This window comes from Butyricimonas hominis, from assembly GCF_014287455.1.
Classification (GTDB): domain Bacteria; phylum Bacteroidota; class Bacteroidia; order Bacteroidales; family Marinifilaceae; genus Butyricimonas; species Butyricimonas muris.
In genome coordinates this window covers 230,687-288,357 of record NZ_JACOOH010000008.1, presented here as the reverse complement: position 1 = coordinate 288,357, position 57,671 = coordinate 230,687, and the positions used below count along the sequence as shown (strand labels likewise).

General features: G+C 43.8%; 43 protein-coding genes (1 of these 43 cut by a window edge). 32 read left to right on the top strand and 11 right to left on the bottom strand.

Features of this window, described 5'->3' with window-relative positions:
- The 5 genes from H8S64_RS17910 to H8S64_RS17890 all read right to left on the bottom strand — a co-directional run.
- Positions 1–777, bottom strand: the 5' portion of a protein-coding gene (locus H8S64_RS17910; RefSeq protein WP_186977906.1) for a Fe-S cluster domain-containing protein. 99 nt of this gene lie to the left of the window's left edge; 777 of the gene's 876 nt are visible here — the first part of the coding sequence; it begins with the start codon at positions 775–777; its stop codon lies beyond the left edge, outside the window.
- A gap of 66 nt (positions 778–843) precedes the next feature.
- Positions 844–1,263: a SoxR reducing system RseC family protein gene (locus H8S64_RS17905; protein WP_186977904.1), complete on the bottom strand. Its 420-nt coding sequence runs from the start codon at positions 1,261–1,263 to the stop codon at positions 844–846.
- A 137-nt stretch (positions 1,264–1,400) separates the two neighbouring features.
- Entirely contained in the window at positions 1,401–2,708 is a 1,308-nt protein-coding gene (gene der, locus H8S64_RS17900) for a ribosome biogenesis GTPase Der (protein ID WP_099290105.1), read from the bottom strand.
- 70 nt (positions 2,709–2,778) lie between these two features.
- The gene (gene era / locus H8S64_RS17895) at positions 2,779–3,663 is read right to left on the bottom strand and encodes a GTPase Era (protein WP_186977902.1); all 885 of its coding nucleotides are present in this window, start codon (positions 3,661–3,663) and stop codon (positions 2,779–2,781) included.
- 271 nt (positions 3,664–3,934) lie between these two features.
- Positions 3,935–5,674, bottom strand: coding sequence for a hypothetical protein (locus H8S64_RS17890; RefSeq protein WP_186977900.1), 1,740 nt, complete (start codon positions 5,672–5,674; stop codon positions 3,935–3,937).
- A gap of 289 nt (positions 5,675–5,963) precedes the next feature.
- On the opposite strand from H8S64_RS17890, the gene H8S64_RS17885 reads away from it, so the two are divergent.
- From H8S64_RS17885 to H8S64_RS17790, 20 genes are all read left to right on the top strand, one after another.
- Positions 5,964–6,413 (top strand): NanQ anomerase/TabA/YiaL family protein, encoded by a 450-nt coding sequence (locus H8S64_RS17885; protein WP_186977898.1) that lies wholly within the window; start codon positions 5,964–5,966, stop codon positions 6,411–6,413.
- A 59-nt stretch (positions 6,414–6,472) separates the two neighbouring features.
- On the top strand, positions 6,473–7,621 hold the full coding sequence (locus H8S64_RS17880; RefSeq protein WP_186977896.1) for a serine hydrolase domain-containing protein: 1,149 nt from the start codon (positions 6,473–6,475) through the stop codon (positions 7,619–7,621).
- A gap of 61 nt (positions 7,622–7,682) precedes the next feature.
- The gene (locus tag H8S64_RS17875; protein ID WP_186977894.1) at positions 7,683–8,249 is read left to right on the top strand and encodes an RNA polymerase sigma-70 factor; all 567 of its coding nucleotides are present in this window, start codon (positions 7,683–7,685) and stop codon (positions 8,247–8,249) included.
- 94 nt (positions 8,250–8,343) lie between these two features.
- The gene (locus H8S64_RS17870) at positions 8,344–8,769 is read left to right on the top strand and encodes an immunoglobulin domain-containing protein (protein WP_186977892.1); all 426 of its coding nucleotides are present in this window, start codon (positions 8,344–8,346) and stop codon (positions 8,767–8,769) included.
- 278 nt (positions 8,770–9,047) lie between these two features.
- Complete coding sequence (locus H8S64_RS17865) at positions 9,048–12,365, top strand: hypothetical protein (RefSeq protein WP_186977890.1); 3,318 nt, start codon at positions 9,048–9,050, stop codon at positions 12,363–12,365.
- 99 nt (positions 12,366–12,464) lie between these two features.
- Positions 12,465–12,896, top strand: coding sequence for an immunoglobulin domain-containing protein (locus H8S64_RS17860; RefSeq protein ID WP_186977888.1), 432 nt, complete (start codon positions 12,465–12,467; stop codon positions 12,894–12,896).
- Between the two features lie 315 nt (positions 12,897–13,211).
- Positions 13,212–14,351 carry a FecR family protein gene (locus tag H8S64_RS17855; RefSeq protein ID WP_186977886.1) on the top strand — a complete coding sequence of 380 codons (1,140 nt, stop codon included), beginning with the start codon at positions 13,212–13,214 and terminating at the stop codon, positions 14,349–14,351.
- A gap of 72 nt (positions 14,352–14,423) precedes the next feature.
- Positions 14,424–17,861, top strand: coding sequence for a SusC/RagA family TonB-linked outer membrane protein (locus tag H8S64_RS17850; protein ID WP_186977884.1), 3,438 nt, complete (start codon positions 14,424–14,426; stop codon positions 17,859–17,861).
- A 12-nt stretch (positions 17,862–17,873) separates the two neighbouring features.
- Entirely contained in the window at positions 17,874–19,346 is a 1,473-nt protein-coding gene (locus tag H8S64_RS17845; RefSeq protein ID WP_186977882.1) for a RagB/SusD family nutrient uptake outer membrane protein, read from the top strand.
- 10 nt (positions 19,347–19,356) lie between these two features.
- Positions 19,357–20,043: a DUF4843 domain-containing protein gene (locus H8S64_RS17840; protein ID WP_186977880.1), complete on the top strand. Its 687-nt coding sequence runs from the start codon at positions 19,357–19,359 to the stop codon at positions 20,041–20,043.
- Between the two features lie 12 nt (positions 20,044–20,055).
- Positions 20,056–21,687 carry a PKD-like family lipoprotein gene (locus H8S64_RS17835; RefSeq protein ID WP_186977878.1) on the top strand — a complete coding sequence of 544 codons (1,632 nt, stop codon included), beginning with the start codon at positions 20,056–20,058 and terminating at the stop codon, positions 21,685–21,687.
- A gap of 202 nt (positions 21,688–21,889) precedes the next feature.
- Complete coding sequence (locus H8S64_RS17830; protein WP_186977876.1) at positions 21,890–24,517, top strand: zinc-dependent metalloprotease; 2,628 nt, start codon at positions 21,890–21,892, stop codon at positions 24,515–24,517.
- A 32-nt stretch (positions 24,518–24,549) separates the two neighbouring features.
- Positions 24,550–27,114, top strand: a complete 2,565-nt coding sequence (locus H8S64_RS17825) for a zinc-dependent metalloprotease (RefSeq protein WP_186977874.1) — start codon at positions 24,550–24,552, stop codon at positions 27,112–27,114.
- A gap of 145 nt (positions 27,115–27,259) precedes the next feature.
- A complete protein-coding gene (locus tag H8S64_RS17820) occupies positions 27,260–27,847 on the top strand; it encodes a sigma-70 family RNA polymerase sigma factor (protein ID WP_186977872.1) in 588 nt (195 codons plus the stop codon).
- A gap of 42 nt (positions 27,848–27,889) precedes the next feature.
- Entirely contained in the window at positions 27,890–29,020 is a 1,131-nt protein-coding gene (locus H8S64_RS17815) for a FecR family protein (RefSeq protein WP_186977870.1), read from the top strand.
- A 249-nt stretch (positions 29,021–29,269) separates the two neighbouring features.
- The gene (locus tag H8S64_RS17810) at positions 29,270–32,758 is read left to right on the top strand and encodes a SusC/RagA family TonB-linked outer membrane protein (RefSeq protein WP_186977868.1); all 3,489 of its coding nucleotides are present in this window, start codon (positions 29,270–29,272) and stop codon (positions 32,756–32,758) included.
- A gap of 21 nt (positions 32,759–32,779) precedes the next feature.
- Positions 32,780–34,231 (top strand): RagB/SusD family nutrient uptake outer membrane protein, encoded by a 1,452-nt coding sequence (locus H8S64_RS17805; RefSeq protein WP_186977866.1) that lies wholly within the window; start codon positions 32,780–32,782, stop codon positions 34,229–34,231.
- Positions 34,232–34,250: 19 nt separating this feature from the next.
- Positions 34,251–35,168: a hypothetical protein gene (locus H8S64_RS17800; RefSeq protein WP_186977864.1), complete on the top strand. Its 918-nt coding sequence runs from the start codon at positions 34,251–34,253 to the stop codon at positions 35,166–35,168.
- A 62-nt stretch (positions 35,169–35,230) separates the two neighbouring features.
- The gene (locus tag H8S64_RS17795) at positions 35,231–37,252 is read left to right on the top strand and encodes a TlpA family protein disulfide reductase (RefSeq protein WP_186977862.1); all 2,022 of its coding nucleotides are present in this window, start codon (positions 35,231–35,233) and stop codon (positions 37,250–37,252) included.
- The gene (locus H8S64_RS17790) at positions 37,249–38,433 is read left to right on the top strand and encodes a TlpA disulfide reductase family protein (RefSeq protein ID WP_186977860.1); all 1,185 of its coding nucleotides are present in this window, start codon (positions 37,249–37,251) and stop codon (positions 38,431–38,433) included. Before H8S64_RS17795 ends, H8S64_RS17790 begins: the two co-directional genes overlap by 4 nt.
- 78 nt (positions 38,434–38,511) lie before the next feature.
- On the opposite strand, the gene H8S64_RS17785 is transcribed toward H8S64_RS17790, so the two are convergent.
- Positions 38,512–39,006, bottom strand: a complete 495-nt coding sequence (locus tag H8S64_RS17785; protein ID WP_186977858.1) for a DUF4890 domain-containing protein — start codon at positions 39,004–39,006, stop codon at positions 38,512–38,514.
- 169 nt (positions 39,007–39,175) lie between these two features.
- Between H8S64_RS17785 and H8S64_RS17780 the strand changes: the two genes are divergently transcribed.
- The 12 genes from H8S64_RS17780 to H8S64_RS17725 all read left to right on the top strand — a co-directional run bounded on the left by H8S64_RS17780 (position 39,176) and on the right by H8S64_RS17725 (position 52,016).
- On the top strand, positions 39,176–39,769 hold the full coding sequence (locus H8S64_RS17780) for a type 1 glutamine amidotransferase family protein (RefSeq protein ID WP_186977856.1): 594 nt from the start codon (positions 39,176–39,178) through the stop codon (positions 39,767–39,769).
- A gap of 43 nt (positions 39,770–39,812) precedes the next feature.
- Entirely contained in the window at positions 39,813–40,172 is a 360-nt protein-coding gene (locus H8S64_RS17775; protein ID WP_186977854.1) for an MmcQ/YjbR family DNA-binding protein, read from the top strand.
- Positions 40,156–40,923 carry an alpha/beta fold hydrolase gene (locus H8S64_RS17770; protein ID WP_186977852.1) on the top strand — a complete coding sequence of 256 codons (768 nt, stop codon included), beginning with the start codon at positions 40,156–40,158 and terminating at the stop codon, positions 40,921–40,923. The genes H8S64_RS17775 and H8S64_RS17770 overlap by 17 nt, the downstream gene beginning before the upstream one ends.
- A gap of 63 nt (positions 40,924–40,986) precedes the next feature.
- Positions 40,987–41,544 carry an RNA polymerase sigma-70 factor gene (locus H8S64_RS17765; RefSeq protein WP_186977850.1) on the top strand — a complete coding sequence of 186 codons (558 nt, stop codon included), beginning with the start codon at positions 40,987–40,989 and terminating at the stop codon, positions 41,542–41,544.
- A 361-nt stretch (positions 41,545–41,905) separates the two neighbouring features.
- Positions 41,906–43,072 carry a FecR family protein gene (locus H8S64_RS17760; protein WP_186977848.1) on the top strand — a complete coding sequence of 389 codons (1,167 nt, stop codon included), beginning with the start codon at positions 41,906–41,908 and terminating at the stop codon, positions 43,070–43,072.
- Between the two features lie 98 nt (positions 43,073–43,170).
- Positions 43,171–46,878: a SusC/RagA family TonB-linked outer membrane protein gene (locus H8S64_RS17755; RefSeq protein WP_186977846.1), complete on the top strand. Its 3,708-nt coding sequence runs from the start codon at positions 43,171–43,173 to the stop codon at positions 46,876–46,878.
- Positions 46,879–46,911: 33 nt separating this feature from the next.
- A complete protein-coding gene (locus H8S64_RS17750; RefSeq protein ID WP_186977844.1) occupies positions 46,912–48,516 on the top strand; it encodes a RagB/SusD family nutrient uptake outer membrane protein in 1,605 nt (534 codons plus the stop codon).
- A 20-nt stretch (positions 48,517–48,536) separates the two neighbouring features.
- Positions 48,537–49,724, top strand: coding sequence for a TlpA disulfide reductase family protein (locus H8S64_RS17745; RefSeq protein ID WP_186977842.1), 1,188 nt, complete (start codon positions 48,537–48,539; stop codon positions 49,722–49,724).
- A gap of 21 nt (positions 49,725–49,745) precedes the next feature.
- A complete protein-coding gene (locus H8S64_RS17740; protein WP_186977840.1) occupies positions 49,746–50,903 on the top strand; it encodes a TlpA disulfide reductase family protein in 1,158 nt (385 codons plus the stop codon).
- Between the two features lie 200 nt (positions 50,904–51,103).
- Positions 51,104–51,322, top strand: coding sequence for a DUF3791 domain-containing protein (locus H8S64_RS17735; protein ID WP_099290126.1), 219 nt, complete (start codon positions 51,104–51,106; stop codon positions 51,320–51,322).
- The gene (locus H8S64_RS17730; RefSeq protein ID WP_366482917.1) at positions 51,292–51,792 is read left to right on the top strand and encodes a DUF3990 domain-containing protein; all 501 of its coding nucleotides are present in this window, start codon (positions 51,292–51,294) and stop codon (positions 51,790–51,792) included. Before H8S64_RS17735 ends, H8S64_RS17730 begins: the two co-directional genes overlap by 31 nt.
- Positions 51,792–52,016, top strand: coding sequence for a hypothetical protein (locus H8S64_RS17725; RefSeq protein ID WP_099290128.1), 225 nt, complete (start codon positions 51,792–51,794; stop codon positions 52,014–52,016). The genes H8S64_RS17730 and H8S64_RS17725 overlap by 1 nt, the downstream gene beginning before the upstream one ends.
- Positions 52,017–52,033: 17 nt before the next feature.
- Here H8S64_RS17725 and H8S64_RS17720 read toward each other — a convergent pair whose 3' ends face one another.
- The 5 genes from H8S64_RS17720 to H8S64_RS17700 all read right to left on the bottom strand — a co-directional run bounded on the left by H8S64_RS17720 (position 52,034) and on the right by H8S64_RS17700 (position 57,349).
- Positions 52,034–53,515, bottom strand: coding sequence for a glycoside hydrolase family 10-like protein (locus tag H8S64_RS17720; RefSeq protein WP_186977838.1), 1,482 nt, complete (start codon positions 53,513–53,515; stop codon positions 52,034–52,036).
- 145 nt (positions 53,516–53,660) lie between these two features.
- Positions 53,661–55,508: a hypothetical protein gene (locus H8S64_RS17715; protein WP_186977836.1), complete on the bottom strand. Its 1,848-nt coding sequence runs from the start codon at positions 55,506–55,508 to the stop codon at positions 53,661–53,663.
- Positions 55,509–56,069: a peroxiredoxin family protein gene (locus H8S64_RS17710; RefSeq protein ID WP_186977835.1), complete on the bottom strand. Its 561-nt coding sequence runs from the start codon at positions 56,067–56,069 to the stop codon at positions 55,509–55,511.
- Complete coding sequence (locus H8S64_RS17705; protein WP_176554872.1) at positions 56,056–57,102, bottom strand: BF3164 family lipoprotein; 1,047 nt, start codon at positions 57,100–57,102, stop codon at positions 56,056–56,058. The genes H8S64_RS17710 and H8S64_RS17705 overlap by 14 nt, the downstream gene beginning before the upstream one ends.
- A 7-nt stretch (positions 57,103–57,109) precedes the next feature.
- Positions 57,110–57,349, bottom strand: a complete 240-nt coding sequence (locus H8S64_RS17700; RefSeq protein ID WP_186977833.1) for a hypothetical protein — start codon at positions 57,347–57,349, stop codon at positions 57,110–57,112.
- Between the last annotated feature and the right edge of the window lie 322 nt (positions 57,350–57,671).

The window sequence follows — 57,671 nt, the reverse complement described above, 5'->3', positions numbered from 1 at the left end:
GCTCACGCACTTCCGGCAAAGTTTACACTTGCGGAAGTCGATGTAAGCCAAGTTGTTTTCCAAGGTAATTGCCTCGAAAGGACATTCTTTGACGCATTTCCCACAACCGATGCAGGCAACCGTACAAGCTTTGCGGGCGATGTTTCCCTTGTCTTTGTTCACGCAACACACGAAAACCCGGCGATCTTTGGGCCCCTTGTTCCGCAATTCGATAATGTTTCTCGGGCAGGCTTTAACGCAAGCACCGCAGGCAACACAATTTTCTTCGGAAACAACGGGCAGACCGTTGACGTCCATGTGAATGGCATCGAAAGCGCAGACGTTGACGCAGTCGCCACAACCAAGACAACCGTATGTACAATCGGTTTCTCCCCGGTAGAGAGAATGTTCGATAGCACACGATTTGTACCCGTCGTACGTGCTCGTGCGTGGACGATTGTCACACGTGCCGTTGCATTTCACGACAGCAATCTGTGGTGTCTGAGCTGTTACTTCCATGCCTAAAGCGGAAGCGACTTTCGCCATCGTATCCGCTCCTCCCACCGGACAAAACAGTCCATCCAATGAAGTGGCTTTCACCGTGGCTTCCGCGAAACCCCTACACCCGGGTTTGCCGCATCCCCCGCAATTCGCGCCGGGAAGGATACTTTCCACGATATCGATTCTAGGATCTTCTTCGACCTTAAACTTTTGTGCCACGAAATACAGGATTACGGCAGCCGCAATACCAATGGCACACAAAGAAATAATAGTGTAGATAATGGTAGTAGTCATCATAAAGGTGTTTATTTTGTCTCCTCTAGTTTGTTATAGCGCCCGTAAAGTTATTATTTTTTTTCTAGGTTATGCTATTTTAACCTTGAATTTTATTTTTCGGGTGAAGCTATTCCTACATAAATATAGGATAACAAAGTAAACAGCAACGGCTAGAAGTACAATTGCGGCAGCTATAACTTCGCTTGTCCCCGCCGTGATCAAGAGGGCAAGAAGTACTATTATTAACGCGGACGGAATGATATAAGCAAATGCGACCGAGAGCATGGCATTGCGGGTACTGGCGGTAACAATAACTTTGTCGCCGACAGCCACGGGAACATTCGGTTTTTCCGCCGTGATATTCTTTTGTGCTACTTCCGACAGGCCACACGCTCCCTTAGAATGACAAGAAGCACACGCCGATTGATTTTGTATCTGCACGATAATGGCGTTATTTTCTACTTTTATAACAATTCCGTCGTGTTCTATTGTGTCCTTTGCTGCCATGATGAGTTTTTAAGGTTTATAAAGTTCATAAAGTTACCCCTTCGGGGTTTAAAGTTTACACGATACACGTATTATAAAGTATTCACGAGTTTTTCACCTTATAAACTTTACAAACCTTATGAACTTTATGAACTCATTTATTTCTTCCGCATAAATATTTGAATCGGCACCCCGGTGAAATTCCAGTGTTCACGGATTTTGTTTTCCAAGAAACGTTTGTACGGTTCTTTCACGTATTGCGGTAAGTTGCAATAAAACGCGAAAGTCGGCGTTTTCGTGGGTAATTGAGTCACGTATTTTATGCGGATGTATTTTCCTTTTAAACTTGGTGGGGGGTAGTTCTCGATTTCCTCCAACATGATGCGGTTCAATTCCGAGGTTTTCAGTTTTTGAGCCCGGTTGCGATAGGTTTCAATGGCGGCTTCCAGTGCTTTTAGTAAACGTTGTTTCGTGAGCGCGGAAGTGAAAATGATTTCTACATCATTGAATGGCGCCATTTTAGCACGCAGGTCTTTCTCGAAGTTAATCGTTGTTTTATTATCTTTTTCGATTAAGTCCCACTTGTTTACCAGTACCACGACACCTTTTTGGTTGCGCTCTATCAAGTGGAATATATTCAAATCCTGGGCTTCCATACCCCGGGTGGCATCAATCAGTAGCATACAGACGTCACTGTCCTCTATGGCACGCACGGAACGCATCACGGAATAGAACTCCACGTCCTCGTTTACTTTGGCTTTTTTACGTAGTCCGGCAGTGTCCACCAGCAAGAAATCATGCCCGAAGCGGTTGTACCGGGTGGTCAGCGTGTCACGAGTAGTCCCCGCGATGTCCGTAACAATATTCCGTTCCTTGTCTATCAGGGCGTTAATGGTGGAAGATTTTCCCACGTTAGGGCGTCCCACGATAGCGATTTTGGGAAGTTCATTCTCGTCTTCCAACGGGTCGCTCGTGAAATGAGATACCAGTTTATCAAGTAATTCACCGGTTCCGGAACCGTTTATAGATGAGATCGGGAATATTTCTTCCCCGACACCCAGTTTATAGAATTCGTGAACATCATAAAGACGTTCGCCATTATCCACCTTGTTGGCGATGAGGTAAACAGGTTTCGTGACTTTTCGCAACATACGGGCGAAACTGTAATCCAAATCAGTTATTCCTAATTCCACGTCACACACGAACAGAATCACGTCTGCTTCGTCCATCGCCAGCAGTACCTGTTTGTTGATCTCTTCCTCGAAAATATCTGAGCTGTTAGAAACGTACCCACCCGTGTCAATGACGGAAAAATCTTTACCGTTCCACACTGATTTTCCGTAATTCCGGTCACGGGTCACACCGCTTTCCTCGTTCACGATGGCTACTCGTCCACCGACCAAGCGATTGAAAAGTGTTGATTTTCCCACGTTGGGGCGTCCTACTATGGCAACAATATTACTCATTTTATAAATTGAAAATTGAAAATTGAAAATTGAAAATGATGATTTGCAATCTCAATTTTAGTTATTAATGTTATAGTTGTTTGTAACCGAAGCGTTTCAAATCGTTTTCTTTGTTCCGCCAGTCTTTCAGTACTTTGACGTAAAGGTTAAGGAACACTTTCTTGGCGAAGAAAGCTTCGATGTCTACTCGGGCTTCCGTGCCTACTTTTTTCAAGGCGGCACCTTGGTGTCCGATGATAATGCCTTTCTGTGAATCACGTTCGACGTTAATTACCGCCATGATATTGATTCTTTTGGCTTCTTCTTTGAATTCTTCTACGACCACCTCGACGGAGTAGGGGATTTCCTTGTCGTAGTACAACAGGATTTTTTCCCGTATGATTTCTGTCACGAAGAAACGAGCAGGCATATCGGTTATTTCTTCTTTATCGAAATAAGGTTCTCCGACGGGAAGCAATTCCAGAATCCGCTTGTACAGGTTGTCGACGTTGAAGTTCTCGGTTGCCGAGATGGGGAATATCTCCGCTTGCGGGATGATTTCCTTCCATTTCGCGAACAGGGCATCCAGCTTATCCGGCGTGGTCAGATCAATTTTGTTCAATACCAACAAGATGGGTACTTCGCTTTGCTTCACTTTATCGATGAAGTCGGCGTTCTTCTCGAAATTTTCCACCACGTCGGTCACGTAGAGAATAATATCCGCGTCAATAATGGCGGTTTTCGAGAAGTCCAGCATGTATTCCTGCATCTTGTAGCTTGGTTTCACGACTCCCGGGGTGTCGGAAAACACGATTTGAAAATCCTCCCCGTTCACGATACCTTTAATGCGGTGGCGCGTCGTTTGGGATTTAGATGTGATAATCGATAATTTTTCTCCGACTAATCGATTCATCAAGGTGGATTTCCCCACGTTGGGGTTTCCTAAAATATTGACAAAACCTGCTTTATGCTCCATGTACTCAAAAATTTATTGGGCACAAAAGTACAATTAAAAATTGGAATTGAGAAATTTGTACTTCTAAGTTGGATGGTCTGAAGTAAAATGTAAGGTCGGATTAACCTTAAACCTCGGGTATTTCTACCGTAATACTATATCTACTTGCTTACGGGCTTGCGATAAACCACTTCTTCCACCGTTAGGTAAGGGCGAAAGAAGTGAGGTGTATCGACCCGGTAAGCGTGTAGAAGTAGGATTACCCTAGGATTACTCGAGTAATACCGTGTGTTTATTTATAGGTATATTCTATCTTTTCCGTGTTGGTGGGATTTTGAGGATCGGTTTTAGCGATCCATGCCCCGGTGTTGTCGTACTCGTATTTGTATCGCGGATCGACTTGATTACCGAATTCATCGTAATGGATGGTAATGTTACCCGTGATTTTTTCGTTTTGCAAATTTTCCTTCTCGTATGATATAACGGTCAAGTAACCATATGGGTTGTAACCGTAATGTGATGTTTGTTTCGTGATCGGGTTGTGGATGTCCGGTTTGAGGTTTATTTTGATTTCTTGTGTTAAACGTCCCTTGTTGTCATATGTCAAGTCGGTCTGGGCGTATATTTGCCCGTTGTCGTATTCTTGTATTTGAACGAGTTGTCCTTGATTGTTATAGGTTTCCGTGTGACTCTTGTCGTTATTCCATTTGATGTTTTTCATGCTGATATGCCCTTGTATGTTGTATTGACAACTTACTTGACACAGAATATTTCCGGATAGGGAATCCACGGATTCTTCCTCGAAGCATTTGCCGAGGTTGTTGTATTTAAAGGTGGTCGTGATGTTTGATAAACAAGAATCTTTTGCACGTGTTTTTTTCACGGATTGCAGCAGGTAGCCGTGGTCATTGTAATTATAATAAATATTCGTGGTGGTGTCCCCCGAAACAAGGATTTCTCGGATGATCTTGTCGCCCGTGTAGTATTTGGTGTACGACGGAGCGGTCCAAATCATGGAATCCACGAATTGTTCTCTTAATTGGATGGCTTTATCTCTGAACTGTTTATACTTGTGTTCTTGTAAATATTGTTTTACAAGCGGGAGTTGTGCGGATGAATCAACTTGGGCGATGAGGATTACCAGATCAACGCTGTCATTCGTGTATTCGACTTCCGGGAGAAAGTTTCTTGAATAGCCGGAAAGATACGGGCAGTTGATGTACGCGTTGATGGCAGTTTTCATCTCTTCCGGTTTTTTGGCGTTTTTGACCATGTCGTATAAATGGATGTCATACATCTTTTCCACGTCGGTTTTATAAGGACGGGGTTCTTTCGCTCCCGCGTAGAATGTTTTCAGTATAGGGTTGTTGAAATATAACAATATGGTTGAGTCGGTCGTGCAAGTGCAAACATTGTCGTACAATAGTTTATTATAGATGGTAGCGACGGCGGGATAGTTATACAAGGTGTCGAAATCGGTGAAATAGGTTTCACATTTACCCAAGGTCGGTTGTGCTTTCAAATCGGCGAACTGTACTTTTTCTTTTAGCGCGATGATCGAGTCGAATATTTTCGGGGTTATCATGTACTTGTATTTTGTCAATAATCCGAGTACGGCGCGTGAATCTTGTAATTGTGTGTCGGAGTAGGTCAATAGAGCGTAGATCGTGGAATCGGCTTTCCAGACGAAAGTTTCGAAATTTAAGCCGGCATCCAGGCAGATGGAACGAACACGAGCCCCGTCATCTTGCCGGTTTTCTTCCATACTGGTTTTCAGATAAGGTTCTACAGCCCCGGGATTCGGGTCGAAAAGAAGTGTTTCCAGAGCATCGGCAAGAGCGATTTCATGTTTATACGTTTCGGCACTTTTGGGGTCGATCCTCTCTTTTACCCTCGCGTATTTGTCCCGTTCGGCTCTCGCGATATGCTCGTAAAGTTTTTCAATCCTGTTTTGCTTTTGCGCGAAGAGATTCGTGTTGAATATCCCCGTGAAAAGGGTACAGATGATAATCGTTGGTAGTAATTTTTTCATATCGTTCTCAAATTTAGCGTAGTATCTACGTAAAATTAGGGATAAAGTTTGATATGAACAATATTTTTATTGGTGTTTTTTATGAATAAAGTTTACTTATATTGTTGATTTCGATGGGTATAGGCTTCTATAGGTAGAACTGGGTACTTGGTATCTTTTTGGTATTGGAAAGCGTAATAAGAGGAGAAGATTAAGGGGGAATCGTGTGATGTCGATATATTTTATCATGAGGAATGGATGGATTTTGAGGTGTATATGTTATCTTTGTTAGGCATTATAAATAAATGTTATGGTTATAGATATAATAGGTAATAGCGAGAGAATAGAGAGTCTGAATCCTTATTTCAAGGCTGTGTTCGATTATATAAAGACGCACGATCTGGCAGGTATGCCCGTGGGCAGAGTAGATATTGCCGGCGAGGATGCTTTTATTAAAATCGAGGATGCACGGGGACGAAGCGTGGAAGAGGCCGTTTATGAGCGACATGATAAATATATAGATATTCAGATGCCGCTGCTCGTGTCGGAGTCTTACGGGTGGAAAGCCAAAAGTCGGTTGGGGGAGGCTTCTGCTTCTTATAACGAGGAAGGGGATTATACTTTTTATAAAGATAAGGTGGAAGGTGTGTTCACGCTTTCTCCCGGTGAGTTCGTGATTTTTTTTCCGGAGGATGCTCATGCGCCTTGTATCGGTGAAGGGGTAATCCGGAAGATGGTGGCGAAAGTTAAACAATTGTAGATTTAGTGATTGACGATTGTTGTGTGTGATTTTTTTTGGTAAATTACAAGTTCAGTTGTATGAAGAAATGGCATAAGATAGTTTTAGCGGTGCTGGTTGTTTTGACAATCGTTTATTTCTGTCTGCCTTATTACGCCCGGCAGGCTTTGATATACTGGTATCCTTCGATTGATGATTTGTCGATGTTCGAGAAACACACGGTGCAGAAGGCCGATTCGTCATGGACGTGGGCGCATGCGAAAGATTATAACACACACGAGATGAGTCCGGAGGATGATGCTTACCTGAATGATTTCCGTACGGTATCTTTTCTGGTGATTCAGAATGACAGTATCGTTTACGAGGAATATCGTTCCGGTTGGAATGACACGAAGACATCGAACATTTTTTCATCGACGAAGAGTATCGTGGGGTTATTGATCGGGGCGGCTTATGACGAGGGGAAGATCGAGAGTCTGGATGATCCCGTGTGGAAATATATTCCGGAATTCAAGGTCGGGGAAAAGAAAAATATCACGATTCGCCATTTGTTGACGATGAGTGGCGGGTTGAACTGGGACGAGGCTTACGCTTCTTTGTTTTCCGTGACGACGCACGGGTATTACGGGAATGATTTATACGAGTTGGTGACTGGGTTGGACGTGATTGAAGAACCGGGAAAGCAATTCTCTTACCGGAGCGGCGATACGCAGATATTGGCGTTTATCGTGGAAAAGGCAACCGGGAAAACAATTAGCGATTACGCGGAGGAGAAGTTGTGGCGACCGATGCAGGCGGCACAGGATGCCTATTGGTTGTTGGATAAAAAGGACGGGGATGAGAAGTCATTCTGTTGTTTCCATACCACGGCGAGGGAAGTGGCACGTTTTGCCCGTCTGATGCTTCATCACGGGAACTGGAACGGGAAGCAATTGATCTCGGAAGAATATATCAATGAAGCCATGAGCCCGGCAAGTTACTTGAAAGACGAGTGGGGTAAGGATTCGTTGGATTATTACGGTTTCCAGATATGGATTATGAATTATCACGGTCAGCGGAACCCTTATTTCCGGGGAATGCTGGGGCAGTATATTATCGCTATACCGGAACGGAATGCCATTATTGTCCGTTTGGGACACAAGAAAGATGAAAAACGTATCCGGGAAACTACCCGTGACGTGTATCGCTACATGGATATCGGGATGAAGATATTGGATGGTAGAAAATAGGGGGAGTTGTAGATTTTAAAAGAAAAATCTATCTTTGTAGTGTCAACAAGTGTTGATTTACATGGATATGGATGAAATGCGTTCAGATGAAATTTTCGAAGCTATAAAGCGGAGGGAGCATAGTGTCTTTAAGCATCTTTTTGAAACTTATTTCAAGAAGATGACGCTTTTTGCCGAGTATTTTCTTTTGGATAGGGATGAGGCGGAGGATATCGCTCAAGAGATTTTTGTGGATTTGTGGAATAACGCACCGATGCTTTCCGGTATTTCGAACTTGAAGTCTTATCTTTTCGTGCAGGTTCGAAACAGGTGCTTCAACCGATTGAAGCATCTGCACGTGGAGGATAATTATAAACAATGGTTGGCGGAAGCACAGGCGTACGCGGAAATACCGGAAGTGGAGGTCGATCCGGAGTTGTTGCAGCGGGTGTACGAGGTAATCGAGGAATTGCCCGAGCAAGCTCGTCTGGTATTTAAACGTTGTGTGTTGGAAGGGAAGAAGTATAAAGATGTGGCAGAAGAGATGGGAGTGTCCGTCAATACGATCAACACGCAGATGACTCGGTCGTACAAGTATATCAGGAAACGAATGGGAGTTTCTTTCTTGGTGATTCTGGCTATTATTTAGTGTCTGTTCGAGAAATTAATTCATTTTTTTGATTTTTTGTCACTGACTTTTCTCATGAAGTTGTCTTTCTTTTATTAAGTTAAAAATTGATAATATGAAGGCAAAGATTTTAATGGTTTTTGCATTGTTTTTAATGCTGACCGGATTCTATGGAGGAGATAGAATCGTAGAACAAAGTGGTGTAAACTTACAGGAAGAAGTTGATGGTTTTGCACCTACACCAATTAGTAAACCTAGTGTTTATGGGTCTGACAATGGGAATACTGTTATTCTTGAGATTCGATTTAAGGCAAAGCCTAAGGCTAATGTTATTTGGTATCATGGTACAAAGGTGGTTGAAGAAGACCATAGGCACGAAATTATTGAAAATGCAAAATCTTCAGATGAATACACCGCAATGTTAATAATAAGAGATATAGAAATGGGGGATACTGGAGAGTATAAAGGGAATGTTAAAAATGAATTTGGAGAATTTAATGGTATAATAAAATTAAATTTTGATCCAGTGCAAAATATTTGATTTTACATTAGTAACTAAAAAAAGAGGGTGTCCCAAAAGTCTTGTTTGTCATCCTGAACGTAGTGAAAGATCTCATGGCAAGAGGTACCCTGTGGCAGGAGATCCTTCGCGATGCTCAGGATGACAGTGGGGGCGTAGTTCGTCATCATCTGTTTATTTCACGTTAAACGTGATGGGGGCTCAGAAGGACAACGATAGGAAAAGGACTTCTGAGACAGCCTCTTTTGATCCGGTTAGTATATATAGATTATTTGCCATATTATAAAAAAATAGTAATCATGAACAGTAATCACATTTTGATTGAAACTTCATACGAGTTCAAGCGTTCCCGTCGGAATGTAATCTTTTGGTTGTTTGTCGTGTTGGGGGTGTTGGGGATAACTCTTTACATGTTCACGCCGTTGTCTATATTGTTTTCAGTTAAAAGTCTCGACCAACTGGTGAAGGGGGCTTCGATGACGTGGGTAGCCCAGGTGTTGCCTTCCTCAATACCTTTCAGGTGTGCTTACTTGTTCAACGTGTTGCAACTTTTTTTCGTGACGGTACTCGTGATCAATGACACGAGGTTGTCCCGGGTGGATGCCTTGGCGGCTTTAAAGGTCCACCCGCAAGGGAACACGGAGAGTTCTATAGGAAGTGTGGCGGGGAAGGTTCTTGCTTTCTCGCTGGTGAACGTGGTGGTGTTTCTTTTTTGTGGCTTGCTGAATTTTCTTTTTTATCCCCAGGTATTTGGTGCTGGGTATTACTTGTTTTACTGGTTGACGTTAAACTTGCCGACGCTGTTTTTTTGCCTGGGGTTGTCAACACTCGTGGTGAGGTTAGTGAAAAATAATGGATTGAGTATTTTTGTTTTAATTTTGATTCTGGGTGTATTTGCACTTCCGGGCTCGGTTTGGTTGGACGGGTTGCTTGACCCGCTTGCGGCAAGGATACCTAACCTGTTTTCCGATTTCATGGGGCACGTGAATCTTGACGTGTACTTGTTGCAACGGGTATTTATTTTGTTTCTCGGGGTGGGGTTAGCGGTGTTGGCAGTGATACCTTATCCCCGGATTCATAACAACGTGCGGGCCGGGTACCGGTTGACGCTGGCGGCTTTACTTCCCTTGCTTGTTGCCGTGGGGTGTGCAGGCGTTTATATTTATGATTTGCAATCGGTGTCGGGTAAACGGGAGACTTACCGGGAGGTTTATTCCAAACACGTTTCCTCGGAAGTGTTGAAAATCGCGGCGAACCGGTTACAGGTGAAGGAAGCCGAGGACGGGGAAATTTCCGTGAAAAGCGAGATGAGGGTGGAAAACAGGAATAGCGAGGCGCTTCCCCTGATGTTATACCTGAATCCCGGGTTAGAGGTGTCGTCGGTCACGGTAGATGGTGACGCGGTTGCTTTCCGTCGGGAGGAACAAGCGCTTCTCGTGGAGGGAGAAGTCGCTCCCGGCGAGAAGAAAGAGGTGGTGGTGCATTACGATGGAAAGATCGATAACCGTTTTTGTTTTCTCGATGTCCCGGAAGAGAAGTACGGGGCGTCGAACCTGAACACGATAGACATGTACCGTTTCGGTTACTCCCCGGCATTTTGCGAGAAGGGGTATAAACTGCTAACCCCGGAATGTGGCTGGTACCCGGTTAGCGTGCCTCCTTACGATTCGCTGGGATTCCGGCGAGCGATGTTTACTCACTATAGTTTGGAGGTGGAGCATGACCCGTTGCTGACAGCAATATGCCAGGGGGAGGCGAATAGAGAGACGGCGGGAAAGACAACGTTTATCTTCGAACATAACATGAAGGGGATCAGCCTTTGCATTGGTAATTACAAGAAGCGGGAGATAGTGGTTGATAGCTATTTGCCTCCGGCAATGTTTGAGTTCAAGGATGGTAAAGCAATAAAGATAACGCCACCTGTAAATGTTCCTCCAGTAAAGTTTGAACTTTTTTACTTGTCCGAGCACGAGTTTATGCTTGATGATTACGACCAGTATCCCGAGGAAGAGTTAAAGGATATGATCGGGCTTGCGAGATCTAACCTGGAATTCGATGGCGATGATTACTGGGAACGTCGCACGAAGAAAACAGGTTTTGATCCCACGGTGCGGTATCCTTACAATTGGGTCACGCTTATAGAGGTGCCATGTAATTTTCACGCTTTCACGGGAAAAACATGGCGAACGGGCGAGAGAGTGCAGGAAGGAATGGTATTCTTGCCGGAAAAGAAATACTCGGAGAAAGTCAGTACCTCTTATTATAATGCAGAATCGCGACTGGTGATGGAATTAGCCTTGTTCTATAGAGGAAGTTATGATTTCGGGGCACTTTGCAAGGGTAACACGAGTTTTGTCTATTCTGACGACATCCCTTTGGCTAATGATGTACTACGTACAGCTTTTTGTCGTGATTTGAATATGGAGTTAATAGACGGGGATAGAGAATTTTATGTCGTCGATTACCTGAAAGACCATAGTCTAGAGGAGGCTTTGGTGGATCCCTCGTTGTCCCGGGAACTGCTAAACGACATCATACAGAAAAAATGCGAGTGGTTTAATACTTTGCTGGCAATACTGGTTGGAAAAGAAGAGTTTGAAGAGGTTTATCACGATTTCCTGAAGCGCCATGTTTTCGAGGAAGCCTCTTTTGAAGATTTTTTCCGGGAGTTTTTTGACCGTTATCATATTCGTTTGGACTCGATGCTCGATAGCTGGTATCGTTGCAAAGAATTACCCGTTTTCGAGATAGAGGGAAATTTTATAATAGTCAACGGGGGAAGGAAGCGTGGTTATATATACGATTTTAAGGTGTTTAACCGGGGAAAAGTACCAGGAATTGTTTACCCGGGCGGTAATCACCCGGGATGGATCATCCCGGCGGGAGAGGGGCGTGCTATACGAGTACAAACATCTAGTGCTACTAATAAAATGATTTATTTCCCCTTGTCTTTAAATGTACCGGGTGAGATGTCGTTGTCGGTTAAGACAATAAATAGAGATGTCGACACGGGTATTGATACAACCTCGTGGTTTTTACCCCTTGACGCCACGTTCTCTTTTACCCAAGAAAACGAGGGCGAGATCATCGTGGATAACGACGACCCGGGATTCTCGATTCATGAAACTCGGAAGTTTAACATTGCTTCCCTTTTCGGACAGGTAGAAACCCGTGCGAAATGTTACAGGAATGTTCCCCGCGATCACTGGGGATGGATGGTTACCGATGGATGCTTGGGTTTTCCCGTGAGGGGGGCGTATTTTAAAGAAGGCGGCAAGGGAAACCAGAAGGTGCAGTGGGAAACCGACCTACCCGAGGGTACTTACGAGGTGTTCTGTCATATACCTTTTAATGAGCAGAGTAGTCATAAAGGTACAGGGGTGCTTTGTTTTGACCGAGAGTACCATTACACGGTGTTTGACGGACAGGAAGAACACGAGGTCGTGCTCACGATGGACAGGGAGGATTGGCATTGGATGTCTTTGGGAGTTTTCAATTTTCAGGGAAAAGGGAGCGTGACTTTAAGCGACCGGGACCGGGAGAATGCTTCTTTTTTGGAAAATGAGCAGCCGCAAGTGATTGCCGCAGATGCCGTGAAGTGGGTTCGGGTGCGGTAAGTTGTCGATTAGTTGTAAGGAAATGATATTTATTCAATTTTTTGTCACTGTATTTTCACGTGAAGTTGTCTTATATATATGATTTAAAAAACTATAATTATGAAGAAGAAAATTTTATTTGTTTTAGCATTATTTTTTATGTTAGCCGGATTCGATGGAGAGAGTAGAATCGTAGAACATAATGGAGTGAACTTACAAGAAAGATTTAGTGTTGATTATGAGGTGCCTGAGATAGTCGAGAAACCCAAGGTTCGAGTATCCGAAAGTGGCAATCTTATTACGATGGAAGTCCGATTTAAGGGGAATCCTGCTCCTTCTGTTACTTGGTATCACAATTTGAGGGAAATTATAGATAATGCTGGTGATAGATATACGATACGTGTATTTGCGGATGATTATGGAACAATAACAACAGTGTTAGAAATAGAAAATCCTGGATTGGAGGATGATGGATTCTATAAGATAAGGCTTAAAAATAAAGCGGGAGAGACTACTGCAACGATAAGATTGGCTTTTGGAGAGGAAGTTTAATTTTAATTATGATAGAAAGACTTCAAAATATTGCAAATATATTTTGAAGTCTTTTGATCCAATAAGTAAGCATAAGTTCGTTGCCGTATTATTCCTGGAATAATAGTCTGAACAGCAATTATATCTTATTCAAAATTTCATATAAATTCAAATATTTGAAAAGAGGATGTTGTTTTTTGAATCGTTTTTGCTGTAATCTGTATTAATCTCTATTGAAAATTTCGGGTAATATGATGAAGGTATTTTCTATACAATGAAGAGAGTGAGGTTGTAGGGGATAAAGATAAATTTTAAGAAAAGATATTTAGATTTAAGATGCAGAAAATAGATTGGCATATTTTAAGAAAATCCATAACGGGTGGGATGACCGATGAAGAGAAGAGCGAGTTGCAGGGGTGGTTGGAAGAGTCGGGAGAGAATAGGCGTTATTATCGGAAGATGCAGGGATTCTTTACCCGGGCTGGACATGGCGGGGAGGTCGATGTATTGAAGAATTTCAGGGAGTTTGAACGGAAAACATTTGGTAAGCGGCGACGTTTGGTTGTTGGCATATTAAAATATGCCGCTGTATTTGTCGTACTCGTGGGTAGTGTTGTTTTGTGGCGGGGGATGAATTTTGATTCCCAAAAGACGAATATGCAGCAATTTGCTTTCGCTCCCGGCGTGGAGAAGGCTATATTGTACACGGGGACGGGTGAGCAGATCGTGTTGGAATCACAGGTGCGGAGAAATATCGTTGTTGCCGATAGTTTCCAAGTGCGGCAGGATAGCAACGTGCTGAATTATGCCGCGATGAAGATTGAGGGGAAGTTGATAGACGTGACACACATGATACGGGTGCCAAGAGGGGGAGAGTTTTCTATGAAATTGAGCGATGCCACGATGGTGTATCTTAATGCGGAGACGGATTTAAGTTATCCAGTACAGTTTTACGGAGAGGAGAGGAGAGTGAAACTCACGGGTGAGGCGTATTTCGATGTCACAAAGTCGGATAAACCGTTTGTCGTGGAGGTGAATGGATTCGAGGTGAAGGTATTGGGTACTCGTTTTAATATTCATGCTTACCAGGAAGAAACACGATTCGAGACGACGTTGGAGCAGGGAAGAGTACAGGTGCAGACGAAAGATCATACTTTGTTGTTGGAACCGGGGGAGCAAGCCGTGTTGACGGAGGAGGGGGAATTGAGTAAGCAGAAAGTAGATGTTCGTCGTTACACGGCATGGAAAGACGGACAGTTTGTGTTTGATGACGAGCGGCTGGAGGACGTGATGAACAGGGTGGCGCGTTGGTATGATATAAAGGTTTTTTACAGGAATCCAGAGGTAAAGGACATTCGGATTAATGGAAATATCAGTCGCTACAAAGATTTCTCCGTTTTATTGGAAAAGATTGAAAAATTGGAAATAGTTTATTTTGATATAAAAGGAAATGTAATAACTGTGATAGGTAAATAGAGAAAAGGAGAGGAGTGTCCCCACACTCCCCATCCTTAATTTAAATTCATTGAATTATTAACGAACAAAATTATGACAAAAAAATGGAAAAACAACTTTCTTTATTCGAGAAAGTGGTGCAAGATTTTGTGGTTTACGAAGTTTTACGTGTTACTAACGATGTTGGGAGTGATGTATTCCTACGGTGATGCGCAAGCTCAGACTTTTACGTTAAAGGTGGAAAACTTGGCGTTGAAGGATGTTTTTAAGAAGATTGAAACGGAGTCTGAGTATCGTTTTTTATTTAAGTCGGAGGATGTGGCTCGAGTAACTGGAATTACTTTTTCGGTTGCGAATGCCGGTATTGACGAGATTTTGGCTTTGTGTCTGAAAAATACTCGTTTGATTTACGAGAAGGATGGTTCTTTGATTGTTATCAAACAAGGAAAAGATGACACTAAAGAGAAAAAGCAGGAAAAAAGAGTCATTCAGGGGAAGGTGTTGGATGAAAAAAGCGAGACGTTGCCGGGAGCAACCGTGTTGTTGCGGGGAACGACGCTCGGCGTGGTGACGGATGCTGACGGTAAGTTCAGGATGGAGGTCCCGCAGATGGATACGACGGTGTTGTTGATTTCGTTTATCGGTTACCAGACTCATGAGGTGGTGTTGAAAAAAGACCCGAAAAACGATGCCAAGGAGCTGGTGATTCGCATGAAACTTGAGGTGGCGGAGGTGGACGAAGTCGTGGTGACGGGATATGCTCAGATCCGTAAGGAGAGTTTCACGGGTAACTCTATTTCTGTATCAAGAGAGGAGTTGTTAAATGTGTCGAAGACGAATGTGATTCAGGCGTTGCAAGTTTTTGATCCCTCGTTCCGTATTCAGGAGAACAACCAGTGGGGATCGGACCCGAATGCCGTGCCCGAGATGTATATTCGCGGACGTTCCGGAATTGGGGTGAAGCAGTTGGATGCGAATAGTTTGTCGAAGTCGAATTTGGAGGAAAATCCGAACTTGCCGTTGTTTATCATGGACGGGTTTGAGATTACGGTGCAAAAGTTATATGATATGGATCCGAATCGTATAGAGAATATCACGATATTGAAAGATGCGGCAGCGACTGCCATGTATGGTTCTCGTTCTGCAAATGGGGTTGTTGTGATCACAACGGTGGCTCCGAAACCCGGTGAGGTGTCCGTATCATACGGTTTGACGGGTACGCTAAGCATGCCTGACCTAACGGATTATAATTTGATGAATGCGGCAGAGAAGTTGGAAACGGAACGGGTGGCAGGATTGTACACGTACGATTCGGATGAGGAGGTGGCATATAATCAATTGACGCTGGATGAGGAGTATTACAAAAAATTGGCTAATATAAAACGAGGTGTGGATACCTATTGGTTGTCAAAACCTTTGCGGACGGTGTTTAATCATCAGCATAGTTTGTATATCGAAGGGGGGAGTACGGATATGCGTTTTGGTTTAGACGTGTTGTATAACAATGATAACGGAGTGATGAAGGAGTCGGCTCGTAACCGTTACGGGGTAGGACTTTCGATTGATTATCGTTTGGGAGATTTCCAAATTAAAAATTATATCTCTTATAATGTGACGAAATCCAAAGAGTCGCCTTATGGTTCTTTTTCAGATTATACGAAAAAAATGCCTTATGATGAGTATAAAGATGAAAATGGTAAGTATTTAAAGGAAACTCAGGAGTGGATCGTTGGTGGGGATGAAGAGAATCCTTTGTATGAGGCTACATTGAAAAATTATGACGAAGACCAGATCGATGAGTTGATAAATAATTTAGCGATAAATTGGTATATCAATGATTATTGGCAAATTAAAGGACAGTTTAGTGTGACGAAGACAACGACTAGGGGAGAACGTTTCCTTGATCCGGAGTCGCAGAAGAACGGTGACCTTTTAGGGAAAGATAATCCGATTTCGGGAGAGTTACGTACAGAAGAAAATAATGGCTTCAAGTGGGATTTGACGGCGACTGCCGCTTATAACCGGAGTATCGGGAAAAACTATATAAACCTGACATTCGGTATTAACGCTAAAGATGAGCAGAGTAAGTCGCTTTCTTCTTTCTACAAGGGATTCCCGAACGGTTCGCTAAGCTCTATTAATTATGCCAATGAAATAGTAGAGAAGCCGACTGTGAATCAGAATAAGAGTCGTCTGTTCGGTATGTTGGCGAGTTTGAATTACACGTACGATAATATTTATTTGTTGGATATTTCGCTTCGTATGGACGGATCGTCTGAATTTGGTGTGGATAAGCGTTTTGCCCCGTTTTTTTCCGGTGGGGTGGGGATCAATATTCACAATTATGAGTTCATGAAAAACTTGGGTTACGTGAATATGTTGAAAATACGCGGTTCTTACGGGGCAACCGGTAAGGTGAATTTCCCGGCGTATGCGGCAAGAACGATGTATAAGATTCAAAACGATAAATGGTATAGGACGGGTATTGGAGCTTCATTGGTGGCCCTAGGCAATTCAGGATTAACTTGGGAAACGACGAATACTTTGGATGTCGGGTTTGATATACAGATGTTGGACGGGTTGATTTATGTGAATGCTTCGTATTACCGGAAAAAAACGGTGGATTTGATTAATGATGTGACGATTGCCAGTTCTACCGGTTTTACGACTTACGTGGATAACATAGGAGAGATTATGAATAAAGGAATTGATGTACAAGTACGAAGTGATGTGTACAAGTCGAAAGACTGGATGGTTGCAGTATTTGGGAACTTGTCTCATAATGAAAACAAATTGTTGAAAATATCCGAAAGTTTGAAGGCTTATAATGATCAGGTGCAGGCTCAATATGCCGATTATGGTACAGGTTATTTAGGTGCAAGTGCGGGTGATACTAAATATAGTAAGACATTTACACAATATGTAGAAGGTGGTAGTACTACTTCGATTTGGGGTATGAAATCCTTGGGAATAAACCCGAGTGATGGAGAGGAGGTTCTGGTACGTCGGGATGGCTCAACGACTTATGAGTGGGAAGCTGCGGAACAGGTGATATTAGGTGATACGGAACCTAAAGTGCAAGGAGCGTTTGGATTTAACGTGCGTTACAAGAATTGGAGTTTGTACACTACCTTTCTGTATAAGTTGGGAGGTCAAGAATATAATTCAACGTTAGTGAACAAAGTGGAAAATGCACGAATTAGTTCAGAGAATGTGGATAAACGAGTGTTCTCCCAGCGTTGGAAACAGCCGGGCGATCACGCGAAATACAAAAAACTGCAGACGAAAGGAGTGATTCAAACGACACGCCCGACGGAACGTTTTGTGCAGGATAATAATGTGTTAACATTAAATTCTTTGACTTTAGGATATGATTTTGGACAGAAGATATTGAAAAAAATCGGATTTGGTGTGTTGCGTTTAGAGCTTGGGGCAAATGAATTGTTCCGAGTGTCTTCGGTGAAGTTTGAACGAGGAATAGATTATCCTTACGCGAGAAAGATGAATATTTCATTAAAAGCAAGTTTTTAGAAAGTAATGAGTATGAGAAATAGAATATGGATTATAATGGGGTTGATTGTCGGGTTATCAAGTGCATGTAATGACTGGCTCGACGTGAAACCGGATGACGAGGTAGATGCAAATGTATTGTTCGAAACCGGTCAAGGGTATCGTAATGCATTAAACGGGATTTATAATAATATGGCAGACGTGACGATGTATGGGAAACATATGACATGGGGAACGGTGGATGTTATTGCGCAATTGTACGAGAATTTCACGACGAATGATGTTTGGTACTATGCAATGAATTTCCAATACACGCATAGTGGCGTAAAATCAATAATATCGGACATCTGGTCTAATGCATACACGGCGATCTCAAATTGTAACAATTTATTGGCAGAAGTAGAGAAAGCGGAGCCAGACTTGTTTGCGTATGGGGAAACGGAGCGTAACTTGATTATGGGGGAAGCATATGCTTTACGGGCATTTTTGCATTTTGATATATTGCGTTTATTTGCCCCGGCTCCGATTGTTGCTGATAACAAAGGATATATTCCTTATTTCGAAAAACACGGGTCGTTGTCAGAACCCTATTTGAGTGTGGATTCCGTGATAGGAAGAGTGGAACGGGATTTATTGCGAGCGAAGAATTTGCTTGCTACCTATGATACGGTAGGAACAAATAGTGAAGGGATAATGAAGGGGCCGCGGTTAGAAGGGGAGTTTACATTACATGGAAGCGAGGATCTTTTCTTTTTAAATCGTGGTTACCGAATGAATTATTATGTCATAACGGCAACTCTTGCCCGTGTGTATGATTATGCCGGACGTGGAGAAGATGCTTGTAAACAAGCATTAGAGGTGATTCATGCTAAGGGATATAATGGAAGTAGTTCTGACTGGTGTTTTAATTTTACAGAAACGACCACTTCCCTTGTAGTGCAAACTCCGAAACTGCATGATGGTGTGATATTCGGTTTGTCAAGTACTACATTAATAGACGATTATGAACCATATTCATCGAAAAGTTCAAAGAGTGGTAGATTGAGATTAGATAAAATTAAGATTTTTGAAAACTCGAAGGAAGACGTGAGGGCATCTTTGGTAACAAATGATAATTATTCGTTGAAATATGAGGCTCTTAGTAGTGGAACGAGTAGGGTAGATGATTTGATTCCGATGATTCGCTTGAGTGAGATGTATTTTATTGTAAGTGATTACTTGTATCGAAATGGAAAAACAGTTGAAATAAGGGATTATAGCGGTAATATTGCTAATCAAGATGCTATTCGTGTGTTGCGGGATGTACGTTTCGGACGGAAAATTACCGAGTGGAATGAGGCGAGTGTAACTAATATGGATGAGATGGAGAATGCCATTATTACCGAGGCAAGGCGGGAATTTATAGGAGAAGGACAATTGTTTTTCTATTATAAGAAATACAATAAAAAACCGGTAGATAAAATAGTTTATTCTTTCCCGTTACCCGATAATGAGTTAATACATTAATATTTGGATTATGATGATACGATATATTTTATTGATAGCGATTTTCTTTTCTTTCTTTGCATGTTCGGAGGATGAATTTAAGAAATACGATACAGGACATTATTTATTTTTCACGACGAAGAATGGGGTGGATACTGCAAAGTTTTCATTTACACATTTTCCTTTGGAAGAGGAACATGCTGTTCGATTTGAGATTAATTTGATTGGAGATCCATTGGAGTCGGATATTGAATATGCGGTGCGTGTGGTTGATTCTTTGACGACAGCAGGACAAGATCAGTATAAAATATCTACCTCGATTTTTCGTGCGAATCAAACAAAGGATACTTTAGTAATTACTTGTGTGAAAACGGAGGATTTGGAAAATGACGTGACTTTGGTGCTAGCACTTGAGGCTAATGATTATTTTCAACCGGGATTATTCGGAAAGCGTCAGGTGAAAATTACGTTTAATAATGTATTCAGCCAGCCATTGTGGTGGAAAGGTAAGATTCAGACCTTGTATCTTGGAACGTTTTCCAAGAAAAAATTCCAAGAGTTCGTGAAATGTACCGGAGTATCGGATCTCACGGATGTAGAAATGAGTGTTGTACGTATGCTCGCTTTGAAGTTTAAAGCATATGTTGAAGAGAACGATATTATAGATGTGAACGATGTCACTGGAAAGGAATTTCCGATGGTAGTACCGGCTTGTTAAACTGATTGGGATATGATGAAACAATTTATTATTAGTATACTGGTGATAGCAGGATTGTCTTCTTGTTATCGAGATAAGGGAAATTATTCTTATAAGAATATCAATCAATTGGAGATTACTTTTGATGATAATGAGTCGAATTGGAAAGTTGCCGTAGGGGATACAATTCAAATTACTCCCCATTTTGAATTTGAGAAGGATAGTGTGGAGGAGTATTTGACTTACGAGTGGGAGTTTCAAGAACGGGTATTGTCTACAGAACGGAATTTGTTTTATATTGCTGATATGTTGGGAAAAGGTGATTTGATCCTTCGAGTGACGGATACACGTACAGATGTCGTTTATATTCAATCAACGCAAACAGAGATTGCATCGGAATTTGGTGTAGAAGGTTGGGTGGTACTTTCAGACAATGGAGGTGCAGTGTTATCCTATTTTAGAAATACGACGAAAGTGGTTGAAGAGATTGTGAATGGTAAGAAGGAAGAGAAAAGGGTGTATGATTGTAAAGATTATATTGGCGTATATCAAACGATAAACCATGAGGCGTTAGGAGGAACTCCTGTGAAATTGTTAGAGCATTTTGCATCTTATGATTATGTAAATAAATTTGGGAATTTTTGGGTTATTCAGCAAGGAGGTATCGGTACGATAGATGTGGGGGTAACTACATTTATGAAGGAAACTACTTTAGCGGAACAATTTATTGGTAGTGTTTATCCGGAAGGATTCAAGCCTGTTTTGATGGCGGGATCGCTTTGGTTGACTCTTGCAGTTGGTGAGGATGGAAAGACATATAGTCGGAAAAAAGCAGATATTGGATTGTACCATTCTGGTTTTTTTATTTCTACGCCTTTGACTTTTCAAGATAAAAACGGAAAGGTTGTTGAACTTGACGGTCGGAAAATGGTTATTGCTCCTGTGGCGGATTTGCGTGCAATAGTCGTGTGTGACTTGACGAATAAATGCTTTGTAGCAATCAATGATAGTGGAGAAAAGAGAGCTGGGGAGGTTGGTTTGATTCGTATTGATGAAAAAATGTATGATGCTTACCCGAGTTTTACTCGTTTAGACGATTTAAGTGGGTATGAGATTGTCTACTGTGGTTCGAGTGTGAATGGAGGTGGTAATGGTGAACAACAATATTATACTATTTTGAAAGATGAAAAGACAGGAGAATATTATTCTCATGCTTTTTGGGTTGAATACCTGTGGGATAATAATCTTCCAAAGGTGTCTAGGATTGTTGGACAGGAGAAATTGAATTTTAGCTCTTTGAATATTAACGAAAAAACGGTATTTAATAATTCTCGGAGGACTAACTACTTGTGGATTTCTCAAGGAAGTGAGTTATGGTTCTATGATCGCGTGACCGGACGATTGGATAAGTTCTATACTTCTTTCGCTGCAGATATTACGGCGATAGATTCTGAACGGTATAATGGAAATTATCTTGGAATAGGATTGGCTAATGGAGAGTTTCATGTGCTGTCGAGTTCTACGAATGATATTGGAGATGAGGCTTATGACTCCCGAAAAGATAAGAATAAGTTGTTGTACTCTACTCCTAAAGACAAGAATTTGGGACGAATTGTGGATGTTCGTTATAAAACAATGGGAAATAATGGTTGGGCGATAGAGTGATGGATTAATTGTCTGAGTAAAGTTTCATTGTCAAATAAAGTATTGTGAAGAAGCTCCCTAATACAGGGTGAGTTCGGGGAGTTTCTTTGCTTTACTTGGAATGATGACGATAAGAAAAGATGAATTTTCGATATGCTAGAATAAATAGATTTTAATCTAATCTATAATGGGATAAGTATTTTTTAATTTAAACTGTATTGTAATGAATTTTAGAAGAGTAGTATCACTGGTACTTGTATTATTTGTTATGTCTTTGTCTGTGGAGGCGGGAGAGCTTTTCCGGAAAAAGAACAAGAAGGGAGAAAAAGTTGAAGTGAAGAAAGAATCGGCTTACGAGAAATTCTTCAAAGGGAAAAAATGTGAAACGGAGAGAGGATTGTTTACCGTTCATAAAATGGATAACAAAGTGTATTTCGAGTTGCCGTTGAGTCTTATGGGAAGGGATATGTTGTTAGGCTCGACGATTGCGGAGATTTCGGATAATAGTTTCGGTTGCGTGGGAGAAAAACCGCACACGCCGTTACATATCCAATTCACGAAAAAAGATTCGGTGGTAAGCTTGCGTTACGTGAGTATCGGTTATATTACGGAAGACAAGAACATTCAAGACCGTCTGGACGTGAGTTTCGTACCGGCTATTTTGCGTAATTTCGAGGTCAAGACGTACAACGAGGATAGTACCGCCGTGGTTATCGATATGACGGATTATCTGTTGAGCGACGACCGCACGATAGATCCTTTTTCCCCGTATGCACCTATTTTGGGATATGGCGGTAATTTGAGCCGGGATTTCAAGAAAGATAATTCACAATTCGAGAAGGTGAAGGCTTTCTCCGATAACGTGAGTGTACAGACAACCTTATCCTACACGGTGAGCGTGAGCAATTCACGAGGCTATTACGTGTATAATATGCCTTTCAGTGCGGTGATGACACGTAGTTTTATCTTGTTGCCGGAAGAACCGATGCGTCCGAGGATGGCTGATCCCCGTATCAATATATTTTTCACGGAGATGGCTACTTTCGCTAATTATGGACGAGGGATACAAAACACGTTTTACGCCAATCGCTGGCGTTTGGAGCCGAAAGACATGGAGGCTTACAAGCGGGGAGAATTGGTGGAACCGGTGAAACCGATAGTGTTCTATATCGACGATGCTTTCCCGGAAAGTTGGAAACCTTATATCCGGCAGGCGGTGGAAGTGTGGCAGAAACCTTTTGAGGCTATCGGGTTCAAGAACGCTATTATCGCGAAAGATTTCCCCAAGGATGACCCGGAGTTTGATCCCGAGAATTTTAAATATTCATGCGTGCGTTATTGCCCGTCTTGGGTGGAAAATGCCATGGGGCCCTCTTGGGTAGACCCGAGAACCGGGGAAATATTGAACGCGAACGTGTCGGTTTACCATAATATATTGAACGTTGTGCAGGCTTGGCGATTTATCCAAACGGCACCTGCCGATGATGAGGTGAGAACCCGGGTGATGCGGGAGGATATTTTGGGAGATTGTTTGCGCTACGTGGTGTCGCACGAGGTGGGACACTGTCTGGCGTTGATGCATAATATGGCTTCGTCTGCCGCGATACCGACAGATTCTTTGCGTTCGCCGTCGTTCACGCAAAAATACGGAACAACTTATTCTATTATGGATTACGCGCGTAACAATTACGTGGCTCAACCCGGGGATAAAGAACGGGGTGTACGTATGACTCCTCCCGAGTTGGGTGTTTATGATTATTTCTCCATAAAATGGTTGTACACGCCTCTTCCGGAAGCCCGTACTTCAAACGAGGAAGTTCCCACGTTGGATAAATGGATCGGCGAGAAGTCCGGTAACCCGATTTACCGTTACGGGAAACAACAAATTCGTTCCCGTTTAGACCCGAGTTCTTTCGAGGAGGATTTGAGTGACGACCCGATAAAAGCCGGACGTTACGGGATCAAGAATTTGAAATATGTATTGGCTCACTTGAATGAGTGGATTCCTGCTGCGGATGATAAAGATTACAGTTTCCGGCAAATGATATATAACGAAACGGTTTACCAGTATTTACATTATTTGAAGTTGGCTCTTTGTAATATCGGGGGAATCTATTTGTACGAAAGATATGATGGGGATAAGTTCCCGAGCTACGAAACGGTGACGAGAGAGAAACAACGAGAATCATTGGAGTTCTTGTTCGAGCAATTGAAAGATTTCTCTTGGTTGGATGATGAAGAGTTGCAGAAAGGGTATCCTATTCGTAATAATATTGGCAAAGATTTCGAGAGTGCTATTATTGACGGAATCTTGCATCGTTTCGGTGCGATAGCTTTGTGTTCGGAAAAAGCTGTGAAAGATGCTTATTCGCAAGAAGAGTACATGAAGGATATCTATGACCGCGTGTGGGCACCGACAAGAAAAGGGGCCGCGTTGACGGGAATGGAGAAAAATTTCCAGATGCAGTTCCTGACATTTTTGATGGAAGGTTCCGGAGCCACGGAACGGGGATTGAGCGGTAGTGCATTGGCATTCAAAAATGAAGGGATAGAAGTACCTGAGTACATCACGGCGAAAAGGATGGAATATTTCGGGATGCAACCGGAAAAGGGGATTTGCCTGTGTGGCGCTAATCATTTGAACGGGAAACATCATTTTGCCCCGCAAGAAACATACGGGTTTAGTTTCGAAGTTAGAGTGGAACCTTCGTCCAAGCCATTGAAGGATTTGTATTTCAAGACGTTGAAAAGCTCGTTAGAGTTGTTGAAGAATAAAGCAAATACCGGCTCGACGGAAACGAAACAACACTATCGCCTGTTGATTTACAAGATTGAACAGGTATTGAAATAATGGTCTTGGGTTATAAAACAAAAAAGAAGTGCATGAAAAAAATATTATATTCTTTAGTTGTTCTTTTGCTCTTTGCTGGTGTTTGTGAACCCGTGTCTGCCAAGCGTAAGAAAAAGGGAGAGGAGAAAGAGAAAAAGGAACAAAAGACTCCGTATCAGAAATTATTTGACGGGAAAAAAATGATTTCCGCCGATGGGTTAATGAAAATTCATCTGGTGGATGGGAAAACATGGGTAGAGTTCCCGTTGAATTTGCTCGGTAAAGATATGGCGTTGGCTTCATCTATCACGGAAACCAGTGATAACGGGGAGGGGATTGTCGGTCAGTTTGCCGGGAGGGTACTTCCCGTGCGATTCTCGAAAGGGGATTCCACTTTGCAAATGCGAGTGATTTTCACGAAAAAGATGTTGTATGACGGTCGGGAAGAGGGGTTGTCCAAAGCCTTGGACCAAGCTAATATCGGGGGAATATTCAAAACTTTCAAGATTAAAGCTTATACCCCGGATAGCACGGCGGTAGTTGTCGATATGACTCCTATTTTCATGGAGCACTCTTTTTATACCAATCCGTTTGCTGCTTATGCCGCAAATTCTTTCTTCGGAATGATAGACCGTAGAGCGGAATTGGAGAAGGATAAATCTTGCTTCACTGGTATCGCTGCTTACGATGATAATATCGTGGTGAAGGGAAATTATTCGTATTCCGTGAATCACTATGGTATGGGCATGTTGATGTATCAGGGAATACCGGTGACGATGTCTGTAGATAAATTTTTGATGTTGCTGCCGGAAGAAACGATGCATCCCCGGATTGCCGATGCCCGTATCGGGGTACGCCCCGTGAACCAATCCGTGTGGAACGGGAAAGGAAAATTGAAACGCCTCAATTATACCCGTCGGTGGAGATTGGAACCGGTGGACGAGAAAAAGTATGCCGCCGGGGAATTGGTCGATGTGAAGAAGCCGATAGTTTTTTACATGGATACGATTTTCCCTCAAGAATGGAAACCTTATATCAAGGCAGGAGTCGAGGAGTGGAACACGGCGTTTGAGAAAATTGGCTTGAAAAACGTGATACGGGTGATGGAATTTCCCAAAGATGACCCGCGGTTCGATGCCAATAATATCAAGTATTCCACGATTCGTTACGCTCCCTCGTGGATGAGTACTCCCGACATGTCTATGCATATTGATAGCCGGACGGGCGAGATATTGAATTCATCCATGTATATTTTCAATAACTTTATTTCGAGATTGTATTTCACGCGTGCCGTGCAAACGATGGCCACCGATCCCCGGGTGCGGGCTTACGAGTTGCCGGAGGATGTGATGGGAGAAATGATTCGGGTGGAGATGATGCAATTGACCGGAAGATGTTTGGGATTGTCGCTCAATCCTGCCGGGGCGTATGCTTATCCGGTGGATTCGTTGCGTTCGGCATCATTTACGCGGAAGTATGGATTGGCTGCCTCTGTCTTGAATGACGTGTATTGTAATTATATTGCGCAACCCGAGGACGTGGAAAAAGGGGCTCGTTTGACTCCTGCCGGATTGGGCGAATATGACATGTATGCTATCCACTGGCTCTATAAACCGATACCGGAAGCAAAGACCCCGGAGTCAGAAAAAGAGGTGTTGGACGGATGGATTCGCGAGAAACAAGGAAATCCGGCTTATCGTTTTGCTTATCAGCAACCTAATTTAGGTGGTGACCCGACAGCGAAAATGAAAACTTTGGGAAACGACCATATTAAAGCGTTGGAATACACGCTTAAGAATATAAAAATAGGGATGGCGAATTATTTCGATTGGTTTACCGAGCGGGATAAAACATTGGATTACAGGAGGCGTGTGCGTGAGGAGTTAGTGGATTTGTTCACGCGTGGGGTAGATAATGTCGCTTCTTATATAGGGGGAATACAAGTGAACGAGGTGTATGCCGGTGATGCTGTACCCAGTTACGAGTTTATTCCCAAGAGCAAGCAGAAAGAGGCTATGAATTATTTATTGGCATTGGCAAAAGATGTCGCGTGGGTTGACGATGTGAAACGCCAGCAAGAGTTCGAGATCAAGGACTTGCAGGCAGAGAAAGTACAAATGAGAATTCTGGGGACATTATTGGAACGGATTCCCGTGGTGGAATTGAGCGCGGAGAAAGGCGGGAACTATTCCCCGGAGGATTACGTGAACGATCTGTACCGTGTTGTATGGGAAGGAACTTTGAAAAAGCGTTCCTTGTCAAAAACCGAAAGGGAGTTACAGCTAGTATTTTTGGGAAGTATCATCACAACCTCTACTGTGACTGCGCCTGCCGCTAAATTCGATGCTTCTAATGCTATCAGATTTAGAAATAAGTCTTACTGGAGAACGCCGGCTATCCAAATTGGGAAATCTTCTGACGAGGCTCAGGTGAGCTTCTTTGCCCCGGTGCAGCCCATACGTGTTTCCAGTTACTCCACTTCTGCACGTTATTACGATTTGTTGTTGAGAACCCGGGATATGTTGCGGGAGGCATTACCTTCCAGCACCGGTGACACAAGACAACATTACGAATATCTCTTGTTTAAAATTAAACAGTCTTTGGAGAAGAAGAAATAGTTGTTAAATGTTTGTGTAAAACAGAACAAAGTCGAATCCTGCTTTAAAAGTATCGGATTCGACTTTGTCATATATCCTATTTGTAAATTCAACGGATAATGCTTATTTTTGTTTTACAAATGGGTTATAATAAAGAGTTTTACAGATGCAAGGGAGTGATGACAAGATATGTTTACTATTGCAAAACGGTAAGGAAGAAGGGATCGACTTGCTTTTTGTGAAATATTACAAAAGCTTAGTGCTTTGGGCTGATACCTTTTTGAATGATATCGTGAAGTCGGAAGATATCGTGCAGGAATTTTTTGTCAAATTATGGGAAAGGCATTTGATAGCTGATTTGCGTCCGGATACTTTAAAATATTATCTTTTTACTTCTGTAAAAAATTTAGCTTTGAATGCACTCGAGAAAGTGGATCCTTTAAAAAAAGCATATGATGTAAATTTGATTGATACTCCCCAGATTGAATACGATGATTTGACCGAGGAATTGTTATGTCGGGTGGAGAGTGAGATCGAGAAATTGCCTCCTCGGAGTAGAGATATCGTGAAAGCGATTTATATGGAAGGGTTGCGATACAAGGAGGTAGCGGATAAATTTAATATTTCTGTCGCCACGGTTAAAACTTTATTAGTGAATGCATTGAAGAAACTGAGGGCGAATTCGACGGGAGTAGATTCTATTCTTTTACACTTTTTCTTGAAAAAATCAGTGATAAGATTCAACCGTTTTTAAATTCTTTCTGTATTATAGTTAGAAAAGTAAGATGACTATAATATGGAAGATATAGAATCAAGGTTAATGGATTTTTTTCTTGGCGAACTTGATAAAGAAGAAGAGAAAGAAATTTTGCATCAAGTAGAAATTGATGAGGAATTTCGGAAAATATTTATTCAAGTTCGTTCAAAACATTTGGATATGCGATGGGGTGCCCGGGGGGAATTAGTGAAAGGCGACGTTCATCGAGTGAAACGGTTGATTAAACGTCGGCGATTGATAAAGGTGGGTATGCGTGTGGCTGCTGTCTTTGTATTGCTATTAGGTGTGGGTATTCTTTGGATGCCATCCGATTCTAGGGTTGAAGAATTTGCTCAAGAGCATCAGATAACTCCGGGAAAAAATCAAGCGTACCTTTATCTTTCCAACGGGAAAAGTGTTTTACTTTCTCGGGAAAATCGAGAATTACGTGAAGATAACGGGGTTTCCATTTCGGTGAGCGCTGAGGGGAAAGTGCACTATAATGTTGAAGAGAAAGACGGGGCGGCTCGTTCTTTGTTCAATCGTTTGGTTGTGCCTAGGGGAGGGGAATTTATGATTACGCTGGAAGATGGAACGAAAGTTTGGTTGGATGCGGAAACCGAGTTGCGCTACCCGACTAATTTTGATGCTCAAAACAGGGTAGTCTATTTAAAAGGAGAGGCTTATTTTGAGGTGGCGAAAATGGAGGGTAAACCTTTTGTCGTGAAAATAGATCAGATGTCGGTCAATGTATTGGGGACTAAATTCAATGTGAATAATCGAGAGGCAGGCGTCGTGCAAACCGTGTTGGTTGAAGGAAGTGTTAAACTAAAATCCCCAAGGGGAGAAGTTTTAATGGTACCTAATCAAAAAGCTGAATACCATGGTGGTGATGAGTGGGTTGTTGAAGAGGTGGATGTTTCTCCTTATGTAGCGTGGAAAGATGGTAATTTTGTTTTCGATAATGAATCGTTAGAGCGTATTATGAATAAATTATCCTCGTGGTATGATGTCGATGTTTTTTACGCGAATGAAGAAGTCAAAAATGTGAAATTGACAGGTGATATGATGCGATATAAAGATATCCAAGAACTATTGTATTTTTTTGAGAAAATATCGGATGTTAAATTTTTAATTAAAAATAGGACTGTAACAGTAAGTTATAAATAAAATGATGAAGATGTGCAACCATCTCCATCATCTGACTAAAATCATGAACAAGCACATTGGGAAGCGTCCTTGTTCAATCGTTTAATTATTAATTACAAATCTATGAAATGTAAATTGATTTTTGCCTTATTGAGGCGAAAAAAAACAAGAATGTTCAGAATTATGAAATTATTTTCGGTTTTTATGTTTGTATTTGTCTTTGGGACAGCTGCTAGCAGTTTTTCTCAACAACAAATTGTAACATTGAATATGCATCAATGTGATGTAGGTACATTGTTGAAGGAAATTCGTAAACAAACGGGTTTGCGATTCGTGTTTAACGAGGAACATATTATGAAAGTGGACCGTTTTGATGTAGTTGTAAAAAATAAAACGGTAAAAGAAGTTTTGGATAATGTATTTGCAAAAAGTGATTTGAAATGGTATTTTGAAAATGATGTCATTTTTATTGTTCATCAAACTTCCCCGAAAGTGGCACAAGATTCTATTTTATCGGTAAAAGGTATAGTGAAAGATGAAAAAGGGGAGGTTCTGCCGGGGGTTACTATTTTGGTTAAAGGTACGACGCTGGGTGTAGCGACAGACGTGAACGGAAAGTTTACCCTGCATATGCCACAAAGAGATTCGGTTGTTTTGCTGGTATCATTTATCGGGTATCAGACGGAAACAGTTTATGTGGGAAAAAACAATAAGGAATTGGATATTCAATTAAAACTTGATGTGACCGAGATTGCGGAAGTAGTGATCACGGGTTACGGGAAAGTAGATAAGCGATTGTCCGCCAGTGCGACCACGTCGATAAAGATGGATGATATCCGCATCCCGAACGTGGCTTCGGTGGATGCCATGTTGCAGGGACGGGTACCGGGATTGATGGTGATGACAAGTTCCGGTAGCCCGAACGCAACCCCTCGAATGAGAATCCGCGGTTCTTCCACGATTCATGGTAACGCGGCTCCGGTATGGGTAGTGGACGGGATAATTCAGGAGGACCCGGTGGACTTATCAAATGACGAGATTAATAACGTGATTGCCGGTACGGATGCCACGTTGCGGGGACAATTGAATGATAACGCCAGTTTCAGTTTGTTGGGTAACGCTATTTCCGGGTTAAATCCGAGTGATATTGAAACCATTACCTTTCTGAAAGATGCGTCAGCCACGGCAATCTATGGAACCCGTGCGGCTAATGGTGTGATAGTGGTTACGACGAAGAAAGGGCAAGTCGGTAAACCTTCTGTCAATTTTTCTTCTTCTTTCGGGTTCACGGCTCGTCCGAGATACGAGGATTATCATTTGATGAATTCAAAAGAACGTGTTGGGGTGTCGAGAGAGGTGGCAGAGAGCGGTTATCTGTATTCGATAATGCCATTTTCTACCGGTTACGAGGGAGCTTTGTTTGATTACTATGACGGAAAGATAAATAAAAATGAATTTGATGCACGTGTGGCCTCTTTGGAAACGATGAACACGGATTGGTTTAAAATCCTGTTCCGGAACGCTTTCAATCAGGACTACGCTTTGAGCGTATCCGGCGGAACGGAAAACACCCGCTATTATCTTTCCGTGGGATTTAATGACAGCAAGGGAAGTACCAAGGGCGATAATTTACGGCGGTATAACGTGAACATGAACGTGAACACGAAAATCGGTCGTTTCGTGGATGTCGAGGGTAAATTAAGTTTTTCAGACCGGAAATCCGACGGTTTCTACATGGTAAATCCTTTGGATTACGCGTTGAAAGCGTCACGGGCTATCGGGAAGGATGAATTTTACACGACTCGGTTGACGACGGTTGCGGGTTTATCATCTAATTATCCGTTGACATATAATATCTTGAACGAGCTCAAGCATACTGGCAATGAGGCAAAGGTTCGCCAGACAAACGCCAGCGTGGGTGTTAATGCCAAGATTTTACCCGAGTTGACACTGAATACGCTTTTCGGGGTGACTTATGCCAACACGTTGAACCAGAAGTGGGCGGGCGAGCGTTCATTTTATATTGCCGAAATCCGGGGATATGATTACGGGAGTGTGGCACCGAATAGCGCGGAGGAGAAAGCTTCCCGTTTGCCTAAAGGGGGAATTTTGATTTACGAGAATAAAAATAACACGACATTCACGGCTCGTGCGTCCATGAATTATAATAAGGTATTTGCAGAGAATCACGTGGTGAATGCCATGCTGGGGTACGAGATTCGTTCCATCAAGTACGATGGTTTCAACACGACGGAATGGGGGTATTTCCCGGATAGGGGACTGGGTATCAGCTACGAGTACGACACGGGAACTTCCGGAAGCACATCCCTGAATGGTAATTCCTCGTTGGATAAACATACCGCGAAACTAACCAATACGATATCCAACACGGTTTCGGGATACGCTACCTTGGTATATGCTTTTAAAAACCGTTACGTGTTGAATGCCAATATTCGTATGGATGCTTCCAATCGTTTCGGGCAATACACGAACAACAAGGCTCTGCCCGTGTGGAGTGTGGCAGGACGTTGGAGTGTGTCGGAGGAACCTTGGTTCCGCCGTTTGGGTGAACAGGCTGAATTGAATTTGCGTGCTTCTTACGGTCGGCAGGGAAACGTTCCTACATCCGTGGGACCGAACTTGGTGGTGAAATACCCGCAAACGGTAATTAATCGCTGGTCGGGAGAGTACGTGTTGAATATTAGTCGTTTGCCTTACCCGAATTTGCGTTGGGAAAAGACGACCACGATTAATCTCGGGTTGGATTTTTCATTCTTGAAAGGACGTATTAGCGGTACGATGGATTACTACTACAAGAAAGGAAACGATATTATCTTTAGTCTGGATGTACCTGCCGAGTTCGGTGTTGCCAAAACTTACAAAAACGGGGCGGACATAAAGAATACCGGTTTCGAGTTGGCTTTGACCTTCGTGCCCGTGCGGACAAAGGATTTCACGTGGACGATATCTCCGATTTATTCGAAGAATAGCAACAACGTGGAGAATACCGGAAAGAGCGAGTACACGTACACGGATTACTTGGTAGGAAACGCTTTCGAGAGCGGTAAACCGGTGAACGCTATTTATTCATGGAAATTCACGGGATTGGACCCGCAATACGGTTACGCGACCTTCGCGCATACTTCACGAGTACAAGGTGACGTGGAAAAAATGGATGACCCGAAACAATACTTGGTTTATTCCGGTCAGAAAGACCCGAAAATCAGTGGAGGTTTCACCACCAGCTTGCGTTACAAGAATTTGACCTTGAATGCTAATTTCGCCTATAGTTTCGGGAACGTGAAGCGTTTGAACTTCTTGTACGAGGGTAAGTTTATGATGCCGTCACCGCAAGATAATTTGCATTCCGATTTGTTGAAGCGCTGGAAGAAACCGGGTGACGAGGCAAAGACCAATATCCCGGGATTCGTGCTTGACGGAACGAGCGAGTATAATTTGTATGTACCTATCCCGTCAACCGTGACGTTGAACTCTTATGATATGTACAATTACTCGGATATTCGGGTGGTAAAAGGAGATTTCCTGAGATGCCGTAATTTGTCGGTATCTTACGTGGTGCCATCGAAATTTGTACAGAACTTGGGATTATCCACGGCGTCCTGCACGTTTAACGTGACAAACCCGTTGACGATTTGCAGTAGCAAATTCCGTGGGCAGGATCCGGAACAGGAAGGAACGGGAGGCACGGCTTTGCCGATAATCAAGACCTACACGTTTTCTTTAAACATCAGTTTTTAATCTTTCAAAACGAGTGTAACTATGATTTCTAAATTGAATATAATCTTATTGACCGTGCTCGTTTTAGCGAGTGTATCTTGCGGTGATTTTTTGAAAGAAGTTTCGCAGGATGAGTTTGAACCCTCGACAACAACTGCTTACACGGAGTTGTTAAACGGGGAAGGGTATTGTTTTAGCACGTTGGATGCCTTGACTTGGTATATGGATGACGATGTAGACGGGTGTACATCTTATACTCCGACTAAGGAACAGATGGCCTATAAAGATGTTTTCACGTGGCAATATGATATGGACCAGTCTTTAAAAGAGGCACTTTCTCAAGATCAAAGTACGTATGAAAATTTTTATGCCAAAATTATGGCTTGCAACGTGGTGATTGATAATGTAGAAAACTCTTTAGGGACAGAATCCGAAATTGCGAATGTTTTGGGTGAAGCTTTGACCTTGCGGGCGTATTATTATTTCCATCTGGTAAATATTTTCGCTACCCCGTACAATGATGCACGCTCAACCCCCGACCGGAGATTAGGAGTTCCGTTGGTTATAAAATCCGAGATATTGGATGAAGGCTACGCCCGTAACACGGTGGCGGAAGTGTACAAACAGATCACGGGAGATATCGAGCGGGCGATTGTTTTGTTGGAAAAAGACAAAGTGAATAACGGACGTTTCCGGGTGAACTATGTGGCAGCTCACTTGATTGCTTCTCGGATTTATCTTTACATGGAAGAATGGGATCAAGTGATTGACCATGCCACGAAGGCTATGGCGGGAGCACCGAAATTGGTGTATTTACCGGATTACGTGTATAATGTTCCTGCCCGTCCGGAAAATTCAAAGAATCCGGTCGTTTCATCCGATTTCCCGGAAACGATATTCGTTTACGGGGCTATGCCCGGAAGTATGAGGTTTGCCGGAACTCCCGTTTGTCTGTCGGATGATGTTGTCAATAGTTACACGGATAATGGAGATAGCCGGAATGGAAAATATTTCAAGAAAACGGAAAGTTATCTTATTTATCCTTACATGGAGTTGAAACACGGAATTGCGGAGCGGGGTTATGTATGGCGTACAGCCGAGTTGTACTTGAACCGGGCAGAAGCGTATATGCAGAAATACAAGGCAGGAGAATCGTCCGCGGGACAGTTGGCTGTGGACGATTTGAATGAATTGCGGAGTAATCGGATTACGAATTACTCGGATTATCAATTGAGTACGGCAGAGGATTTGGAGAAACTTTGCAAATTGGAACGTCGTCGGGAATTGATATTCGAGGGACACCGTTGGTTTGATTTACGTCGTTACGGGATGCCGCAGATTCAGCACAAATGGATTGCCGACGAGGGGAAAACGACCACGTACACGTTGAGCGAGAAAGATCCGAGTTACACGGTGCCTATACCTCAAGCCGTGTTGGATAGGAACAAGAATTTGGTTCAGAATGAATTGGCTCCGGATAGACAAGGTTATTAATTGATAAAACATAAAAGAGATGAAAAATATATTGTTTCTGTTATTGTTGATGGCGGGCGTTATTGTGGCTTGCGATGAGGATAAGCTGACTCCGTCCGCTCCTCAGGAGTTTTACGAGTTTCCACAAGGAGATTCCGATTATGATAGGGAATTTGTGGCTTTCTACGAGAAATACAACACCCAGTTCCTGTATAAATACAAGGAAAGTGACTTCCGTTGGAACGTGACGAGTTACATTCCTTTTTATTCAGTTCCCGCGGATGAGGCATACGTGGAGAAAGCTTACCGTTTTATCAAAGATCGGTGCCTGAACCCGTGGGGTGAGAATTTTTACAAAAATATTTTACCGATGCGAATATTATTGGCATCGCGGATTTATAGCGTGGAGCAAAAATATGGTTCTGTTTGGGATGAAGGAACGCAACAGTGGGAGTATAAAAGCTATAATGATACGACTAATCATGCTTCCGCTTACGGTCTGAATCATATCGCGTTTGGTTACACGAGCGAGCAATTGGATGAATTGACTCCGGAGGAACAATTGAACACGGTGGGAGAGTTGAACAAGTCTTTGATCGGTTATGCTGCTTCCCGGAATAAAATTGAAATACCGGCAGAGTTTGTAGAATGGTACGATAAATACAGAAACAATGTTTGGGATGGAGGTGAGTACGGTTGTGGTTTCCTTGAATACTACAAGGATATGGATGCCGCCTATGACTTCGGACTTTACGTGAAATACTTGACCACGATGAGCGAGGAGGCTTTTAAGGCATGGGCGTTATCGGATGAGGTAGACTCGAGCAAAGATTGGGATCAGGCGTCCGGCACGTACAAGCGTACTTATGCGATTAAGAACAAGTACGAGATTGTGCTGGAATATTTTAAAACTCAGTTTAATATTGATCTTCACGCGATAGGAAATCAAGCTAATTAAATAATTCTGTGATTGATTATCGATTAATCAATCACGGAATAGATAAAATATAGATAATCACTATGAAAAGTAAGTTCGTAATTATTGTAATGCTGTTATGTAGCCTTGCTGGCAGAGTATTCGGGCAAGAGGAAAACGTCGCTCAAGACCCGCGAGAGAACTCTCGATTAACATTAAATCCGGAGGTTCCGATTACCGGTCAGCCTTTAGAATTGGTTTATGACCCGGCAGGCGGTCCGCTAGAGGGGAAGACAGACTTGGTCGGGATAGTGTATATGTATAATTTCTATCGTTGGGAGATCAGCGACGTGCTGTTGAAACAAGACGGAGAATTGTGGAAAGGTACATTCGATGTACCGGATAATTGTGCTTTCATTGCCTTTAAATTTCAATCCACGTTTACTTTACAACCGGATACGACGGACAATAATGAAGATAAAGGATATATGTTTATCCCGAAAGACGTTGTCGGGGATTACCTGCCGGGAAGGTATCTTGCTTGGGGAATGTTCCGTATACCTTCATTTGGTGAAGGTGCTGGAAATTATTTTTCGGGGAACTACAAGGAAATTACCGATGAAGCCTTGATGTTTTGGGTAGATCAGGAAACGAAACATTATCCCCAGTACGGACGTCATTTTTTCGGTATAATGAAGTCCGTTTTGAGAAAGATGTACGGGGAAAATGCCAGTCGGGGAATAGCACATTTGCTTAAAACAATGGAGAGCCAAGCTGATTTGACAGAGAATGAATACATGGAAATAAGCCATACCTATTGTTATGATTTAAAGAATAAAGAAAAAGCGGATAGTGTAGATCGGGTTATTCTCGAAATGTTTCCCCGTGGCGGTTTAGCCCGGTTTAACCGTTCTTTTACATTAAACACCGTTCCTCCCGATGAATATTTTGTCGTTGCCGAGCAATTCAGGAAAGATTTCCCGATAGCGGAGTGGCGAAAGAATCCCGATTCGAAAGGGTTCGTGTACTCTAATTTTTACCGGGAACTGGCTGTAAAATATTATAAGGAAAGCGACTACAAGAAATTGGAGGAAATATTGCCGGAAATGGATATGGTTATGCTTAATGCTGTTTACAAGAAAACCGTGGAATACGCGATTCGGAAAACTCCCATCCCGGCAGAAACTTTTGTCGACATATCCAAGAGATTTATTGACGAGATGATACGGAAAGTGAATGACGGTTCTTATATGCAAGGATTGCAATATTCACCTCGGCAAGCGGAAGAATTAGCTCGTCAGTGGTTGTATTATTATATTAGTGTTCATGCGCAGGTGGCAGAGAAAAGTGGGCGTTACGAGGAAGCCGTCAACACGATGAATGCGATAGAAGAAGAGCAACGATATCTCTTTTATCCGGCAGGGAACGAGGCGTATGTGGCAAGTTTGGAGAAATTAGGACGTCAGGCTGAGGCTTTCGAGGCGATGAAAGGGGCAGCAGGTGCAGGACAGATGACTCCGGTTATTTATGACAAATTGAGAGAGTACTACAATGGCTTAAAAAAGAAACCGGCGACTTTTGAAGCTTGGGTATCATCATTGAAGCCCCAAAGTGAAGTGGAAAAAATAAAGAATAAACTTCGGGCAAAGATGATAGACATACCTTTTGAGCCGTTTGCTTTGGAATCGCATCTCGGCGGTAAGGTAAAATCTGCAAGTTTCAAAAAGAATGATATCGTGATTCTCGATTTTTGGGCATTGTGGTGCGCCCCGTGTATCGCGGCGTTAGACGGGATGCAAATGGCTGTAGACCTTTATGCCGGTGATTCAAGCGTGAAATTCTATTTCATCATTACGCAGGACGAACCCAATAAAGAAAAAATAGATGCCCTGTGGAAAAAGAATAATTTCCACGACATGGAGGTGCTTTACGATGCAAATCGAGAGGGAAAGAAATCTCGTGATATGGTATATAAATCCATGTTCCCCGGGACTTCGGGCATTCCCCAGAAAGCCATCCTTAAAAACGGTCGTATCCGTTATCTGGCAGAGGGATACGGTGGAAGCCCCAGCGGTTTGATGGATGAAATTTCTTACGTGGTTGAAATGCTAAAAGAGGAAAAATGATGGTATTCAAAAATAGTTTTATAGTCCTGCTGCTTGCGGTAGCGGGACTCTTTTGCTCCTGCGGGGACGGGAATAATTACACGCTTACTGGTAGTCTGCCGACACGTTACGACGGATGTCGGGTATTGTTATCCCCCGCGACATATTATTTCTCGCCGGATAAATCCACTCCGGTAGATAGCGGTATAATCAAAAACGGAGAGTTCCGGTTCCGGGGAACGGTACAGGAACCTGCGGTGTTTGTATTGACCATAGAGGACGTTCGTGACAACAGGATTCCGGGAATGTCTTCCGTACCGGTGATTATCGAGCGTGGCAATATTAAAGTTCTTTATGACACGACAGGGATAACCTTGTCCGGAACCCCTGCTAATGACCGTTACATGGCGACAATCGGGAAAGGAAAACAGGAAATTCAACGCAGAAGCCAAATATTATTCCGCGAGCGGGATAGCGTGCAGCAATTAGCGGGAAATGTCAGTAACGAGATAAATAATTACTACAACGAGCAAAGTCGAATTATCTTTAGAGAAATCATGGTACCTGCTGCCGAGGAATTTATCAGCGAGTATGCCGGAACAAGCACGGGTGACTATTTTTTCTTCACTTGTTGCTCGAAAGATATTTATAGTGATGCATTTGTCGAGAGAATCTACCCGACAATCAATCCGGAACTTCGGGAACAGTACGAAACGTTCATAAGGACACGTCAGGAAAAGCAGAATTATTTTTCTAGTTCGCAAAAAGCAACGGAAGTGGGGAGGCCTTTCCGTGAGATTGTCGCGCGAACTATCGAGGGGAAAGAAGTCCGTTTGTCGGAACAAGTGAAAAAAGGAGGACTCGTGTTGTTGGATTTTTGGGGTTCGTGGTGCGTGCCCTGTATTCAAGAAATGCCTTTGTTGAAAGAATTGCATGAAAAATACGGGAAAAAAGGCTTGGTAATCATCGGTATCTCGCTTGACAAAGAACGGGAAAAATGGCAAAGTTCTCTTGAAAAACATAAACCGATAGGAATTCAAATTTCCGAGTTGAAAGGTTGGGAAAGCGCTTCCCGTAATGATTACGGGGTTCAAGCCATACCGTTCACGCTGCTGATAGATGGTTCCGGGAAGATTATTGCCCGCAATCCGCACGGCCCGAAATTGGTCGAAGCCGTAGAGGAATACTTTAATCGTAAGTAAGTTAGTGCTTTTCAGTTAAACAGGAGGAAGTTAAAAGTCATTTTAAACTCCCTCCTGTTTTATATTCTTAAGGTAGGCTCAATTATTCTCTCCGCAACCGCCGCATCCTTTGCAGTCATGCTTCTTTCCGTTCACAGCCGGGTTATCTTGTCCGCCCCGTTGTCCGCGGTGATTCATGCCTTCTTTGCGGCGTTTTTCCATTTCTTGTTTTCTCTTTTCCAAGTTGGTTTGGTAAATTTTATATTGCTCTTCCGTCAATATTTTCTTTAAGGATAAATTTTGTTGGTCTTCCATTTTCTTGTTGTAGAACATCACGGAATCACGTTGTCCTTGGTATTTCTTCATGAGTTCGCTTCTTTTCTTGAAGTTTTCCGTGAACAATTCCTTCACTTGTTTTTCTTGTTTCTCGTCGAGTTTCAGCTCGGTTTTCATTTGCTCTACCATTTTTTTGACCATTTCTTCGGGGTTCATGTGACCTCTCGGACCTCGATGTTGTGGACCTCGTTCTTGTGCGTTCAAACTTACTGTCATTAAAAGGAATAATGACGAAATGATTAGGGTTAAAGTTTTCATGTTTTATTCTTTAATTGTTTATAATCGCGTGGAATCCATATATATAATTCCATGCTCGTTCTTTTAATCTATCTGATTCTAAGACAAAAAACGAAGAGAAAGGTTTATTGTTTCCATCCCTTGTTTGAAAAAATAGTTACTTTTGTTATTGGATAAAATGATAATTAATATGAAGCAAGAAGTTTTATTTATTATTCTGGATGGATATGCCGATTGGGAAGGGGCATTTCTCGCAACTGCGTTGAGTACCGGAGTTATGCCGGGCAGTGAAGTGAAATACACTGTAAAGACCGTCGCCCCGACTTTGGAACTCGTGCCCTCGATAGGGGGATTCCGCACGCAACCCGATTATAGTTTTGAAACCATGCCCGATGATTATGCGGCTTTGGTTCTGGTCGGCGGAACGAGTTGGTTTTCGCCCGAGGCGGAACAAGTAGCTCCTATCGTCCGGAGAGCCTTGGAACGAGGGAAAATCGTGGGTGCGATTTGCAACGCTTCCGTCTTCATGGGTATCCACGGTTTCTTGAATGACGTGAAGCACACGAGCAACACGCTTCCCTACCTGAAACAATATGCCGGAGAACGGTACACGAATGAAGCGGGTTACATCGAGGCACAAGCCGTCGGCGACCGGAATATCGTGACCGCGAATGGCTGCGGGTACATCGAATTTACCCGTGAATTGCTGTTGCTGCTGAAAGCCGACGAACCCGCTAGAATAGAGGAGGCCTGTGATTTTTACAAGAATGGATACGTGAGATAGGGAAACGTTTGGTTTGGATTCATTACAAGTATGATAGGTGTTTATGAATATTGAAGAATACAGAGATTATTGCCTGTCTGTTAAAGGGGCGACGGAATGTATGCCGTTTGACGAGTACACCTTGGTCTATAAAATCATGGATAAGATGTTTACTTTTGCCCCGTTGCGCACTAAGGACGGACGATTCTGGGCGAACTTGAAATGTGATCCGGCTAAATCGGTGGAGTTGATGGAGCGTTACGAGGGGATTTTCTTTGGTTTCTATTCGGATAAAAAATATTGGATAACGGTATATCTGGAAAGTGATGTACCCGATAAACTAATCAAAGAATTGATAAATCACTCGGTGGAAGAAGTGGTCAAAAAGCTGCCTAAAAAGAAAAGGGATGAATATAACGCGTAGATACGGGAGTGCCCCGTACTCCGTTGTTTTGGTTCATGGCGGACCGGGTGCTAAAGGTTCTTTAAAGCCTATGGCTGAAGAACTATCTTTACAAAACGGAGTGTTGGAACCATTCCAGACCCGCTATTCGATCGAGGAATTGATACAGGAACTTCACGAGCAGGTTTGCCGTGAAACCGATGGGGCGGTGACTTTTGTCGGTCATTCATGGGGGGCATGGCTGATTATCTTGTTTGCCGTGCGATACCCGGAACGGGTAAAACAACTTGTGCTGGTCGGGTGTCCCCCTTTCGAGGAAAAATATGTACCTCAAATCATGGATAATCGTTTGAAAAGACTTTCGCCGGGAGAGCGGGAACGTTTTGAAAGATGCCTGCCGGAATTATCGGGAAACGCCACGGATAAAGATATGGAAGAATTGGGTAAGCTCGTTGCCCAATGTGATAACTATCATGTATCGGATTTCACGAATGAATACGAACCGGACGGACAGATGTATGCACGGGTTTGGACGGAGGCGGCAACACTCCGGCGGGAGGGATATTTCATGAAGATTCTTCCGCGGCTACGATCCGAAGTACACGTTATTCATGGCAGCTTGGACCCGCACCCCTTAAATGGAATAATCGAACCTTTGCGCGAGGCTAAAGTCAATTATGATCTACACGTGTTGGAACGTTGTGGGCATTCTCCGTTCTTGGAGATTGAAGCGAAAGAGGAATTTTATAAAAGTATCGGACGTGTTCTGTAAATCACGGGGTAAATAAGTTATTCCATTTTTTATTGTATTTTTGTAGAAGAAAATGGCGTTAATTTGGACACGAGAGAAGTAGATATAATACAGGAATTTGCTCGTGGAGGGGAGAAAGCGTTCCGTGTGCTGTACGACAGGTATGTGGTTGCTTTGCGTTATTTCGCGGCGAAGTACGTGACTGACGAGGATGTGATCGAGGATGTCGTGCAGGATGCTTTCGTGGCGTTGTGGGAAAAAAGGATGGAATTTCGGGTAGAAAATGCCGTGAAGGCTTATCTCTATAAAGCCGTGCGGCACGATTGCTTGAATTTGCTTCGGCATCGGCAGGTGGAAAATAAATATGCCGAAAGGATGATTCAGGAAGGGGATGATTCGGAGTCTTTTCTCGATCAGATTCTGGAATCCGAGATATTTCAGGCTTTGCTTTCCGTGTTCGACGAACTGTCCCCCGCCTGCAAAGAGGTGTACCAAATGAGTCTGGACGGGAACAGTCACGAGGAGATTGCCCGAAAATTGAATATTTCGGTTAATACCGTGAAAAAGCACAAGAATAACGCCAATCATTACATGAAAGAGCGTTTGAAAAATGTGTTGTCTATCCTGTTGTGGATTTCTTAAGAACGAGTCGTGTTAATCCTTAATTTTATAAAATAAGTAATATTTTATATTATATTGATTTGTACTTGCTTTATAGCATCTCCCATTCAACTCCTATTCAACTCCCATTCATCTCCTATTATAATAGGAAATAAATAGGAATTATTTAGTAATTGAATACAAATTTATTCAATTGAAATACTTTGTATGTAGTAGAAAGATAAATATCTTTTGGAGAATTACCCCTAAATTTTTTCAGAAATTGTAGCTGTATAATAGCTTGATTTTTAGCGTAAAATAAAAAAGTATGAAAAAAAGTGTGTTTTGGTATTACACCAAACGCTACTTTGCGTGCTTTAGTATAAAACCAAAGAACAAAAGTATGCAAATACGAGATGACGATAGGATAAAACAATTGATTTTGAACCACGTGAAGGGTGAGTTGGATGATGCGGGTGAACGGGAGTTGAGGGTTTGGCGGGAAGCAAACGAAGAGCACGAGGAGATGTTTCAACGATTGGTGTCCATGCGGAATCTGGAAGAAGGATTCCGTCGGTTCGTGAAATCGCCGGAGGCGGAAAATTGGGCGTGGGAGAGGATTTTGAACCGGACGACATGCGGGGGACGGCGTGTGCGGAAATTATCGTGGATTCGGTATGCGGCCATGTTTGTTTTACCGTTGGTAATCGGGGGAATTGTTTATTTTTCCCTGAATCGTGAGGGCGAAAAGGCACAGGTGGCTGTTGTGGCGGAAATAACTCCGGGGAAAGCAAAGGCTGAACTTATTTTGCCGGGTGGTGACAAGGTTTTGTTGACAGACGGGACAAATCGGACGGTGGGGAACGGGGTAAGTAATGCAGGCGATACATTGCGATATGAAGATGCGGAAGGGGGACAACCGGGCGGAACGGAGGAATATCACTTGTTGCGGATACCGCGGGGCGGGGAATACACGCTCGTGCTGGCGGACGGGACAACGGTGTACCTGAATGCCGAGTCAGAGTTGAGGTATCCCGTGAAGTTCTCGGGCGAGAGGCGGAAAGTGTATTTGCGGGGAGAGGCTTACTTCGACGTGGCGCATGATGAACAGAAGCCTTTCACGGTGGAGGCGAGAGGCGTGGAGGTATTGGTGTTGGGTACATCCTTCGGGGTGCGTGCATACGAGGGAGAGGAAAACGTGTTGACCACGCTGGTGCAGGGACGGGTGGACGTGTCGGCAGAAGGACAGCGTGTGAAGTTGATACCCGGGCAACAGGCTGATTTCAATCGGGAGAGCGAGCGGTTGACGGTGGCGGAAGTGGATGTAGAGTTGTATGTCGGTTGGAAGGACGGGCGATTGGTGTTTGATAATCAGCCGTTATCTATCATCTTGGATGAATTGGGACGCTGGTACTCGTTCGACGTGACTTATGCCAACGAGGAGTTGAAGCGGATTCCTTATTCGGTGAATATCAAGAAGCACGAGGATATCGCTCACGTGTTGAAGTTTATCGAACGGACGGGAAAGGTGAAGTTTGAGATTAATGAGAATAAAATTAGAGTGAAATAAAAACAAAGGAGCGGTGCTGCAAACACCGCCCCTTGTCAAACTTTTCAATCCTGCTGCAAACAGGAGTTGAAATATTGTCGAATCTTAAATACAAAGTTATGGAAAAAAAATGTTATGCCTATATGGATAGGCATAGAAAATTAATGAAGTTGATTTTAATGATGAAAGCGACGTTTATTTTATCGGTTTTGTTGGTGCTGCAAGTGCATGCCGGAGCCTATTCTCAGGAGGTGCGAATGAGCATGGAGTTGGAGAGTGCCTCGATGAAACAGATTATCAACGAGATTAAATTGCGGACGGAGTTTAGTTTCGTGTACAGTGATGCCGATTTGAGGGGTATTGAAAATCGGAATGTCGTGTTTAAAGATGCCACGGTGGAGGAGATTTTGGCAACTTGCTTGAAAGGCACGGGGTTGAAGTTTTCGATCGAGGAGAAGACAATCGTGATTTGGAAGGAGGCTGTTCAGCAGCAGAAAGAAGTGGAGGAGAGGATTGTCAAAGGTGTGGTAGTTGACAAGCAGGGAATCCCGCTGCCGGGAACGACTATCGTGTTGAAGGGAACGGCTTCGGGAGTCGTGGCGGATTCGACGGGTGGTTTCCAGATTCGTTTGCCGGAAAAAGGGGCGCATGTGCTTGTTTTCTCGTTCGTGGGCATGAAGAAGCAGGAGATAGCGGTGGAGAAAAAGGAATTTATCCGGGTGACGATGGAGGAGGATAGCGAGAACTTGGACGACGTGGTGGTTACCGGTTACCAGACGATTTCCAAGGAGCGTGCCACGGGTGCTTACTCGATCGTGGATGCGGAGACATTGGGGCGGAAACCGACGTCCAATCTCGCGCAAGCGTTGGTCGGGTTGGTACCGGGATTGACGGTGGTGAGCGCACCGGTGGACGGACAGGTACGATTCGCTATCCGGGGACAAGGTACTATATCGCAAGTCAGTATGGGTGATGGAAATTTTAAGGCGGATAACGATCCGCTGATCGTGGTGGACGGGTTTCCCATCAGCGGTTATATGCTTGAAAGTGATCCGTTTGCGTCGATTAACCCGAACGACGTGGAGTCTGTGACGGTGTTGAAGGATGCGGCAGCGACTTCCATTTACGGGGCGCGTGCGGCGAACGGGGTAATCGTGATTACCACGAAGAAAGGCAAGGCAAAGAGCAAGTTGGAAATTTCGGCGGATGCATATTGGTCGGTGAGTTCCCGGGCGGATTTGGATTATTTGTTTAACATGGCGTCGGCGGAGAATCAGTTTCGTTTCGAGGAATTGATGCACAAGTACAAACCGATTAATTTTGCAGGTAACGACCCTTACACGCAAGCTTCCGCACGGAGGCGGTATATGTCGGCTCCATACAGTATGCTGTACGAGCGGGATAATAGGAAGAATCTTACCGCGGGGGAGTACGATGCTAAAAAACAGGAGCTTATCGAGCGAGGAAACAGCGGGATGTGGAAAGATGATTTGAACGAGTATATTTTCCGGCGTATGGTGCGTCAGCAGTATAACGTGTCGTTGCGGGGTGCCGCCGATAAGTTGGATTACGCTTTTTCGGCTTCTTATGATGACGAGGATAGTTACCTGCAAGAGAATGGCAAACGGCGCGTGTTGCTGAATCTGGCGAGTAACGCCCGCTTGACGAGGAACCTGACGTTCGAGTTCGCGGTGAACACGATGTTTAGCCGTGAGGAGAATAACGGTACGAGTGTTGAAAGCGTGCGGGAATGGCTTAGCCCGTGGACTCGTTTGAAGGATGACGAAGGGAATTTCACGCATATATCGACCTCGCGGACTGTGTACGAGCCTCTGTTGATGTCGGAGGAATATTATGCCGGCAAGACTCCGGTGGACTGGACGTATAATCCTGTTGCCGATAGGGAATACACGGATAACTATTCGAAGACGATGAATTACAGGGTACAAGGTGGTTTCGAGTACCGGACGGACTGGGGACTGAACGTGAGTGTCAAGGGACAGTACGAGCGACGGAAATACGACAAGCACGTGTCTTACGAGTCGGAATCGTTTTTCGTGAGGGATTTGTATAATACCTATTCCGCGTTGGGCGAAACGGGGCGGTATGTTTCTTATTTCCCGACCGGGGGAGTGTTCTCGAACGAGGGGCACACGTATGAGGCTTATAATTTGCGCGGGCAGGCTGATTATAGTCTGACGAAAGATAAACACGCGTTTAACGTGCTGGCGGGTACGGAGGTTATTTCCGCCACGACGGAGGCAGACCCGAAAGTGACACGTTACGGGTATAATAAATATACCAATTCCGTGTTGACGGAGCTGGATTACGTGACGAAGAAAAACAATATTTTCGGGGTATCTTCGTATATGCCCTTCGAGAAGTTGGGGAGCCTATCGACATTGGAAGACCGTTTTTTCTCGGTGTACGCGAACGCGGCTTATACTTATGACAACCGTTATTCGGTAACTGCCAGTTTCCGCACGGATGCTTCCAATTTTCAAGCGGAAGACGTGCGTGATAAGTTTTCCCCGTTCTGGTCGTTCGGTGCTAGTTGGTTGATTTCAAACGAGCGGTTCATGGAACGGGCTTCTTGGATAGACCAGTTGAAGTTGCGTGCATCGTACGGTATCGCGGGTGTGGCGGCAGGCAAGTCGGGGACGTCCAGCGTGACGACGGTGGCAGTGCACCCGGGTAGCCTTATTTATTCCGGGGGAGAATCTTTTAACACGATAGCGGAACGCGGCAACAATACACTGACGTGGGAGAAGTCGCGGACGCTGAATATCGGTGTGGATATGGCGTTTTTCGGGCATAAACTGAGCGGTAGCGCAGAGTTTTATAACAAATATTCTTATGACGTGTTGGCGAACACGACGGTACCGGTGATTTCGCAGGGTGTGGAGTCTATGTTGTTGAATAACGCGGAAATTGTGAACCGGGGCGTGGAGTTTTCAATCGGTTCGGACTTGCCTATCACGGGAGATTTGAGCTGGAGCGGGATACTGAATTATTCGTACAACCACAACGAATTGAAAAAATTCGGTTTCACGGGTCCTTATCTGGCGGTTGGTAACTCTTATGTCGTGGGGCGTCCGATCGGTTCTTTCACCGTTCTGAAACCGGTGGGGTATTCGCCGGAAGGCTACGTGTTGCTGGGCGGGAAAGACGGTTCACGGGAACCCATTTTGGATGATGAATCTTCTCACATGATGGATTTTGTGACTCCCCGGGAAGGGCAAACGCTTGGTGATAATAACTGGGCTTACTATTTGGGAACGATGGAACCGAAAAGCACGCTGAGTTTCAGCAATATGTTCACATGGAAAGGGGTGACACTCTCTTTCATGCTCACGGGGCAGTTCGGTTATTATGTTATGACGAGTTATAATGACAGTTTCTCGCCCAATAGCAGAAATCTTGCTGCTTATTCTAAACGTCTGGACAAGGCTTTTGAGGTATATGACAAGGGGTATGCCAATCAGGTGTCTTATTCCGAATTGCCGCTCTATAACGATGATAATAGACCTAATTTCTTGAGTGGTAATGGATATTCGTCCATGATACAGGTTAGCACGTATTTCAGAAACAATTTTATAAAAGGAGATTATATCCGTTTGAACGAGGTGTTTCTGGGGTATGACTTGCCGCAAAGCCTGTTGTCGAAACAGGGGGTGTTCAGCCGTATCCATGTTTACGCGCAGGCGAGCAACTTGGGATTGATTTGGAGCGCAAACGGGAAAATGGATCCTGATTACCCGCTTGGGAGTCTAAAGTCGATGCCTGTTTTCACGTTTGGGGTGAAACTTGGTTTCAAGAGTTGGTAAAATGAGTATGAATGGATAAAAACAGTAAGGAATATGAGAAAAATATATACAATCATTGCCTTGTTGGGAGCCTTGGTAATGGCTTCGTGCAGTGATTTTCTGGATGAGACCACGGACAAGTCGGGCAGCGCTTACATATACCACATGGACCAGCTCTATGGGCTGACCGGAAGTATCGATCTTTATTTGTTTGAACGGGTTGATGCTGAAACGGGGGAAGGTAGTTCCTCGGGTGCTTACTTGACGGAAGCTCTTCCGTTGACGGACGCGGTGGAGTTGACACCGGAGTTTTACGTGCACGGGTTGCGGGCAAGTGAACCGACCACGTACGAGTCATATTGCTGGCAGGGAGAGACGTTGATGACATCGATGTGGATGATGTGGACTTGGACTCCGGTTTGGGAACGAATTTATCGTTTTAACACGGTGCTGGAGTATCTGGATAAGGTGATTCAGACGACGGAAGCTATCCATGATCAAGTGGAAGGCGAAGCTCGTTTCGGGAGGGCGTATTACCACTTTATGCTGTTGACGCAGTATTGTTTGTGGGGAGACGATAAACCGGGTATCGGTTATCGGGATAATGCCACGGCGGGAGAAGTTCCCGGACGGAAAACGGTAGGCTACACGCTGGAACGTATCTACGAGGATTTGAGGCTGGCGGAAGAGGCGTTGACTAAAGCGGGGCGCACGACGTTTGACAAGGCGCATAATTTCCGCCCGACGGTGCCGACCGTGCAGGCATTCCGGGCGCGGGTAGCCCTGTACAGGGGAGATTACGAGCTGGCATTGTCGAACGCGACGGAGGCGTTGAAAGCTCATAATACTCTGGTGGATTTTAAGAATGAACCCGAATACGAGTTGGAAGAGTGGAATTGGATTAGCGTGTTGGATGAAGAGGGTGAGCCGATGGATGAAATAGTCGTGAGTTCGATGTTTGAACTGGATGACATGGATACGGAGGCGGTGGCGAAGTACGAGGAGTTGTATTTGCCCAACGTGTCTTGGGAAGGATTGGGGGGTACTTGCCCGATTTCCGAGTCTTTTTATGAGCTTTGGGACCGGGAGAATGATGCCCGCTGGATTCATTTCTATAGCTCTTGTACGCCTCTTTTGATGACCGGTGAGAATTTGGTTGAAATGGATACGAATACTTTCGAGCAATATATCAGTTATGAAAACTGGCAATATTTGAAACCTTGGAATCTATACAGTTATTCGCGTTTCGCGGGTAATTCGCTTATCGGCATGACGACGGCGGAGATGTACTTGATTAAGGCGGAGTGTGAGGCCCGGGGCGGACACGAGGGAACCGCGGCAGAGACGTTGAAGACGTTGCGTCGCACCCGCTTTATGGACGATGTGTCTGCTGAGACAGGGGTTACCGGTAGCGTGCAGGAGGTGTTGGACGAGCGTTTGCGCGAGATGGGAGCTTTCTGGCGGTTCTATGATGTTAAACGTCTGAACGGGGCGGAAAATGCCGGTATCTATGTTCGCCGCGAGATTTTGACAGACCCGACTGATTTGAGTACTCGCGTGCAATTGGAAATAGCTCCGGATGACCCGCGTTGGGCATTGCCTTTCTACACGTTTGAAGCGGCGACCATGGGTTGGGAACAGAATGGAGGTTGGAAATAATAATGAATTGATTTTATCGGATGAAAACAAGTATGTTTGTTGTGCTTGCAAGCCTGTTTCTGGCTTGCGGCACACCCAAGGACGGGTATGTGCTAAAGGGAAATTTGAAAAACGCTGGGAACGGGTACGCGGTGATCTCCGTGACCGACCATGCGGGTGCATCAGTGATAGCGGACACAGCCGAGATGAACGGGGGAAAGTTCCGTTTCGCAGGTAAGACGCCTTTCGTGGCAGCATGTTCTTTGCGGGTGGCACCCGAAGGAAAAGAGGTGTTGGATATGCTTATCGTGTTGGAAAATAGCCCGATTGAGTTGCAAGGCGACTGGGTAAATCTGGAAAGGAATGCCGGGGGGAGTTTCTTTATCCGGGATATGAAGGTCACGGGCGGTAAGAACACGGAGGTGTGCAATCTTCTGGATGAAGTGTATTTCTCGTTACGGAAATTGCCGGAGTTCAAGGATTATGAACGGTTGGAAAAGTGGTTCGCTTCGTTGGATGACAACGCGGAGTTGACGGACGAGGTGATGCGGAAGGCGGATACGTTGCAGGTGCTGGAGGATCGTTTTCGAGAGTTGATGTTTACAAGGCAACTGGAAATCATGGCGGCACATCCGTCGTCGGAAGCGGCAGCGTTGTATTTGACACCCATGATAGGCGGCATGGAACTGGAAGAGTTTGAACGGGTTTTCGGGCTGTTTGACGAGGCGGTGCGGAACAGCGAGATGTTGACCGAAATACGCGAGGAATTGGAAACCCGCCAGCGTTTGTCTCCGGGACGGATGGCTCCCGTGTTCTCGTTGGCACAGCGTGACGGGCAGGTGCTGTCGCTTGCCGATTTACGCGGTAAGGTGGTGTTGGTGGACTTTTGGGCGAGCTGGTGCGGTCCGTGTCGTGAGCTTTTTCCTTGGTTGAAGGAGTTTTACGAGAAGTATCATGACAAAGGGGTGGAAATTCTCGGTGTCAGCGTGGATAAGGACGTGAAAGCATGGGAAAAAGCACTGGATGCAGAAAAATTACCGTGGTTGCACGTGCGGGATGAGAAACTCCCGGGTGGGAAGCATACGGCAAGTGACTTGTATGACGTGACGGGTATTCCGCACTTGGTGTTGATTGACCGGGAGGGAAAAATAGTCAAATGCGGTTATCTGGAGTATGAATTGGAGGAGTTGGTAAATGGATTATTAATGGATAAGGAAATCGGGAAGTAATTAATTTTAAAAAGAATAGAGATGAAAAAATGTTTGATATTACTGGTAATGACTGTGCTATTCGCTTGCAACAGCCAAGCGGGGTACGTGTTGAAAGGTGTGTTTAAAGGTGCGGGAAACGGTAACGCGATTTTGACGATGCATACTGAAGGAGGGTTGGTGATTTGCGACACGGTGAAGATGAAGGGGGGAAAGTTCGTGTTCGAGGGAGAGGTGCCGTGCGTGGGATTTGCCTTAGTGACGGTGGCTCCGGAGGGGAAGGAGGCGGTTCAGATGAGAGTGGCGTTGGAGAACAGTAAGATAGAGATGCGGGGGGATTGGAGAAACGTGGGAATAAACGAGGAAGAGGAATTGGTTATCAAGGGAATGACGGTTACCGGTTCTAAAAATAATGATGTAAATGAGGAGATTAATAAACAATGGTACGTGGTGGAGGCAATGCCGGAGTTCAAGAAATACGCGGAGTTGGCAAAAATGGTATTCGATGCTCCAGAAACGTTAGAGGATACAACGTTTTATTGGGTGTATAGAAAGGAGTTTGATGCGTATATGGCACGGGTAAAGGAAGAGCAGTTGAAGATTATGGCGGCTAACCCGTCCGTGGAAACGGCTGCTTATAACTTGAATTTCATGATGAACGAAATGTCATTGGAGCAGTTGGAACAAGTTTTCGGCTTGTTTGACGAGAAGGTGCGGGAGAGTGAGCTGGTGAAAGAAGTGCGAGATTGTATCGAGTTGAGGCAACGGATTGAACCGGGACGTCCGGCACCCGAGTTCACGTTAGCACGGCGGGACGGTTCTTTGTTGAGTTTGTCTGATTTCCGGGGTAAAGTGGTGGTGCTTGATTTTTGGGCAAGTTGGTGTAAGCCGTGCCGCGCTTCTTTTCCTTGGGTGCGGGAGTTTTACAAGGAGTACAAGGACAAGGGCGTGGAGATTGTCGGGGTGAGCATCGACAAGAATAGAGCCTCGTGGGAGAAAGCATTGGACGAGGAGCAATTACCATGGCCGCAGGTGATTGACGAATGGGTGAAAGACACTTATCGCGTGGGAGGTTTGTTCTACGTGCGCGCTGTCCCGATGTTCGTGATTGTGGACAAGGAAGGGAAAATCGTGGTGCGGGCACACATGGAGAGTAAAGAAGAGTTGTCGGCAGTGGTGGAAGAGGCGTTGAAAAAATAGAAATATTGATATCGCAAGCATGTGAACAATTTAAATATTAGCAGCTTCTCGAAATTGTGCATGCTTGCGAATTTTTCAATATGCTCCGTTTTTGGAGGATATTTGTTGTTGAATCAGAAAAAAAAGTACGGTTCAAATGTCCGGTTGAACTGTACTTTTTGTATTTTTGTGTGTATCAAATTATTTAATATCTATCCACGATGAATGATAAATATAAAATACCTTATATGAATGCTTGCATTCGTGCTTTTGCCAAACGCTTTCAGCTTTCGGTTAAAAGTGCGTTTTTGTATTTGTATCATTTCAAAGGAATTCATTTTTTGGATGAGTTCTACGAAACGGAGCATCTTCAGTCTATAGATGATGCGGTGGATGATCTGATTGTTTTATGTCGCAAAAATGGAGGGCAATTGCAATGATACTTTATCATGGGACCAATGTAGATTTTGATAAGATTGATATAGAGAAATCTAATCCGTACAAGGACTTTGGCAAGGGGTTTTATTTGACAAATCTTCAGACACAGGCAGAAGAATTAGCAAAAAAGAAAGCCCGAATTTTTGGCGGAAATCCCATCGTACAGGTCTATGATTTTGACGAAGCTGTTCTTACCAATCATTTGTTGAATGTGTTGGTTTTTGAAAAGCCGATTAAAGAATGGGCAGAATTTATATATCGAAACCGCAATAGAAATACTCTTTCATTCAAGCATGAATATGATATTGTTATTGGTCCAATAGCAGATGATGGAGTAGCTTATTTGCTAAATCGTTACGAAGAAGGTTCATTTACTTTGGAAGAATTGGCAAAAGAGTTGGAATACAGGAAATTGAATAATCAATTCTTTTTTGGAACGAAACGTGCTATTGAATTTTTAAAACGGATATGATGATACAACAACAGACGGATTATTTGATTGCACATATTGTTGATAAAATGACACAATATTTGATGGCGGATTTTAATTTGGATGCTATTTCTGCTTTAGATGTGATATATAATTCTAAAGTCTATGATTTAGTACAAGATAAGGAGAATGAGTTATATATCCAAAGTCCATCATATACCTATGAATTGCTAAAGAAGGAATATCTTACAGCTACTTATCTATAATGTTTTTCATGTGAAAATTATTTAAGTTTTATCTTTTTCCCTTTTGACTCGTTGTGGAAGCGGTCGACGGCGGTGATCACGTAACGGTATTTTGTTCGGGGAAGCGGTAGGTAGCATTCCGTGTAGTGCGTGATGGCGGCTATTTTGGAGGGATCGTTGAGGTTGATGCTTTCTTTCGGGGCGAAGCGGTAGATCACGAAATACTGGGGATTGCGGGGATCTTCACGGTCGCCGACGGAGAACCATTTCACGGTGTAGCCTTTGTCCGTGCGTTTGGCACGGGGTTTGGCGATTTTCTTTGGCCGTCCGTTGTACATGTGCGTGTAGGCGGGAATCAATGCCGGGTAGTGGTGGTAATGTTCACGGAGGCTGTCGGCGATGCCCTCGTTATTCCATAATATCTCGTTGGCAGGCCAGAAGCAATTGCCTTTCACGTGGCGTAGGGAACGGGCGGTTTCCATTTTGGTGGTCAGGTCGCCGGCTTTCATGGTGCGTGCCACGTCTTGTCCCAAGTAAAGGTGGATATCGTGGGCGTTTTTGTCCCACCATTTGGCAAGGGTGATGTAGTCTGCTGCCGGGTGTCCGATTTCCCAGTACACTTGGGGGATATTGTAGTCAATCCATTTTTTCTTGACCCATAGCGTCACGTCCGCGTACAGGTTGTCATAATTCTGCAACCCGTTGGTATTGCTTCCGCTACCGTCCGGCGTGTTTTGTTTGTTGCGATATATCCCGAAAGGACTGATGCCGAAGCGTACCCACGACTTTGTCTTCACGATCGTGCGTTTCAACTCCCGGATTAATTGATTCACGTTTTCCCGTCGCCAGTCGTCCCGTTCGTCCTCGGAGTATCCTTTCTTCAACCCGTAAGCGCGAAAGCTGTTATCGTCGGGAAAAGGCATTCCGTTCACGGGATAGGGGTAGAAATAGTCGTCCATGTGAATGGCGTCCACGTCGTAGCGGCTCACGATATCTTCCACCACCCGGCAGATGTATTCCCGACAGGCGGGGATACCGGGATCGAAAAGTAACTGCTTGTTGTAAGTGACGAACCATTCGGGATGCTCGTGATAAACGTGCGTGTCCGCTAACGCGGCAGTGCCCGACGTGCATGCCCGGAAGGGATTCAGCCAAGCGTGAAATTCCATGTTCCGTCGGTGGCATTCTTTGATGAGGAATGCCATCGGATCGAAGAACGGCTCCGGCGCTACACCTTGTTTGCCAGTGCAGAAACGGCTCCACGGTTCAATCTCGGAGTGATACCACGCGTCGGCTTCCGGTCGTACTTGAAAGACAATGGCGTTGATTCCGCATTCTTGCAGGTAATTCAGCTTGCGGATAAAGTCAACTTTCATCTCATCCGGCGACATTTTGGCGTATTCACTCTGGAACACGGTTTGTATCCATGCCCCGCGAAATTCGCGCTTCGGGTAATCCTGCGCGGAGAGGAGCGTGATGCCGAGAATCGTGGTGAAAAGGAACGATAATATATATTTCATGGTTTGTGTCATTGATTTAGAATGTCGCGAATATACGGATTTATGGGTACAAAAAAGAAAGGGAGACTTAGAATGTCTCCCCAAAGTGATGGATTTAGATGTACTATGGTGTGAAATGGACCAGAACGGTCCGAGGATGGCTCTTTTAATGGATACTCTTGATGAGCGATTCCATTTGTGCTTTCATTTCTTGTGTTTCTTTTGATTCCTTTTTTGGTTTTTGAGTGATTACTTGTCGGGCGCATTGCAAGGTCTTGTCATGTAATCCCATTTCGTGGTAAAGATTTGCCAGCAAATAATTGGGATACACGAGGCTGGGTGTCATGTAATGGGCCTTCCGGAAGTTCTGTTCGGCGAGCTTGTACTCTCCCATGGCTTGATAGTTTTTCCCGATGATATTGTATATTACCGGGGCGGATACAGATTGTAATACTTCTCGGAGAACAGCGATGCTGTCTTCGTATCGGTCTGTTTGGGAGAGTGCTTGCCCGTATTCGATAAGAAATCCGGGATGTCTTAGATTCTTTGCCAGCGGGGCGTATATATTAACCGCCGTCGCGTATATCTTCATGTTGTAATATAGTTTTCCTTCTGCCCATGCGCGATAGGAGTTGTATTTTCTCATTTCGGGGAAGGCGGTGAAAAACACCAAGCCTGCCAACGCGAGATAAATTACTTTGAAACTCAGTCCGGCTTTTTCTTGACGGGCTTCCCGGGGGGCGCACAAGGCGAGCAAGAGCATCAGGATGATAGCTAACGGTAATGATCTGATAGGGGAGGACATCAGCCCTGCCATAGAGAGCGAAATTAATGCACCTAGGGTAGCTAACTTCTCCGGGTATCGTTTTAAACTTCGGATACTTTTTATAAGAATTGTGGCGACAAACCCGAGGATAAGTAATAATCCCAGCAATCCGGTTTCCGCCGTGATACGGACAAGGTCACTGACCGGGTAACAGGGCGTGTTGGCCAATGCCAGTTCTCTTTCTGTCCGGTTGCCGTGTTCGAAATAGTAAGACTGGGCATCCCCGTATGCTTTTTGGAAGTTCCCGATACCAATGCCGAATAACGGGTTTTCCGTCAGCACGTTCATGGATATTTTCCACGCCAGAAGGTTTTCGTCCACTGGATCTTTCCGGAATTTGTAATAGCCGCCCACGATACCGGTGCTGATAAGCAGCACGCTGATCAAGAGGGTTATTCTTTGTTTTTGTGTCTGTAAGCGTTTGATGAAAGCGTGCATGTTGAATTTGAAATACAGAACAACACAGCATCCGCACGCCGCGGTGAGCCACGCGATGGCTTCCCCTGTAAAAGGCATGATAGATAGTATGCCCAACAAGGAGAGGGCTGATAGCACGAACAACATGATCTCGTCGATGATTTCCGGCTTTGCTTGCTCGGTATAAGATGGTGTCGAGAATTTGGCACTTAATCTTTGATATAGTGTGATTGTCCAGTAAAGCGCAATCGGGGTAATCGAGGCCAAGTATACGGCATAAGCGTATCGGGTGTCGAAGGACCCGGATAATTGAAATTTTGTTTGCATTTCCGGGATATAAGCGTATAATTGGCAGTATCCCCAAATGACTTCAAATAAAGCGAGTGCGATCAGAACGAATTGAAATGTCTTGATCGATTTTTTATTGTAAGAAAAATAGATATCGAAGAAAAAATAGGAAATGACTATTAACAGAAATACTTCCGCGTTCATCATTTCCTGATTGGAGTTACGGGATATGCCAATAATCACTACAGTCAAAATCCCTATTATGATAGTTTTGATTTCATCGACTCTCGTGGTCGATTTCCTGTAAAAAGCCAGAATGATAGAAATGACTCCGGTTATACACATGAAAGTGTAGAACCAAAAACGTTTGGCAACAACAATCCCGTTCATGCTTTCCGAATCGATCACCAGCATCGTGGCGATTAATAGAAGGAAGCCCATGAAGGACAGGAAATTCACGGTGTTGTTAATCCATTGTGTCATTTAATTCTTTACACTAATTTGTTGTTTGTACAGTTTCCACAGCGAGTTGTTTCTCGCCGGGCTACCGATTAACACGACCTTTTGTTCCCGGTCGAGTAGGAATGTTTGAAATTCGGGGTCGTGCGGCAGGTTCGGATTCGCCTTCCACAGGGCATTGTCCGTGTCGTAAAATATCAAGTGATTGAATTTGTTCTTCACGGCAAATGCCGATACGGCCTCGAAATTCTTGGCGTGGACGATAAAGATAAAATTCACTTTATCTTGTTGTCCGACTATATCTTTCACGCGTAAGTGCCAGTCATGTAATTTCATGTTACATTCCGTGCACCCGGTAGAATCAAAAAAAGTAAGAACGCTGTATTCTTTATCCAATAGTTCCGTGAGCGTGACGGTCGTGTCTCTCCCGAGGATTTTAGCCGCCGGGGAGGTGGGAAACGTGATTGTTTTCCCGTACCATTCTTCAATTACTTTTCGGGCTTTGTAATCCTTGGAATGGCATCCCCCGAGGAGGATGAACATCCCAAGGTACAAAACTCTCACACGGAAATTAATCCAATGCATATTTAATCAACACTGAATTCGGATGGTTTGTCAAGCCATAAATGGCGTTTTCTTCTTTACAAAAGGAAATAGAGGTGAACGGATTCCCTAGTAAATAGGTGTGAACGTGATTGCCCTCCCAGTCGAACACTACAATCCGTTCACCATAGCCTATCTTCTCTTTGTATTTATTGTAACTTCTCCCGGAATAGAGGGCAAATATGTATTCATCAGATACTTCAATATCAACAAACCCGAAGAGATTGTCTGTGGAATACGCGACGGGCTTTCTCCTGGTACTCTTGACCGTGGCTTTTGGAGAATAGAGATTTTGCTCGGTGATGCGAGTGATGGTGTTGCAAGGTATGAGAGAGCATAAATCTATGATACCGCTTTGCATATTCGCACAGACAAATTTCGTTCCATCAGGTTTTATCTTTATGATATTACTTGCAAATAAGATGCTTTTCTGGGAATTGTCGGCGTTCCGGTAATTCGGGTAGGGAAGGAAGAAATTTTCTTGCCCGTTTTCCAGTAAAGCGTAACGCTGGTCGAACATACCCGTTGCCACGATTGTGGAACCCCATTTGGCAGCGCACAAGTGTTTCTTGTCCGTGGGCACGGGGGTAAAGGTAGGACCGAATCCGGCTTGTCCCAGTTGATTCATGTCGAACTCGACCATTCGGTTGTTCCCGAAGTCATAGGCTGATAAGATTCCTTTCTCGTCAAGATGCATCGTTAAGATGTACAAACCTTGGTTGCCGCCTAAACCTGTCGGGAGGTAATTTCCCAACAATGTTCCGTCTTGTTTGTATATGGAAATCTTGTTCAACCCTTCCCGGTCAAGCACGATAAGTATAGAATCTTTCTTGATTACTTTTGTCGGGTTTATAATGCCCAGCTTTTGTAGATTGATTTTTGTATCCAACCTGTCTAGTGAGACAGCACGACTCATGCTAAACAAAGGATTCTGCTCTTTCGGTACAGTTCGCACTTCATCAGAACAACTGTAGGCGAAGGCAACGGCTAATAGTATAAATAATGCCTTTTTCATGTTCATGTTATTTTACATCTAGCGTAAGTCCCGGGTAGAATGTAGGATTTCCATTAGTATCATACACCATACAAATAGCGCCAACAATTGTACATGGATTGTCTTCCCCGCTTTCATTATCTCCGAAAGCTTCGATATTTTTAATTTTTATATCTATATTCGTGGAATCTTTCCTAAGAGTAACATTTACTAATGTTAGTCCGAGGATTATAGATATAAACAATATACTAATAATAAATTTCTTCATATATTGAGCGTTTTGATGTGTTACAAAAATATAGGGAAAATTTGAGATAAATTGTTCCTCATTTGTTCCTATTTTTCTTAATTTATTCTTAAAATTGCAGTGCAAGGGAAACATATATAATAAGGTGAGAATTTCGATACTTTTATGTAGTCTTAAATATAGTGGTTATGAATAGAAGATTCCATTTAGCGTGGGGAGTTTCAATATTTGCAATAGCTTGTTTATTGATTTTTCAAGGATTTTGGCTGAATCGTATGGTTCAATATAAAAAGGCTGAATTTTTGAATAGAGTAAATAATGTTTTGGTCATGGCTGTTGAAAC

Bases quoted from the DNA above. Each gene is read 5' to 3' on its own strand.
- H8S64_RS17905 (WP_186977904.1), bottom strand. From the start codon at position 1,263: ATGGCAGCAAAGGACACAATAGAACACGACGGAATTGTTATAAAAGTA.
- der (WP_099290105.1), bottom strand. From the start codon at position 2,708: ATGAGTAATATTGTTGCCATAGTAGGACGCCCCAACGTGGGAAAATCA.
- era (WP_186977902.1), bottom strand. From the start codon at position 3,663: ATGGAGCATAAAGCAGGTTTTGTCAATATTTTAGGAAACCCCAACGTG.
- H8S64_RS17890 (WP_186977900.1), bottom strand. From the start codon at position 5,674: ATGAAAAAATTACTACCAACGATTATCATCTGTACCCTTTTCACGGGG.
- H8S64_RS17885 (WP_186977898.1), top strand. From the start codon at position 5,964: ATGGTTATAGATATAATAGGTAATAGCGAGAGAATAGAGAGTCTGAAT.
- H8S64_RS17880 (WP_186977896.1), top strand. From the start codon at position 6,473: ATGAAGAAATGGCATAAGATAGTTTTAGCGGTGCTGGTTGTTTTGACA.
- H8S64_RS17875 (WP_186977894.1), top strand. From the start codon at position 7,683: ATGGATATGGATGAAATGCGTTCAGATGAAATTTTCGAAGCTATAAAG.
- H8S64_RS17870 (WP_186977892.1), top strand. From the start codon at position 8,344: ATGAAGGCAAAGATTTTAATGGTTTTTGCATTGTTTTTAATGCTGACC.
- H8S64_RS17865 (WP_186977890.1), top strand. From the start codon at position 9,048: ATGAACAGTAATCACATTTTGATTGAAACTTCATACGAGTTCAAGCGT.
- H8S64_RS17860 (WP_186977888.1), top strand. From the start codon at position 12,465: ATGAAGAAGAAAATTTTATTTGTTTTAGCATTATTTTTTATGTTAGCC.
- H8S64_RS17855 (WP_186977886.1), top strand. From the start codon at position 13,212: ATGCAGAAAATAGATTGGCATATTTTAAGAAAATCCATAACGGGTGGG.
- H8S64_RS17850 (WP_186977884.1), top strand. From the start codon at position 14,424: ATGACAAAAAAATGGAAAAACAACTTTCTTTATTCGAGAAAGTGGTGC.
- H8S64_RS17845 (WP_186977882.1), top strand. From the start codon at position 17,874: ATGAGAAATAGAATATGGATTATAATGGGGTTGATTGTCGGGTTATCA.
- H8S64_RS17840 (WP_186977880.1), top strand. From the start codon at position 19,357: ATGATGATACGATATATTTTATTGATAGCGATTTTCTTTTCTTTCTTT.
- H8S64_RS17835 (WP_186977878.1), top strand. From the start codon at position 20,056: ATGATGAAACAATTTATTATTAGTATACTGGTGATAGCAGGATTGTCT.
- H8S64_RS17830 (WP_186977876.1), top strand. From the start codon at position 21,890: ATGAATTTTAGAAGAGTAGTATCACTGGTACTTGTATTATTTGTTATG.
- H8S64_RS17825 (WP_186977874.1), top strand. From the start codon at position 24,550: ATGAAAAAAATATTATATTCTTTAGTTGTTCTTTTGCTCTTTGCTGGT.
- H8S64_RS17820 (WP_186977872.1), top strand. From the start codon at position 27,260: ATGCAAGGGAGTGATGACAAGATATGTTTACTATTGCAAAACGGTAAG.
- H8S64_RS17815 (WP_186977870.1), top strand. From the start codon at position 27,890: ATGGAAGATATAGAATCAAGGTTAATGGATTTTTTTCTTGGCGAACTT.
- H8S64_RS17810 (WP_186977868.1), top strand. From the start codon at position 29,270: ATGCATCAATGTGATGTAGGTACATTGTTGAAGGAAATTCGTAAACAA.
- H8S64_RS17805 (WP_186977866.1), top strand. From the start codon at position 32,780: ATGATTTCTAAATTGAATATAATCTTATTGACCGTGCTCGTTTTAGCG.
- H8S64_RS17800 (WP_186977864.1), top strand. From the start codon at position 34,251: ATGAAAAATATATTGTTTCTGTTATTGTTGATGGCGGGCGTTATTGTG.
- H8S64_RS17795 (WP_186977862.1), top strand. From the start codon at position 35,231: ATGAAAAGTAAGTTCGTAATTATTGTAATGCTGTTATGTAGCCTTGCT.
- H8S64_RS17790 (WP_186977860.1), top strand. From the start codon at position 37,249: ATGATGGTATTCAAAAATAGTTTTATAGTCCTGCTGCTTGCGGTAGCG.
- H8S64_RS17785 (WP_186977858.1), bottom strand. From the start codon at position 39,006: ATGAAAACTTTAACCCTAATCATTTCGTCATTATTCCTTTTAATGACA.
- H8S64_RS17780 (WP_186977856.1), top strand. From the start codon at position 39,176: ATGAAGCAAGAAGTTTTATTTATTATTCTGGATGGATATGCCGATTGG.
- H8S64_RS17775 (WP_186977854.1), top strand. From the start codon at position 39,813: ATGAATATTGAAGAATACAGAGATTATTGCCTGTCTGTTAAAGGGGCG.
- H8S64_RS17770 (WP_186977852.1), top strand. From the start codon at position 40,156: ATGAATATAACGCGTAGATACGGGAGTGCCCCGTACTCCGTTGTTTTG.
- H8S64_RS17760 (WP_186977848.1), top strand. From the start codon at position 41,906: ATGCAAATACGAGATGACGATAGGATAAAACAATTGATTTTGAACCAC.
- H8S64_RS17755 (WP_186977846.1), top strand. From the start codon at position 43,171: ATGGAAAAAAAATGTTATGCCTATATGGATAGGCATAGAAAATTAATG.
- H8S64_RS17750 (WP_186977844.1), top strand. From the start codon at position 46,912: ATGAGAAAAATATATACAATCATTGCCTTGTTGGGAGCCTTGGTAATG.
- H8S64_RS17745 (WP_186977842.1), top strand. From the start codon at position 48,537: ATGAAAACAAGTATGTTTGTTGTGCTTGCAAGCCTGTTTCTGGCTTGC.
- H8S64_RS17740 (WP_186977840.1), top strand. From the start codon at position 49,746: ATGAAAAAATGTTTGATATTACTGGTAATGACTGTGCTATTCGCTTGC.
- H8S64_RS17735 (WP_099290126.1), top strand. From the start codon at position 51,104: ATGAATGATAAATATAAAATACCTTATATGAATGCTTGCATTCGTGCT.
- H8S64_RS17730 (WP_366482917.1), top strand. From the start codon at position 51,292: ATGTCGCAAAAATGGAGGGCAATTGCAATGATACTTTATCATGGGACC.
- H8S64_RS17725 (WP_099290128.1), top strand. From the start codon at position 51,792: ATGATACAACAACAGACGGATTATTTGATTGCACATATTGTTGATAAA.
- H8S64_RS17720 (WP_186977838.1), bottom strand. From the start codon at position 53,515: ATGAAATATATATTATCGTTCCTTTTCACCACGATTCTCGGCATCACG.
- H8S64_RS17715 (WP_186977836.1), bottom strand. From the start codon at position 55,508: ATGACACAATGGATTAACAACACCGTGAATTTCCTGTCCTTCATGGGC.
- H8S64_RS17710 (WP_186977835.1), bottom strand. From the start codon at position 56,069: ATGCATTGGATTAATTTCCGTGTGAGAGTTTTGTACCTTGGGATGTTC.
- H8S64_RS17705 (WP_176554872.1), bottom strand. From the start codon at position 57,102: ATGAAAAAGGCATTATTTATACTATTAGCCGTTGCCTTCGCCTACAGT.
- H8S64_RS17700 (WP_186977833.1), bottom strand. From the start codon at position 57,349: ATGAAGAAATTTATTATTAGTATATTGTTTATATCTATAATCCTCGGA.